This window comes from Chromobacterium indicum, assembly GCF_039708975.1.
In the GTDB taxonomy this organism is placed as follows: Bacteria; Pseudomonadota; Gammaproteobacteria; order Burkholderiales; family Chromobacteriaceae; genus Chromobacterium; species Chromobacterium piscinae.
The window spans coordinates 1-57,671 of record NZ_JAYFSJ010000007.1 but is presented as its reverse complement, the minus strand read 5'-3'; the positions used below and the strand labels follow the sequence as shown (position 1 = coordinate 57,671).

The following is a 57,671-nucleotide window of genomic DNA, read 5'->3' as shown; positions in this document are numbered from 1 at the left end:
GAGGTTCGACTTCCTGGCCGACCCGACGCTGGCCAAGCATTGACGGCGGGAGGGGCGCGCCAAGGCGCGCCCGAGAGGGCGCTTGCGCGCCATTGTTATGACAAGTGATTGGAGTAGCGATGCGGGAAGAGGTCAAACCGGTGGTGGTGGTCAGCGGCGGCAGCCGCAGCCTGGGTCTGAAAATTTGCGAAAGCCTGCTGGCCGGCGGCTACCGGGTGGCGACATTCAGCCGCAACGACACGGCGGAGTTGAGCCGGCTGCGGGATAGCGCCGCCGGCGATTTCCATTGGGAGGCCGCCGACGTGACCGACGCGCCGGCGCTGTCCCGTTTCCTGGCGCGCGCGCGGGAGAGGCTGGGCCCGCTGCGCGGCCTGGTCAACAACGCCGGCGTCTACCACGAAGGGCTGTTGGCGATGAGCCGGCCGGACGACATCGCCCGTTTGCTGGAGGTGAACCTGGGCGGCGCGATCCGGCTGGCCCAGCTGTGCGCCAAGCAGATGATGGTGGGCGGCGGCGGGGCCATCGTCAACGTGTCCTCGGTGGCCGGCGTCCGCGGCTTCGAGGGCGTGGCGGCCTACAGCGCCACCAAGGCCGCGCTGGACGGGCTGACCCGCAGCCTGGCGCGGGAGCTGGGGCCGATGCGCATCCGCGTCAACGCGGTGGCGCCTGGGCTGATGGAGACGGAAATGGTGTCCGGCATGGTGGTAAGGCAAAAGGAGCAGCTCGTGCGGCAAACGCCGCTGGGCAGATTGACGACGGTGGACGACGCCGCCTCCGTCGTCCGGTTTCTGTTGTCGGACGAAGCGGGATTCGTCACGGGACAGACGCTGATCGTGGATGGCGGATTGACGACTTGACGGGAGATATCCAGATGCAACACGACGTTAGACAAGTGATTGAAAAGACGCTGCGCCTGGTGGCGGAGGAAAACCTGCTGATCCTGCCGGCCTATGGCGACGACACCGAGCTGGTGGACGAGATGGGCTTCACCTCGGTGAGCATCGCCATGCTGCTGTTCCGGGTGGAGATGGAGCTGGGCGTGGACCCGTTCCTGGACGAAAACGTGCGCATCACCGACATCCGCACCGTCGGCGATCTCTGTCGCGTTTACTCGGACTGTCTGGCGGCACAAGCGTAACCCGGCGGTCGCGCACCGCCCGTTTTCTCGAGAGATGAAGAGCACATGAACAAGGCTAGAGATGTTGCGGTGATCGGCATGGCCGGTCGTTTTCCGGGCGCGGACAATGTGTCCGAACTGTGGGCCAAGCTGTGCGTGGGGCATCAAGGCATCCGCGACCTGTCGGACGAGTCTCTGCGCCGCGCAGGCGTGAGCGAGGCCGAGCTGGCCGACCCTAGCTATGTGAAGGCATGCGCGCCGCTCGCCGACGCGGACCGCTTCGACCCGGGCTTCTTCAAGATCGCCCCGCGGGAGGCGGAGCTGATGGATCCGCAGGTCCGGCTGCTGTTGCAATGCGCGTGGGAGACGCTGGAAGACGCGGGCTACGCCGGGCCGGGGCCGCAGAATGTCGGCGTGTTCGCAGGCGCCGGCGGCGTGGTCACCAGCTATTTCGCCAACTTCGTCAATCTGCATGATCGCATCGAGAAAATTTCGGCGGGCGCGACCCATATCTGCAACGACAAGGACTTCCTCTCCACCTATCTCTCGTACAAGCTCAATCTGACCGGGCCGAGCATGACGGTGCAGACCGCCTGCTCGACTTCGCTGGTGGCGGTGCACCAGGCGCGGATGAGCCTGCTCAACGGCGAGTGTTCGATGGCGCTGGCCGGCGGCGTCAGCGTGCGGGTGCCGCTGGAGCACGGCTACCGCTACCGCGAGGGCTATATCTTCTCGAAAACCGGGCGCATCCGAGCTTTCGACGCCGACGCCGACGGCGTGGTGTTCGGCAGCGGCCTGGGGCTGGTGTTGCTCAAGCGGCTGGACGAAGCGGTGCGCGACGGCGACCACATCTACGCGGTGATCAAGGGCTCGGCGATCGGCAACGACGGCAAGGCCAAGATGAGCTACGCCGCCAGCAGCGCCAGCGGGCAGATATCCTGCATCCGCGCCGCGCTGGACAACGCCGGGGTGAGCGCCGACAGCATAGGCCTGGTGGAAACTCACGGCACCGGCACCGCGATGGGCGATCCGGAAGAGGTCAAGGCGCTGTCCAGCGCCTTCAAGCGAGATACCGAGCGCAAGGGCTATTGCGCGCTGGGCGCGGCGAAGGCCAATCTCGGCCATCTGGAAGCCGCCGCCGGCGTGGTCGGCCTGATCAAGGCTGCGCTGGCGGTCCAGCGTGGCGTGATCCCGCCGGTCGTCAACTACGCCAAGCCCAATCCGCGGATACGCTTCGAAAACACGCCGTTCTACGTCGACGCCGAGGCGCGAGGCTGGCCGAAGCAGGACGGGCCGCGCCGCGCCGCCGTCAACGGACTGGGCGTGGGCGGGACCAACGCCTTCGTGGTGCTGGAGCAGCATCAGCCGTCCCGGCGCGTCAGCAAGGCCGCGGGCCCGGTCGTGGCTCCCATCTCGGCGCGGACGGCGGAAAGCCTGCGCGCCTACGCGGGCAGGTTGGCTGATTTCCTCGAGCGCGAGAGCGCGGACCTGGGCGATCTGGCCTATACGCTGCAGACCGGCCGCCAGCACATGGCTTGCCGCGCGGCCTTCGTCGCGGACACCGTCGAGCAGCTGCGGGAGCAGTTGCAGGCCTATGCCGCCGGCCATGAGCCGCTGGCCGCCGCCGGCGCGCAAGGCGAGCTGGTCGCCGCCTGGATGGCGGGCGGCGACGTCGACTGGAGCGCCGCGCGCGGCAAAGGCAAGCGCCTGCGCGTCAGTCTGCCCACCTATGTTTTCGCCCGCGAGCGCTATTGGCTGGAGACCGAAGCCCGCGCCGATGCCGGCGCGCTGCTGCACCCGTTGCTGCACGCCAATACCTCGGATCTGGACGAGCATCGCTACAGCTCGCTGTTCAGCGGCGAAGAATTCTTCCTGCGCGACCACCAGGTGCGCGCGGAAGCGGGCGGCGAGGCCAGCCGGGTGTTGCCCGGCGTGGCCTATCTGGAAATGGCGCGCGCGGCGGCCGAGCGGACGGGCCTCGCCGCGGGCGGCTGGATCTTGCGCAACATCGCGTGGTTGAGGCCGGCCGTGGTCGACCAGCCGCGCCGAGTCAATATCGCGCTGCTGCCGGACGGCGGCGGCATCGCTTTCGAAGCCTATGGCGAAGATGACGCCGCGCACTGCCAGGGCCGGGCGGAGGCGGCCGCGGGAGAGCCGCCGGCCAAGCTGGACGTCGCGGAGCTGGAGGCTTCGCTGAATGGGGATGCGCGCGGCGCCGACGCGGTCTACGCAGCCTTCGATGCGATGGGGCTGGCCTATGGGCCGGCGCACCGGGCGGTACGCGCGCTGCGCCGCGGCGAGAACGCCGCGCTGGCGCGCTTGTCGCTGCCGGCGTCCGCGCGCGACGGCGCTGGCGAATTCCTGCTGCATCCCAGCTTGCTGGACGGCGCGCTGCAGGCCGCCTCCACGCTGCTGTTCGATCTGGACGCGCCGCCGAGCGCGCCCATCGTGCCGTTCGCGCTGGATTCCGTCCGCGTCTGGTCGGCCTGCCCGGCGGAGGAAACGCTGGCATGGGCGCGGCTGAACGAGTCGGGCAGCCTGGACATTGACCTGGCCGACGCCGACGGCAATGTCTGCATGTCGCTGCGCGGCTTCGCCGCCCGCGCGCTGGACGGCGGCCGCCAAGGCGCCTTGTTGGCGACGGAAGCCTGGGTCCGCCGCGAGGCCGGCGAAACGGCTTTTTCCGGGGATCGAATCGCGGTTCTGTGCGGCCTGCCGGATGTGGATGCCGACGCACTGGGTTGTGAAACCCTGGCGCTGCCGATGCCGGACGGCGACGCCGCCGAGCGCTACGCCAGCCTGTCCCTGGCTTGCTTCGACCTGCTGCGGCAACGCCTGGCCGGCAAGCCGGAGCAGGAAACGCTGCTGCAGTTCGTCTTGCCCGACGGCGACGAGCCGGGCCTGATGGCCGGCATGGCCGGCATGCTGAAGACCGCCGCGCTGGAAAATCCTTTGCTGCGCGGCCAATTGATTTTCACCGATCTCGCCGGCGGCGAGGCAGCGTTGGCGGCGCGGCTGGCAGCCGATGCCGGGTCGCCGGAGCAAACGCTGATCCGCCATGCGGGCGGCGAGCGCATGGCGGCCGTTTGGGAGGTCCTGAGCGACGCGCCGCAGGCCGGATCGACGGAAGCGCCGTTCAAGGCCGGCGGGGTTTACCTGATCACCGGCGGCCTGGGCGGCCTGGGCATGCTGTTCGCCCGTGAAATCGCCCGGCAGGCCGAAGGCGCGCGCATCGTGCTGACCGGCCGCGCGGACGAGGGCGAAGTGGCGGCGTCGACGGACAAGAGCCGCTTGCTGGCGGAGCTGGCCGAAGCTGGTTGCTCGGCGGAATACCGCCGAATGGACCCTGCCGACGCGGAGCGGACGAGGGAGGTGATCGCCGCCGTCGCTCGCGACTATGGCCGGCTCAACGGCGTGCTGCACAGCGCCGGCATGATAGACGATGGCTTCGTCCTGAAAAAAACGGATGAAAGCTTCCGCGCGGTGCTGGCGCCCAAGGTGGCCGGCGCCTTCAATCTGCATCGGGCGACGCTGGACCTGGATCTGGATTTTCTGGCGCTGTTCTCGTCGCTGACGTCCGCCCTCGGCAACCTGGGGCAGGCCGACTACGCGGCGGCCAACGGTTTCCTCGACCGTCTCGCCGCCTATCGCAACCAGCTGGTCGAGTCCGGCGTTTGCCGAGGACGCGCGCTGGCCATGCTGTGGCCCTTGTGGCGCGAGGGAGGCATGGCGGTATCCGGACAAGAAAGCCAGCGGCTGGCCGACGCCATGGGCATCCGGCCGATGGACTCGCAAACCGGCATGCGCCTGTTCGCCCAGGCGCTGGCCGGCGGTTTCAGCCAGGCGCTGGCGATGGAAGGCGACCTCGCCACCATGCGCCGCGTCTTGGGCGGACATGCCGCGCCTATGGAAACCGCAGCCGTCGCCCCGGACAGCGCGTCCGCGCCGGAGCTGGCGAGCCAGGCGGAAGCCTGGTTGTGCGGCCAACTGCGCGCATTGCTGAAGCTGGACAAGGTGGACCCGGCCGCGCCGCTGGACACTTATGGCATGGACTCCATCCTGGCGCTGGATCTGACTCGGCATCTGGAGAAGTCGTTCGGCCAGCTTCCCAAGACGCTGTTTTTCGAATATTTGAACCTGCGCGACCTGGCGGCCTACTTCGCCCGCGCCCATGCCGGCAGGCTGGCGCGGCTGCTGGGCGGCGAAGCGGCGGGCGAGTCCGCGGCCGCGCCCGTCGCCGAGCTTGCGTTTTCCAGTGCGCGCAGCCTGCGCGGGCAAGCCGCGCGCGCGCGCCGCGCAAGCCCTGAGCAACCCATCGCCATTGTCGGCCTCAGCGGACGCTATCCCGGCGCGCGCGATGTCGACGCGTTCTGGGAGGCCTTGCGCGAAGGGCGAGACTGCATCACCGAAGTGCCGCGCGAACGCTGGGACTGGCGCGAGTACTACAGCGAAGACAGAAGCAAGCCGGGCGCGCACTACAGCAAATGGGGCGGCTTCATCGAAGGCGTGGACGAGTTCGACGCGCGTTTCTTCAATATCGCGCCGCCGGAGGCGGACAAGATGGACCCGCAGGAGCGGCTGTTCCTCGAGCACGCTTGGATGGCGGTGGAGGACGCCGGCTATACCCGCGCGCGGCTGCGCGCGCCGGTAGGCGGCCAGCCGGGGCAGGTGGGCGTCTACGCCGGCGTGATGTACGGCGAATACCAGCTGCTGGGCGCCGAGTCCAGCCTGCTGGGCCAGCGCATGGGCTTCGCCAGCAATCCGGCCAGCATCGCCAACCGCGTATCCTATTTCCTCGACTTGCACGGCCCCAGCATGGTGGTGGACACCATGTGCTCGTCGTCGCTGACCGCCATTCACCTCGCCTGCCAGGATCTGCGGCTGGGCCGCACCGGCCTGGCCATCGCCGGCGGCGTCAACGTCACGATCCATCCTAACAAATATCTGATGCTGAGCGCCGGCCAGTTCATTTCCGGCGACGGCCATTGCCAGAGCTTCGGCGAGGGCGGCGACGGCTACATCCCGGGCGAAGGCGTCGGCGCGGTGGTGCTCAAGCGCCTGTCCGACGCCGAGCGCGACGGCGACCGCGTCTACGGCGTGATCCGCGGCAGCGCGCTCAGCCACGGCGGCAAGACCAATGGCTACACCGTGCCCAATCCGCAGGCCCAGGCCGCAGCGATACGCCAGGCGATGGAGGAGGCCGGCGTCGACGCCAGGAATATCGGCTACATCGAGGCGCACGGCACCGGCACCAAGCTGGGCGATCCGATCGAGATCGCCGCGCTGGCCAGGGCGTTCGGTGAAAGCGCAGAGGACGCCGGCTTCTGCCGGATCGGCTCGGTGAAATCCAATATCGGCCATTGCGAGGCGGCGGCCGGCATCGCCGGGCTGACCAAGGTGCTGCTGCAGATGCGGCATCGGAGCATCGCGCCGTCGCTGCATTCCAGCCGTCTGAATCCGCATATCGATTTCGAATCCACGCCTTTCGTCGTCAACCAGACGCTGCGCGCCTGGGACGCGCCGGAGGCGGGCGGCCGCGCGCTGCCGCGCATCGCGGGCATTTCCTCCTTCGGCGCGGGCGGATCCAACGCCCATTTGGTGGTGGAGGAGCATGTGGCCGCTGTCCGCGCGCCGACCGGGACCGTCCGCGCGCAGCCTGTGCCCTTGTCCGCCCGCACGGCCGAGCAGCTGCGGCGGAAGGCCGCCGATCTGTTGGCGATGCTGGACAAAGACACTGGCGGCGCCGATTTTCCGGCCATCGCGTCCACGCTGCGGCTCGGCCGCGAATCAATGGCAGAGCGCTTGGGCGTGTTGGCCGCCGACGCGGCCGAGTTGGCCGCCAAACTGCGCGCCTTTGTCGATCACAGCCGGCTGGAGGCCGGGGTGTTCCGCGGCCGCGCCGAGCCTGCGGCTGAGCCGCAGGCCGCGATGTCGCCGGAAATGGATGATGCCCAACGCGCGCGCGCGCTGGCGTTGTGGACTGCCGGCGCCGAAACCGACTGGCGCGCGCTGGAGCCCATGTCCCCGCCGCCTGTCAGCCTGCCGGCGTATCCGTTCGCGCGGCAACGCCATTGGGTGGATGTGCCCAAGGGCCGAGTCGTCGCGCGGGATGGCCATCCGCTGCTAGGGGAAAACCGTTCCGGCTTCGACGGGCCGCGCTATGTCTCGGCCTTTTCCGGCGGAGAGCCTTTCCTGGCCGGGGAGCCGGGACAGCGCGCCTTGGGCGCGGCCGCCTGCCTGGAAATGGCCCGCGCCGCGTTTGAAGCGGTGATGGGCGAGGGTAAAACGGAATGTCTGGAGCTGTCCGAGGTGGCCTGGGCTGTTCCCGGCGTCGCCGTTGAAGGCTGCGAGCTGGCCATTTCCCTGTTCGAGCGGAACGGCAACGCCGCCCGCTTCGAGATTCATCGCGCGGATGGGGACGAAGCCGTCCATTGCCAGGGCCGGCTGGCCTTCCGCCCCGCGGAACGAGCCGCGAGGCTGGATCTGGCCGCATTGCGCTCCGTCGCCGCAGGGCGTTTGCTGGCCTTGCCGCCGATGGAGGCCGGGAATGGCGACGCGTCGCGCATCGCCCGGCTGGATGGGGCCTTGCGGGCCGCCGCCGAATCGGCCGGGCTGGACATGCAGCCGGCCTGGCTGGACGGCGCGCGCTTTCCGGGCGAGGTTGAGCGGGCGACGCATGCTTGGCTGCGGCCGGCGCTGTCGGGGCGCGCTGGGTTCGACATCGATCTTTGCGACGACGACGGCGCGGTCCTGGCGCAGCTGAAAGGCCTGGCGCACCCGGACGGCCGCGAGGCCTTGGCGCCTGCGGTGGAAGCTGCTGTCGCCGCGGACGCGCCGCGCAAAGTGGCGCTCGCGCTGCCCTCAGGAGCTGTCGAGCCGGCGGCCAAGCCCGGCAAGCCCTTGGGCATCCAATTGGGCGAACCCGCCGCCGCGGAGCTGGCGTCCGGATCGATGTCGGCCGCGAAGCCGGCTGTCGCGCTGGGCGGCCCCGCCGCGCCGGCCGCGTCCTTGGCTCCGCCCGAGCCCTTGGTTGATTTGTACCGGCATGGCGACGGCGTATACGAGTTGAAAGTCGGCGCGCCTAACGCGCTGTCCGCCGATTGCGCCGCGCAATTGCGCGCCGCGCTGGACGCCGCGGCGGCCGATGCGGATGCGAAGGCGCTGATTTTGAGCGGTTCCGGGACGATGTTCCTGCAAGGCGGCGCCGACGCGCATGCCGAAGCGTTGAGGGCCGGCCTGTACCGGGCATTGCTGGACTTCCCGGTGCCGGTGATCGCCGCGATGCGAGGGGAAGCGCAGGGCGCGGGCTTCCTGCTCGGCGCGCTGTGCGATTTCATGGTCTGCGCCGAGGCGTCGAGCTACGGCTTCGTCGACGCCGAAGCCGGACTTGCTCCCGGCCATGCGCGCGGATTGCTCGAGGCCCGGTTCGGCCGTGCGCGCGCCGCGGATCTGCTGTATCTGGAGCCGCGCCAGAAGGGCGAGGCGCTGCGGCGCAAGGGCTGGAGCTGCCCAGTGCTGCCGGAGGCTGAAGTAGAGGCGCATGCGCGCCATCTGGCCGGCGATCTGGCCCGCAAACCGGCTCAAGCGCTGCGTTTGCTGAAGCGCCATCTGGCACGGCCTTTGGCCGAACCCGCGCTGGCGCTGGATGCCGCGACGCCCGCAGCGCGCAGGAAATGCGCGCCGGAAGCGCGCCTGCCGGCTGCCGATTTCGAATGCCTGCAATTGCGCGGCCATCCGGCCGGCGTGCTGGAGGCGTCCATCCGCGTGCTGGACGGCGGCATCGACATCCAGGCCTTGGCCGGCGAGCTGGCGAAGCTGGTCGATTTGATCAACGCCGACGACGATTGCCGCAGCCTGGCGCTGATGAGCGAGCATCCGGGCTTTCTGCCGCTGGGCGGCGCGGCGGAGGACGCCGCGGCCTCGCAGGCGCTGATGGCCGAGCTTGGCCGGCTGGAGAGGCCTGTGGTGGCAGCGCTGGACGCCGGTGCGCGCGGAGCCGCCTGGCTGGCCGCGCTCGGCGCGGATGTTTGCGTTTATCGAACCGACGGCTGCTATGCGATGGAAGGCCTGTTGAGCGACGCCGCGCAAGCGGCCTTGCGCCGTCATTTCGACGATGAGCCGGCCTACCGCCTGCTGCTGGACGGCGGCGAATACGCCGGCGCCGAGCTGCTTGGCCGTTTCGGCGCGACGCAGGTATGCGAGCCGGGCAAGGTCGCGCAAGGCGCGCTGGCGCTGGCGGCGAATCTGGCTGCGCTGACCCGCGAGGAGCTGAGCGCCTGGCGCGCGGCCGGCGCGCAGCCACCCCTGGCTTATGAGCCGGCGGGCGAAGACGAAGCGACAGTGCCCGGCCCGGTGGCGCTATCGTCAGGCGCGGTGAAGGCGGTCGCCCATACGAACGGCGTGCTGGAAGTGCGTCTGGAGGACCGAGCGGCCAAGAATATGTTCTCCGACGCGTTCAGCGGCGGGCTGCGGGAAGCGTTCGCCCACGTCGCGGCCAGCCGCGCCTACAAGGCGGTGGTGCTGACCGGCTACGACCAGTATTTCTCATCGGGCGGCACGCAGGAAACCTTGCTGGCGATACACGAGGGCAGCGTCCGTTTCAACGACAACCCGATTTTCCGGCTGCCGCTGGATTGCGAGATCCCGGTGATCGCCGCGATGCAGGGCCATGCTATAGGCGCAGGCTGGGCGCTGGGCATGTTCGCCGACTTCGCGCTGCTGGCCGAGGAGAGCCGTTACTACAGCCCTTACATGAGTTATGGCTTCACGCCCGGAGCCGGCGCGACCCTGGTATTCCCGCTGGAGGTTGGCCGCGATCTGGCGCTGGAATCGCTGATGACGGCCCGGGAGTATTCGGGCGCGGACCTGGCGCGCCGCGGCATGCCGCAACGGGCGCTGCCGCGCGGCGAGGTGTTGGCCGAGGCGCTGGCTCTGGCTGGCCGCATCGCGCGGCATCCGCGGTCGTTGCTGCTGGCGTGCAAGCGCCGTCGCTCCGGCCCCTTGCGCCGCGAGCTGGATGAGACCATCGTCCGGGAACTGGAAATGCACGAGCGCACCTTTGTCGGCCAGGCCGGCGCGCTGGCGCGGATTCAGGGCGGTTTCGGCGCGGGAGCGGCGGCGCCCAAAGCCGCCGGCGCGGCGGCCGCGTCCCGCGACGCGGGCAAGGTGGCCGAGCGTTTGCGCAGCCTGCTGGCCCAGGAACTGAGGATGGACGAAGCGGAGATCGTCGACGACGAGCCCTTCGTATCGCTGGGCCTGGATTCGATCACCGGTGTTACCTGGATACGACGGATCAACGAGGATTACGGCACCGACATCGAAGCCGTGCGCATCTACAGCTACCCGACATTGGCCCAGCTGGCGCGGCACGTGGCCGAAACGGCGCCGGTACGCGAAGCGGCGCAAGTCGCGGCCGAGGCCGCGCTGCAGCTTGCGCGGATAGCGCTGCGCTCCTGGCGCGGCTTGGCAAACAAGCCGGCTGGCCGCGGCGGCGACGCGATCGCCGTGGTGGGCATGGCCGGCCGCTTCGCCGGCGCCGACGACCTGGATGCGTTCTGGCGCAATCTCGCCGAAGGACGGGATTGCGTGGAGGAAGTGCCGGCGCGGCGCTGGGACGTGTCGCGCCATTACCAGCCGGGCGAAGCCGCTGCGGGCAAGACCTATAGCAAATGGATGGGCGCGCTGGACGGCCACGATTGCTTCGACCCGGCCTTCTTCAACCTGTCGCCGCGCGAGGCGCGCAGCATGGACCCGCAGCAGCGGGTGTTCCTGGAAACCTGCTGGCACGGCATCGAGCATGCAGGCTACGATCCGCGCAAGCTGTCCGGCAGCCGCTGCGGCGTTTTCGTCGGCTGCGCCGCCGGAGACTACCACCGCCTGTCCGAGCGCGAGCAGCTCAGCGGGCCGGGCTTCACCGGCGCATCGCCGGCCATCCTTGCCGCGCGCATCTCCTATCTGCTGGACCTGCGCGGACCTAGCATGGCGATAGACACCGCCTGCTCGTCGTCGCTGGTGGCCATCGCCAGCGCCTGCGACAGCCTGGTTTCCGGCGCCAGCGATCTTGCCTTGGCCGGCGGCGTCAACGTGCTGGCCGGGCCGGCCATGCATATCATGACCTCGCAGATGGGCATGCTGTCGCCCAGCGGCCGTTGCCGCGCCTTCGATGAGGCCGCCGACGGCATCGCCATCGGCGAAGGCGCCGGCGTGGTGGTGCTGAAACGGCTGGCCGACGCCGAACGCGACGGCGACCGCGTCTACGGCGTGGTGCAGGGCTGGGGCGTCAACCAGGACGGCAAGACCAACGGCATCACCGCGCCCAGCGCCGAGGCGCAGACGCGGCTGCAGCAAGACGTTTACCAGCGTTTCGGCATCGACCCGGCCAGCATCGGCCTGATCGAGGCGCACGGCACCGGCACGCCGCTGGGCGATCCGATCGAAGTGGCGGCGCTGAAAGATGCGTTCGCGCCGCATGTCCGGGCGCAAGGTTTCTGCGCGCTGGGCTCGGTGAAGAGCAATATCGGGCACTGCCTGTCCGCCGCCGGCATTTCCGGCTTTCTCAAGCTGTTGCTGGCGCTGAAGCACCGCCAGCTGCCGCCGGCCGCCAACTTCTCCAGCTTGAATCCGCATATTTCCCTGCAGGGTTCGCCTTTCTACGTCAACGACAAGCTGCGGGACTGGACGGCGCCGGAGGGCCAACCGCGCCGTGCCGCGATCAACGCCTTCGGCTTCAGCGGCACCAACGCCCACATCGTGCTGGCTGAGCATGCGCAGGCGGAAAACAGCCCCGGCTGGAACGGCGACGCGCTGCTGCCGCTATCGGCCCGCACGCCGGAACAATTGCGGGAGCAGGCGGGCCGGCTGCTGGCCTGGCTGGGCGGAAACACCGCCGATCTGGCCCGGCTTGCCGCCACGCTGCAGCTGGGCCGGGCCGAATTCAGCGAACGGCTGGCGCTGCTGGCTGGCTCCGCCGACGAGCTGGCGGCGGGTTTGCGCGCCTTCCTGGATGGCGACGACACGGCCGGCGGCCGCGCTTTGCGGGGCAAGGCGGGCGGCAAGGGCGCGCTGTCGAGCATGGGCGGCGACGCCGACTTCCAGGCGATGGCCGCCAAGTGGATGGCGCAGCGCGAGCTGGGCCGCCTGGCGGAGCTGTGGGCCAAGGGCGTGGCGCTGGACTGGTCGCGGCTGTATCCGGACGGCGCGCCGCGCAAACTGGGTTTGCCGCCGTATCCGTTCGCCCGCGAACGCTATTGGCTGGAAACGGAGCCGGCTCCGGCTGCCGCGGTTGTCGAACCGGTCCGCATGCCGGCGCCGACTCCCGCCAAAGTCGCGGCCGCGCCTGCGGCATCCGCGCCGGACCTGTTGCGCCGCCAGTTGCGGTCCAGCCTGGCCGAGGTGCTGATGATGCGGCCAGACGAGCTGGACGACAGCCGCTCCTTCACCGAGCTGGGCCTGGATTCCATCCTGGGCGTGGAGTGGATGAAGGCGATCAGCCGCGAGCACGGCGTCGCATTGTCGGCGACGCGCATTTACGATTACCCGAACCTGAAGGCGCTGGCCGCCTTCCTGCATCCGCAATTGGCGGCCGGCAGCGTTCCCGAGGCTATTGCCGCCCCTGCGCGCGCCGCAAACGCCGCCGCAACCGCCGCCGCGCCGGCGCGCGCCGATGCGGCCGGATTGCAACAGGAACTGAGGGCCAGCCTGGCCGAGGCGCTGCTGATGCAGCCGGGCGATATCGATGCCGGCCGCTCCTTCATGGAGCTGGGGCTGGACTCCATCATCGGCGTCGAGTGGGTGAAGGCGCTCAACAGCCGCTATGGCGTATCGTTGTCGGCGACGCGCATCTACGACTATCCGGACTTGAAGGCGCTGGCCATCTATCTTGCGGGACAGATGGGCGCGGCGGCCCCCGCCGGACACGCGCCGGCCGAGGCGGGGTTTACCTTCCGTCAGCGTCGCGACGATAGTTTGCGGGACCTGTATTTCCACAGCGCGGACTGCGAGGGGGACTTCGCCGCCACGGGCGAGTGCGAGGTGTCCTGGCGCGTCAGCCCGGAAAGCAATGTCTGCCTGCGCGAGCACGTGGTGTTCGGCGAACATCTGCTGCCCACCGACGCGTATATCGAACTGGTGCTCAGCGCCTTGCGCAGCCACTTCGACGCGCCCGCCGTCAGGCTGGAGCGAATCGCCATCGCCAATCCGCTGTTGGGGACGCCCGGCCGCGAGCGCCACGCGCGCATCGTTTTCCGCCGCAGCGGCGATGGCCTGCAGTTCTTCGTGCGCTCCGGCGACTCGCCGGATGCGGCCGGAGACCGACTGCACATGCAGGGCTTCATCGCGCCGGCCGAGACCGCGCCGATGCGGCTGGAGGACAACGGTTTCGCCGAATTGGCGACGCTCAACGCGGACGAAATTCCGACCAATGTCGGCGCCTGCTACGCGCCGCTGCGCTCGCTGGCATTCGGGGAAGAGGCGGCGCGCGGCGAGATCCGCGTCGCCGGCCACGGCTACCGTTTCCTGGCCAGCCCCTTCGCGCTGTACGGCGGCTTGTGCACGGTGATCAACCACGCGGGCCATCTGGCGGCGCGGCACTATGGCGCCAGCGACGACCAGTTTCTGCCGCACCGGATAGGCGCGGTGAGCGTGCCCGGGGCGCTGAACGACCGCGAATACCGCTGCCTGGCGCGGCTGCGCTCGCGCGCGTTCGACGCTTTCGAGTTCGATTTCGTCCTGATCGACGCGGCGGGCGAGACGGTGGCGTCGGTGGAGGCGATCAGCCTGCGGCGGGTATCGGCCCAAGCCTTGCGAGGCCGAGAGTCGCCATCGTCGCCGGCCGTTCCGGCGCAAACCGGATATGCGGAGAAAATCGCCGTCATCGGCATGTCCTGCCGTTACCCGGGCAGCCCGGACGCAGACGCGTTCTGGCGCAATCTGAGTCAGGGCGTGGACAGCATCAGCGAGATTCCGGACGAGCGCTGGGGCGAGCGCGCGGCCTGGTTCCATCCCGATCCGCGCCATCCGGGCACTTCTTATTCCAAATGGGCCGGCCTGCTGGACGGCATCGACCTGTTCGACCCGCTGTTCTTCGGCATCTCGCCGGCGGAGGCGGAGCTGATGGACCCGCAGCAGCGCATTTTCCTGGAGGAATGCTGGAAGACGATTGAAAGCGCCGGCTATGCGCCGGGCGCGATGTCGGGCGAGGGGTGCGGCGTCTATGTGGGCTGCGCGTCCGGCGATTATGGGCGCGTACTGCGCGACGTGGGCCGGGATGGAGCGGGCGCGGCCTTCATGGGTACGTCCAGCGCGATACTGGCGGCGCGGATTTCCTACTATCTGAACCTCAAGGGCGCGGCCATCGCGGTGGACACCGCCTGCTCGTCTTCGCTGGTGGCGGTGCACCTCGCCTGCGAAAGCATACGCAACGGCGAAAACGAGATGGCGCTGGCCGGCGGCATCAATCTGCTGACTACGCCGATAGGCCACGTGCTGACCTCCCAGGTGGGCATGCCGTCGAAGGACGGCCGCTGCGCGGCCTTCGACGCCGAGGCCGGCGGCATCGTGTTCTCCGAAGGCTGCGGCGTGCTGCTGCTGAAATCCCTGTCCCGGGCGCTGGCCGACAACGACGAGATACTCGGCGTGATCGAAGGCTCCGGCGTCAATCAGGACGGCAAGACCAACGGCATCACCGCGCCGAGCGCCAACGCGCAGGAAAGGCTGCTGCGCCAGGTGTACGGCCGTTTCGGCATCGATCCGCGCCGCATCGGCTACGTGGAGGCGCACGGCACGGCGACCCCGCTGGGCGACCCCATCGAAGTGGACGCGCTGAGCGCGGTGTTCCGCGCCGGCGGCGCGGGGGCGCAAGCCTGCGCGCTGGGCTCGGTGAAAAGCAATATCGGCCACGCCGGTTTCTCTGCCGGCGTAGCGGGCATGGTGAAGGCGCTGCTGTGCCTGCGCCACGGCAAGCTGGTGCCGTCGCTGCATTACCGGCAGCCGAACCCGCACATTGATTTCACAGCGTCGCCGTTCTACGTCAACACGGCCTGCCGCGATTGGGACAGCGACGTTCCGCGCGTGGCGGCGGTCAGCTCGTTCGGTTTCAGCGGCACCAACGCCCACGTGGTGATTTCGGAATATCCGCAGGCGGAACCGGTCGTGTCAGGCACGAACGGCAGCCATGCGGTGGTGCTGTCGGCGCGCGGTGATGAGCAGCTGAGGCAGCAGGCCGAGGCGCTGCTGGCCTGGCTTGCGGATGGCGAGGCCGATCTGGCCCGCGTGGCGCATACCTTGCAGACCGGCCGCGACGCGATGCCGCGCCGCGCCGGCTTCGTCGCCGCTTCGGCCGCGCAGTTGCGCGAACAGCTGGCCGCCTATCTGGCAGGGCGGCGCATGGATGGCGTCCACCTCAGTCCGGCCGCGCTGGACGAGGACACGCTAAGCCTGTTCACCGCCGACGAGGACATGCGCCGGCTGACCGGCGAGTGGCTGGCGCGGCGCAATCTGCCCAAGCTGCTTAGCCTTTGGGTGCGCGGCGTGGATCTGGATTGGAGCGCGCTGCATCGAGAAGGCGCGCCTCGGAAGCTGGCGCTGCCGACCTATCCCTTCGCCCGCGAAAGCCACTGGGTCCGTCCGGCGGCCAAAGCGGAGGCAAAGGGCGGCGCGCTGCATCCGCTGTTGCACCGCAACGCATCCAACTTGAACCAGCAGCGTTACCGCAGCCGCTTTCTGGGCGATGAGTCCTTCCTGGCAGACCATCGCGTCAACGGCAAGCCGGTGTTGCCGGCGGCTGCCTATCTGGAAATGGCGCGCGCGGCGCTGGCCGACGCTCTGCCGCCGGAGGAAAGCCATCTGCGGCTGAGCCTGGCGCACGTGGTGTGGTCGCAGCCGCTGGCGGCGGATGGCGCGGTTGACGTGATCGTCGATCTCACATCCGCCGATGACGGCGCGATTGCGTTCGAAGTCCGCAGCGAGGATGCGGACGGCCGGGAAACGCTGCATTGCCGCGGCATGGCCGAGGCGGAGGCGGAAACCCAGCCGCCGAGGCTGGACATGGCAAGCCTGCGCGCCGGCATGCGGCGCGGCGAATGGGGGCCGGACAAGCTGTATCCGCGCTTCTCCGCGATGGGCCTGGCCTACGGGCCGAGCTTTCAGGGCATCGCCGCGCTGCATCTGGGCGATGGCGAGGCCTTGGCCGAGCTGCGGCTGCCGGCCGGCGGCCCGGACTGCCCGTTGCCGCCCGGCATGCTGGACAGCGCGTTGCAAGGCGCCATCGCGCTGATCGCGGACACGGCGGGAGAGAACGGCGCATGGCTGCCGTACGCGCTGGAGTCGATGCGAGTGTTCAAGGACTGCGAACGCGGGATGTTCGCCTGGCTGCGCCGCGTTTCGGGCGGCGCGGAAGGACGGCTATTCAAGTGTGATATCGATATGTGCGACAGGGATGGCGTCGTGTGCGTGGAGATGCGCGGCTTCTCCGCCAGGCCGTTGGGCGGCGACGAACAGACCCGTGTCGCGGCCATCATCGCGCGCGTCCTCAACAACGAACTCTCCGCCGAGCAGGCGGTTGAACTGACTGGGTTGGACTTATGAAGCAAGAGCTGGAACGTATCTATCGCGCGCTGGCGAGCGGCGAACTCTCGCAGCAGGACGCCATGCTCCGAATCGCCACGCTTCGACGGACGGAGGGCGAGGCGCTCGCCACGCTGCTGGCTTCGCCGCAGTGGGAAGCGGCCGTCGCGCCGGACGGGGCTGGAGAGGGCGCGGGCGAGCGGCTGGTGCTGCTGCGCGGCTTCAGTCCCAAAGACGCCGAAGCGCTGTCTTCGCGACTGGCGCCGGCGACTTGCCGGATGCTGGATGGCGAGGGCTACGAAGCGCTGGCTTTGGGTGTTTTCGAGGCGCTGCGGGGCCTGATGCGGGCCCGTCCCCAGTCTCCCGCCCGCCTGCAGCTGGTTGTGGCCGGCGACGAGGCCGAATGGCTGATCGGCCTGGCCGGGATGTTCGAAACGGCCAGGCTGGAGAACCCGGCGGTCGCCGCCCAGCTGGTTCTGGTTTCCGCCGGCGTCGACGGGGCAGCTCTGGCGCGCGGGCTGCGCGCCGAATGGGGCGGATCGTCGGACGTCGCGGTCCGGCTGGATGGCTCCGGCAGACAGGCGCGCCGTTGGCGCGTCATCGACGAGGCGCCGACTGCGCCGGACGCGCTCCGGCAAGGCGGGGTTTATTTGATAGCGGGCGGCCTGGGCGGCTTGGGGCGGTTGTTCGCCCGCGAGATGCTGAGCCGCGGCGCGGATGCCGCGGTGGTGCTGGCCGGCCGTTCCGAGCCGGAGCAGGCCATGCTGGCCGAGCTGCAAGCCCTCGGGCGCGTGGAGTACGCGCGCGCCGATATTTCCAACGCGGCCGAGACGGACGCCTTGGTGGCGGACATTCTGGCCCGCCACGGCAGGCTGGACGGCGTGATCCATAGCTCCGGCCTGTTGCGGGATGAATTCATCCTGAAGAAGACAGTGGATTCCTTCCGCGCCGTGCTGGCGCCCAAGGTGGCCGGTTGCCGCAACCTGGACCGCGCCACCCGCGCGCTGCCGCTGGACTTTTTCGTCCTGTTCTCATCCATCGCCTCCTGGGCGGGCAATCTCGGCCAGGCCGACTACGCCGCGGCCAATGGCTTTCTCGAGCAGTTCGCGGTCTACCGCAACCGTCTGGCGGCTGTTGGAGAGCGCTGCGGCCGAGCGGCGGCCATCGCCTGGCCGCACTGGCTGGACGGCGGCATGCATGTGGACGCCGCGGATATGGACGCGCTGCGCAAGCGCACCGGCATGGGCTCATTGAGCGCGGAGGCCGGCATTCAGGCATGGCGCCGCTGCTTGTCGCAGCCGCAGGGCGCGCTGATGGCGATGCATGGCGATCCCGCGGCGATGCGCAAGGCGCTGGAGCCGCGCGAACAGGCCGCGCAGCCGATGGCGCGGACCTTGGCCGCGACGGCCGAGCCCGCCGATCTGGCCGCGCGCACGCGCGACTTTCTGCGTGGCGTCTTCGCCGGCGCGCTCAAGCTGCCGCCTGAGCGGATCGAGGGCAGGGCTGCGCTGGAAAAGTACGGCATCGATTCCATCCTGGCGATGAACGTGACCGGCGAATTGGAAAAAACCTTCGGCACCCTGGCCAAGACGCTGTTTTTCGAATACCGGACCCTGGACGAACTGGCCGACTATTTCCTGCAGGCGCAAAAGCCGGCCCTGCTGGCCTTGTTCGCAGCTGAGGTGCCTGCGCCCGAGGCATCCGCGCCCATCGCGCCGGCCGCAGTGCCCGCGATCGCGCGCCGCGGCCGGCCGCAGCGATCGGCCGCGCCAACCATTCCCGCGCCGGCGGCGAACGAACCCATCGCCATCGTCGGCCTCAGCGGCCGTTATCCCGAGGCATGGGACCTGGCCGCGTATTGGCGCAATCTGAGCGAAGGCCGCGATTGCATCGTCGAGGTGCCGGCCTCTCGCTGGGACTGGCGCGAGCATTACAGCGAAGACCGCGGCGAAGCCGGCCGCCATTACAGCAAATGGGGCGGTTTCATCGAAGGCGTGGACGAGTTCGATCCGCGCTTTTTCAATATTTCGCCCAAGGAAGCCGCCGGCATCGACCCGCAGGAGCGTCTGTTCCTGCAGCACGCCTGGCTGGCCGTCGAGGATGCCGGCCTGAGCCGAGCGGCCTTGCAAGCCGCGGCCGCGGACGGGCGGGCGGGGCAGGTCGGCGTTTACGCCGGCGTGATGTACGGCGAATACAATCTGTCCGGCAGCCTGGCGAGCATCGCCAACCGGACCTCGTACTTCCTTGATCTGCATGGCCCCAGCCTGACGCTGGACACCATGTGCTCGTCGTCGCTGACCGCCATCCATCTGGCTTGCCAGGACCTGAGGCAAGGCCGCACCGCGCTGGCGCTCGCCGGCGGCGTCAATGTCACGGTGCATCCCAACAAATACCTGATGCTGAGCGCCGGCCAGTTCATTTCCGGCGACGGCCATTGCCAGAGCTTCGGCGAGGGCGGCGACGGCTACATCCCGGGCGAGGGCGTCGGGGTGGCGGTGCTCAAGCGCCTGTCCGACGCGGAGCGCGACGGCAACCACATCTACGGTCTGATCCGCGGCAGCGCGCTCAACCACGGCGGCAAAACCAACGGCTACACGGTGCCGAATCCGCAGGCCCAGGCGGAAGTGATCCGCATGGCGCTGGCGGAGGCCGGCGTGGCCGCGCGCGACGTAGGCTACATAGAGGCGCACGGCACCGGCACCAAGCTGGGCGATCCGATCGAGATCGCCGCGTTGACCCGGGCCTTCCACGAGGGGCTGGCGCCGGACGAAAGACAGGCCGGCTTCTGCCGCATCGGCTCGGCCAAATCCAATATCGGCCATTGCGAATCGGCGGCCGGCATCGCCGGCGTCACCAAGGTCCTGTTGCAGATGAAGCACGGCGCGATCGCGCCGTCTTTGCATTCCAACCGGCTGAATCCGCATATCGATTTCGCGGCCACGCCCTTCGTCGTCAATCAGACGCTGAGCCCCTGGGCGCGCCCGGCGCGCGATGGACGGGTGCTGCCGCGCGTCGCCGGCGTGTCTTCCTTCGGCGCCGGGGGTTCCAACGCCCACCTGATCATCGAGGAGTACCGTCCGGCCAGCAGCCCGCAAACCGCGGCCGAATCAGCCTTCATTGCCCCCTTGTCGGCGCGCACGCCGGAGCATCTTCGCCAGCGCGCGGCCGATCTGCTGGACCGCTTGCGCGCAGGCGGCATCGGCATCCGGGGCTTGGCCCGGACGCTGCAGAGCGGCCGCGAGGCGATGGTCGAGCGCGCGGCCTTCGTCGCGGCCTCGGCCCAGGAACTGCAAGCGCAGCTGGAAGTTTTTGTCCGCGACGGCCGCGCCGCCTTCCAGGGCAGCGTCAAGTCGCGAGACATGCTGACGCTGGACGAGGCCGGCGCTGAATTGCGAGCCGAAGCCGAGCAGGCGATCGCCTCCGCAGACCTGAATAAGCTGGCGAAACTGTGGGCCGAAGGCCTGGACTGGGGCTGGGAGCGCTTGCGCGCGGACGGAGCGGGACTGGTCAGCCTTCCCGGTTACCCTTTCGCCCGCGAGCGTTACTGGCAGGCACCGGCGGCGATGCCATCCGTCCGCGCGGATCTCCATCCGTTGGCGCACGCCAATGTTTCCAGCCTGAGTGAGCAGGCGTATGAAACCCGTTTTTCCGGCGAAGAGCCTTTTCTTGAAGCCGTCGGCGGCTTCAAGCGGCTGCCGGCGCTGCTGATGCTGGAGATGGCGCGCTTCGCGTTGGACGCCGCTTCCGAAGCCAGATGCGGCTGGGCGCTGAGCGATGTCCGCTGGGGCGCGCCGGCGCAGGCGGGACGCGAACAGGCGTTGCGCGCCGTCTTGCTGGCACGGGACGACGAGCATGTCGATGTCGAGATCCATACCGGCGAGGCCGTGCATTGCCAGGTGCATGCCGAGCGGACAGATGAGCCGCTGGCCGAGCGGCATGATCTGAGCAGCCTGCGGGCAGGAATGCGGGCCGGAGCATCCGGCCTGTGGTCTACGGAGGGATGCCGGCTGGCGGCGCTGCCGTCAGGCGACGAAGGCGGCGAGTGGACGCTGAGTCCCCACGGCCTGCGGATGGCGGTTTCGTTGCTGGACGAGATGGCCGGCCTGCGCGGCGAACCGCTGTCGCTTGCCGAGTTGCGGCTGTCCGGAGCGCCTGGCAAAGCGGCTTGGTTATATCTGCGCCAGGCGGAGGCCGGCGTTTTCGATATCGATTTATGCGACGACGGCGGACAGGTCCTCGCCCGGCTGGCGGGCTTGCGCCGCCGCGCCGCCGAGCCCGAACTAGCAGTGCAGGCGGAGGAGCCGCGCGCGGACGAGCCGCCGCACCCCGCCGCCGCTATGGTTTCGGCCCCGCCGGCGAGCCGCGGCAAGCCCATCCTCGTCGCGCTCGCCGAGGCGGCGGAGCCTATCGCCGCGCCGCTAGCGGCCAAAGCGAGGCTGGCCCTGTCCGATGTTTCCGCTGCTGGCGCAGCAGGGGTAAGCGACCGGTTGCGCGACTTGGGCGATGGCATATTCCGTCTCGATGTGCCGGGCGGAAACCTGGCAGCCGGCTTGGCATCACTGGCCAGCGCGCTGGAGCAGGCCAGCCGGATGCCGTCGCTGAAGGCCTTGCTGCTGGCCGGCGGCGATGAAAGCTGGCGCGGCGGACGCGAAACCTGCGACGCGGCCATAGCATCCGGTCTGCCGCAAGCCGTCGCTTGCTTCCCGTTTCCGCTGATCGCCGCGCCTGCCGCCGGCGCTGTGGGCGCGGGCTGGCTGCTGTCTTTGCTGTGCGATTTCATGGTGTTGGCCGAGGATGCCGAGTACGGCTATGCCGATCCGGCCGCGAACCTGTTCCCGAGCGGAGCGGAAGACCGTCTGCTGCGCGCTCGGCTGGGCGAGGCGCTGGCCGAGGCCACGCTTTACCGCCGGGCTCTTGCAAGCGGCGCGGAGCTGGCGCGCATGGGTTTGGCGTGCCCGGTCTCGGCCCGGGGCGAAGCGGCGGAGCGCGCGCTGGCGTTGGCCCGCGATCTGGCGGACAAGCCAGCCGAGGCCTTGCGCCTGCTGAAAGCCCATCTGGGACGCAAGGTGGCGGCCCAGGCCGCCGAACTGGCGCCGGCCGGCCTGCCGGAAGCGGCGGCCAGCCAGACGGAGGATGAGGGCTTGCGGCAAGGCGCGTTGCTGGTGGCGCCCGCCGCTGCAGGCAAGAAGTGGAGCCCCGCCGCGATGGCTGCGGAGCTGCGCGCCGCCTATGCCCGGGCGGATTTGTTGCCGGCTTGCCGCTCCATCGTGCTGTCCGGCTTGCCGGCCGGACTGGCCGGCGATGCCGGGCAATGGCCGGCGGCCGAGGCGGAAGTGTTGCGCGACGCCTTGCGCGCCAGCCCCTTGCCCTTGATCGCCGCCTGCGATGGCGACGCGACCGGGCTGGCTTGGTGGCTGTGCCTGTGGTGCGACGCCGCGGTGTTTGTCGACCAAGGGCGCTACGGTTTCGCGGGCCTGGCTTCCGCGCCGGCGTTGGAGGACGAAGCCGCGCGCTTGGCCGCTCTGCGGCTGGGCGGCAAGGCGGCGCGCGAATTGAGCCTGGATGCGGACAACCGAACCGGTTTGTCGCTGGGGCAGCTGTGCGGCGCGGCGGAGATCGCCGATGCCGCCGGCGCGTTGCCGCGCGCCTTGGCGCTCGCCTCTCAATGGCGGAGCTGGCCGCGCGGCTTGGCGCGGGATTGGAAGGCGCGCCGCAACGCGGAGTTGAGCGCCTTGCCGCCGGTTGATCCGGCCGATGCCGCGCCGTCGCAAGCCGAATCTTTCGATTTGGATTTCGGTCCGGTAAGTCTGGACATCCGCCCCGACGGCGTGGCGCTGGTGGCCATGCGCGAGCGCGAGGCGAAAAACATGTTCACCCCGGCGCTGGTTGACGGATTGAAACGGGCGTTCGCCCACGCCGCCTCCGCGCCCGCTTGCCGGATCGTGGTGCTTACCGGCCATGACGGCTACTTCGCCACCGGCGGCACCCGTGAAACCCTGCAGGCTATTCAGAAGGGCCAAGCGCAGTTCACCGACGAAATGGCCTTCCAGCTGGCCCTGGCATGCCCGCTGCCGGTGCTGTCGGCGATGCAGGGCCACGCGATAGGCGGCGGCTGGGCGTTCGGCATGTTCGCCGATCTGGCCTGGGCTGCGGAAGAGGCCCGCTATTTCAACCCTTACATGTCCTACGGCTTCACGCCGGGAGCCGGCTCCACCCTGATATTCCCGGAACGGCTGGGCCTGGATCTGGCGCGGGAAACGTTGCTGACGGCGCGCGAGCAGTCCGGCGCCGATCTGGCCGGCCGCGGCTTGCCCGCGCTGCCGCGCCGCGCCTTGCTGGACGCCGCGCTGGAGCGGGCCGCCCGCATCGCCGGCCAACCGCGCGAGCGCCTGATCCGGCTAAAACGCCTGCTGGCGCAACCGCTGCTGGTCGCCCGCGACGAGGCTTATCGCCTAGAGGTGGCCATGCATCAAGCCACTTTCGTGCGCAACGACGACACCTTGCGGCGGATAGAAAGCCGCTTCGGCGGAGAATCGCCGCAAGAAGTTCGCCCGGCCAGTGCGCCTACGGCAGGCGCGGCGGACATCGTCGACGCCATGAGGAGGCTGCTGGCGCAGGAGCTGTTGCTGCGGGAAGCCGAAATCGACGACGACGCGCCGTTCATCGAGCTGGGGCTGGATTCCATCACCGGCGTCACCTGGATACGGAAGATCAATGCCCGGTTCGGCACCGATATCGAAGCCACCCGCGTTTACAGCCACCCGACCCTGGCCGCTTTGGCCGGCCACCTTGCGGAGCTGCTCGCCGGCCGCGAGTCGAGTGGCGCGGCAACGGCTGTGGCCGTCAGTTCCGGCGATTCAGGCGATGTGGCGGCGACGCTGCGCGAGCTGCTGGCGCGGGAGCTGCATCTGGGCTTGGACGAAATAGACGACGAGACCCCGTTCATCGAGCTGGGGCTGGACTCCATCACCGGCGTCACCTGGGTGCGCAAGATCAACGAGCGCTACGGTGTGGATATCGAGGCCACCCGCGTCTACAGCCACCCGACGCTGGCCGAGATGGCCAGACTGGTGGCCGAAGCCATGCCGGGGCCGGTCCGGGACGAGGCTTTGCGGATGCCGGCCCCGACTACCGGGCAAAAGCCGGCGGCGCCGAAGCCTGAGGCCGCGCCGACGCTGGCGTCCTGGCGCAAACCGGGCCGCGGCAAGGCTGCCGCCAAAGGCAGGCCTGCGCCGGAAGCCATCGCCGTGATCGGCATGGCCGGCCAATTTCCCAAGGCCGGTGACGTGGACGCGTTCTGGCGCAATATCGCGGAAGGCCGCGATTGCGTCGCCGCGGTGCCGGCGGAACGCTGGAGCCTGGCCGAATACTACCGGGAAGGCGCGCCGACGCCCGGCAAGACCAATAGCCGCTGGCTGGGCGCATTGGACGGATACGACTGCTTCGATCCGCTGTTCTTCAGCATCTCGCCGACCGAAGCCGAGGCGATGGACCCGCAGCAGCGCCTGTTCCTGCAGGCCGGCTGGCATTGCGTGGAAAACGCCGGTTACAGCGCGAGCGCGCTGTCGGGCAGCCGCTGCGGCGTGTTCGTCGGCTGCGGCGCCAGCGACTACCTGATGCCGTCGGACGAGGCGCGGCTGAGCGCCCAGGGCTTCCTGGGCACGGCCAGCTCCATCCTGGCGGCCCGCATCGCCTACATGCTGAACCTGCGCGGTCCCAGCCTGGCGATAGACACCGCCTGCTCGTCGTCGCTGGTGGCTTTCGCCACCGCCTGTGATAGCCTGAACGCCGGCAATTGCGATCTGGCGCTGGCCGGCGGCGTCTATGTGATGGGCGGGCCGTCCATGCACGTGATGACAGCCCAGGCCGGCATGCTGTCTCCGGACGGCCGCTGCCACGCTTTCGACCAGCGGGCCAACGGCTTCGTGCCGGGCGAGGGCGTCGGCGCTTTGCTGCTCAAGCGCCTGTCCGACGCCGAGCGCGACGGCGACCGCATTCTGGCCGTGGTGCGCGGCTGGGGCGTGAATCAGGATGGCAAATCCAACGGCATCACCGCGCCCAACGAAGACGCGCAAAGCGAGCTGCTGCAGTCGGTTTACCGGCGCTTCGGCATCGACCCGGCTGAAATCGGCCTGGTCGAGGCGCACGGCACCGGCACCAAGCTGGGCGACCCCATCGAGGTGGCCGGGCTGAAGGCGGCGTTCCGGCCGTTCACCGATAGCGCCGGCTACTGCGCGATCGGCTCGGTGAAGAGCAATATCGGCCATTGCCTGACCGCGGCCGGCGCGGCCGGCATGATCAAGCTGGTGCAGGCGCTGCGCCACCGCCAGCTGCCGCCCACCATCCACTACCGCCAGCGCAATGAGCACATCCAGCTGGACGGCAGCCCGTTCTACATCAACGACAGCCTGCGCCCGTGGCGCGGCGAGGATGGGCGGGCGAGGCTGGCGGCGGTGAGCTCCTTCGGCTTCAGCGGCACCAACGCCCACATCGTGCTTGGCGAATACCTGGCGCCGCGGCGGGCGAGCCGTGAGATAGCGGTCCTGAATCAGGACGGCAGGCTGATGGTGCCGCTGTCCGCGCGCACGGAGGAGCAACTGCGGCGCAAGGCGGCGGATCTGTTGTCCGCGCTGAATGTCAGCGAACCGGAGCTGCCCGAGCTGGCCTACACGCTGCAGCTTGGCCGCGAGGCCATGGACGAACGCGTGGGTTTTCTCGCGGCCAGCGTGGCGGAGCTGCGCCGGCAACTGGCGTCTTTCGTCGCCGGAGAGCCGATGCCGGATGGCGCGCACCGCGGCGACGCGAGGCGAAACCGCGACAGCCTGAAGCTGCTGAACCAGGACGCGGAAGTGCGCGCCGGCTTGGTGGAGAAATGGCTGAGCCAGCGCAGGCTGGGCAAGCTGCTGGAGTTGTGGGCCAAGGGTCTGGATTTCGACTGGAGCCTGTTGTATCCCGGCGCGGCGCCGCGCCGCATCGAGCTGCCCAATTACCCGTTCGCCGCGGAACGCTACTGGATCGCGGCGGGCAGGGCGAAGGCGGAGAGCCCGGCCGATCGCGTCGCGGCGGCGGACGAGAACATTCTGGAGACGGCGACGCCGGTATGGGACCGGCTGTTCGACACCGGCCGCGACGCGTCCACTGGACGCCGCGCGCTGGTGCTGGGAGCGGACGAGGCGCAAGCGGAATTGCTGCGGCGGCATTATCCGGCCGCGGCGTTCGCTTTTCTCGCCGACGACGGCGAAATGGAGCAATTGGCGGACCGTCTGGCCGGGCAGCGTTTCGATCGCCTGGTCTGGCTGGCGCATGCCGGCGACGCGGCCAAGCTGTCCGAGGAGTCGCTGATCGCCGATCAGGCGCGCGGCGCGCTGAGGGCCTTGCGCCTCGCGCGGGCCTTGCAGCGGCTTGGCTTGGACTCGCAGGCGCTGGAATGGGACTGGATCACCATTGGCGCGCTGGCCACGCACAGGGGCGAAGCGGCCAATCCGGCCCACGCCGGCCTTCAGGGCTTGTGCGGCAGCCTGGCCGACGCCTATCCTGCCTGGTCGCTGAGACTGTGCGATCTGCAAGCGTGGAGCGAGGACGCGGTCGCGGCGCTGGGCGGCTTGTCGCTGCGGGGCAAGGGCGCTTGCTATGCCTGGCGCGGCGGCGAGTGGTTCGCGCGCAAGCTGGTGGAAGCCAGAATGGCGCAGCCGGCGGAGACGCCGTACCGCGCCGGCGGCGTATATGTGGCGATAGGTGGCGCTGGCGGCATTGGCGAGGCCTGGACCCGGCACGTGATGTCCGCCTGCGACGCGCAGGTGGTCTGGATAGGCCGCCGGCCGATGGACGAGGCGTTGCGGCGCAAGCTGGACGATCTGGCCGCCTTCGGCCCCCGGCCGGAATACATCCAGGCCGACGCCCGGCAGCCGGGCGCGCTGGAGGCGGCACGCGATGAGATCAAGCGCCGCCACGGCGCCATCCACGGGGTGGCGCACTCGGCGGTCGGCGCGTTCGACCAGAGCCTGAAAACGGTGTCCGAGGCCGATTTCCGCGCGGTGCTGGCGGCCAAGGTGGACATCAGCGTCCGCATCGCCCAGGCCTTCGCCGGCGAGGCGCTGGATTTCGCATTGTTCTTCTCCTCCAACGCCTCCTTCGTCCGCGGCGCGGGCATGGGCGGCTACGCGGCAGGCTGCGCGTTCAAGGACGCCTTCGCCGGCCAGTTGGCCCGCTTGTGGCCGTGCGCGGTCAAGGTCGTGAATTGGGGCTATTGGGACATCGGCGCCGGCGACAAGCTGAGCGATGCGCTCAAGGGCTTTTTCCATGCCAGCGGATACCGTCCGTTGCGGGAAGCCGAAGCCATGGCCGCGCTGGACGCCTTCCTGGCCGGCGATTTCTCCCAGATGTCGATATCGCGGGTGGCGCGCGGCTCCGCCGCCCGGCTGTGCGCGGACGGCGAATGGCTGGCCGAGCCGGCGCATGGCGAAACGCTGCCGGCGCTGCTGGATTTCGACAGCCTGCCGCTGCCTGAGGCCTTCGCGGCCTTGCAAGGCCGGGCCGGCGAGCAAATGGAGCCGCTGCTGATCCGGCTGATGGCCGGCGTGATCCGCGGCGCGACCCATCCCGCGGCCGGCCTGCGCCGCTGGTTGGAGGAGAGCCGCAAGATCATCGCCAGGGCAGGCGTGGACGAGGCTGCGCCGCTGGATGCCGCGTGGCGGGAGTGGGACGCCGCGCTGCCGGCTTGGCTGGGCAGGCCCGGCGGCAGCGAGCTGTGCCGGCTGGTGGACCGCTGCGTCCGCGCGCTGCCCGACATCCTGAGCGGCGCGCGCAAGGCGACCGACGTGATCTTCCCTGGCTCTTCGCTGGAGTGGGTGGAGCGGGTATACAAAACCGACGTCCACTCGCTGGCCTTCAATCAAAGCCTGCGCGACACGCTGCTGGCGGCGGTGGACGCGCGGCTGGCGGCGGAGCCGTCGGCGCGGCTGAGGCTGCTGGAAATCGGCGCCGGCACCGGCGCCACCACGGCGGGGATTCTCGACCGGCTGGCACCGCGCGCGGACCGCATCGCGGAGTATTGCTACACCGACATCTCCAAGGCCTTCCTGTTCCACGCCGAGCGTGAATACGCGCCGACGGCGCCGTACCTGCGCACCTTGCTGCTCAATGTGGAGAAGCCGCTCGCCGGCCAGGATGTGGCGCCGGGCAGCTACGATTTCGTGGTGGCGGCCAATGTGATCCACGCCACCCGCAACATCCGCAACACGCTGCGCAACGCCAAGGCGCTGCTGCGGCGCGGCGGCGCGCTGTTGATGAACGAAATCAGCCTGCATTCGGTGTGCGGCCATCTGACTTTCGGCTTGCTGGACGGCTGGTGGCTGAACGAGGACGACGAGGTGCGGATTCCGGGTTCCCCGGGCCTGTTCCCCGAGGCCTGGCGGCGGGTGCTGGAGGAGGAGGGCTTCTCCGCCGTGCATTTCCCCTGCCGCGGCGCGCATGCCGCCGGCCAGCAGATCATCGTCGCCGTCAGCGACGGCGTGATGCGCCAGCGCGAGCCGGACATTCCGCCGTCGGCGGCGCAAAAGGCCCTGCCGGCCCGCGTGGAGGTGCCCGCCGCCGCCGTCCGTCCATCGGCGTCGTCGCTGCGCGAAGCCGCCGTGGCCCTGTGCAAGCGGGTGATAGGCGAGGCGCTGAAAATAGACGAGCGCGAACTGGACGCTGAGACGCCGCTGGAGCGCTACGGCATAGATTCCATCGTGATCGGGCTGGTCAACCAGCAGCTGCAGCGGCATTTCGACGACATCGGCAGCACGCTGTTGTATCAGTTCCAGACCATCGCCGCGCTGGCGGAGCACCTGCTGCGGACGCAGCGCGGACGGCTGGAGGCGATGTGCGGCGGAGGAGAGGGGTCCGTCTGGCCGCCGCCGGCATCCGCGGCCGCGGCGCCGCTGGATCAGGCCGCGCTGCGGGCCAAGGCGGTGGAACTGTGCCGCCAGGTCTTCGCCGACGCGCTGAAGCTGGACCCGAACCATATCGATCCGGCCGAGCCGCTGGAGCGCTATGGCTTTGACTCCATCATCGTCAATCTGGTCAATCAGCGCTTGCAGCAGCATTTCGGCGAGATCGGCAGCACCTTGCTGTTCCAGTTCCAGACCCTGGACGCCTTGGCCGGACACCTGGCGCATACCCACGCCGACGCGCTGATCCGCCTGTGCGGACAAAGCGCGCCGGCTGTCGCGGCGGCGGCATCGATTCTCCAGCCGGAGCCTGCGGCTGCGCATCCGGTCGCCGCGCCGAGGCAGCCGGGGCGCGGCCCTATCGCCGTGATCGGCATCAGCGGCATGTATCCGGGCGCGGACGATCTGGAAGCCTTTTGGCAGCGGCTGAAAAACGGCGACGACTGCGTCGGCGAAATCCCGGCGCGCCGCTGGAAACTGGCCGGTTTCTACCAGCCGGACGAGCAGAAGGCGGTGGACGCGGGCCTCAGCTACTGCAAGCAGGGGGGCTTCGTCGACCGCTTCGCCGAGTTCGACACGCTGTTCTTCGGCATCCCGCCGCGCGAGGCCTACAACATGGACCCGCAGGAGCGGCTGTTCATGCAGTCTGCCTGGCACGCGCTGGAGAACGCCGGCTATACCCGTCGGGACCTGCGGGAGCGTTTCGGCGGCAGAGTGGGCGTGTTCGCCGGCATCACCCGCGCCGGCTACAACCTGCACCGGCCGCTGGACGGCAATGACGAGAAGTTCTGGCCGCGGACCTCTTTCGCCTCGGTGGCCAACCGGCTGTCCTATTTCCTGGACATCCACGGCCCCAGCCTGCCGGTGGACACCATGTGCTCGTCCTCGCTGACCGCGCTGCACGAGGCCTGCGAGCATATCGCCAACGGCGATTGCGATCTGGCCTTCGCCGGCGGCGTCAACCTGTACCTGCATTCCACCAGCTTCACCGACATGTCGTCGCAGCACATGCTGTCCGCGGACGGCAAGTGCAAGAGCTTCGGCGCCGGGGCCAACGGCTTCGTGCCGGGCGAGGGCGTCGGCGTGGCCTTGCTCAAGCCCCTGGAGCGGGCCGTGGCCGACGGCGACATCATCCACGGCGTGATCCTGGCCACCCAGGTAAACCACGGCGGCAAGACCAATGGCTTCACCGTGCCCAATCCGGCGGCGCAGGCCGATCTGGTGCGCCGCGCGCTGGACAAGGCCGGCATCAGCGCCCGCGACGTCAGCTATATCGAGGCGCATGGAACCGGCACCGAGCTGGGCGACCCCATCGAAATCTCCGGCTTGCAACAGGCTTTCGCCAAGGACACCGCCGATACCGGCTTCTGCGCGATCGGCTCGGTGAAGTCCAACATCGGCCACTGCGAAGCGGCGGCCGGCGTGGCCGGGCTGAGCAAGGTTCTGCTGCAGATCAAGCACGGCCAACTGGCGCCGTCGCTGCACGCGGAGACGCTGAATCCGCACATCCGCTTCGACAAGACGCCGTTCCAGGTCAACCGCGAGTTGGCGGCGTGGCGGCGGCCGATGGCGGCGGGGGGAGGGGAGAAGCCGCGCATCGCCGGCATTTCCTCGTTCGGGGCCGGCGGAGCCAACGCCCATGTGATCGTCGGCGAATACCGGGCCCAGAGCCCCGCGCGCCTGGCGGAGCTGTCGGTTGGCGGCATCGCCGCGCTGCCCTTGTCCGCGCGCACGCCGGAGCAACTCAGGCAGAAGGCGCGGGAGCTGCGCGACTATCTAGCCGCATCGGGCAAGGATGTGGACCTGGCGGCGCTGGCCTACACCCTGCAAGTGGGCCGCGAAGCGATGGAGGAGCGGCTGGGTCTGGCGGCGGAATCCCTGGAGCAACTGATCTCGATGCTCAGCGCCTATGCCGACGAGGAGCGTGTGGTCGACGGCGTCTGGCGCGGCCAGACGCAGCGCGGGCCTGAGGGCTTGAAGCGGATTCTGCAGGACGACGACATCAAGAGCGCGATCGCGGGCTGGGCGGCCGCCGGCAGGCAGACCAAGCTGCTGGAGCTGTGGATGCAAGGCTTCGATATCGATTGGCGCGGGTTGTACCGCGGGCGCGAGCCGCGCCGGATCGAGTTGCCGGGCTATCCGTTCGCCCGGGACGAGTACTGGTTGCCGGAAACCGTTCAACGCCGCGCCGAATCGGCCGCGCCTCAAGCTGACGGCCTGTCCCGGCTGATGGAAACCCTGGGTCGGATAGAGGACTCGACGTTGAGCCCCGCCGAAGGCGCGCGCTTGCTGAAGAACCTGGTTTGACAAGCCGCCGCGCGGCGCGCGCGAGTGCGATCCATGACAGCGCGGCAGCTGCGGCCGCGCGGAGAAAGAGACGAAAGATGATGGATTTTATCGAGTACGTGGCGAGCGAATTGAAAGAAGGGCGCCTGTCCCGCGACAACGCCTTCGGCCTGATTCGGCAGTACGCCGGCCAGCGCGGCGCGGGGCGTCAGGACGGCGCGCGCCACCCGCTGCTGCAGCACAATATTTCCGATCTTTACCACCAGCGCTACGGCTCGTCCTTCGACGGTGGAGAATTCTTCCTGGCCGACCATCGGGTGGCGGCGCAGGCAGGCGAGCCCATCCGGGTATTGCCTGCGGTCGCCTACTTGGAAATGGCTCGCGCAGCCGTGGTGGACGCCTCGCCGGAACGCCAGGCATCCGATGCGCTGCGCCTCGACGACGTGGTATGGCTGCAGCCGGTGGTGGCGGACGGCCGCGTCGATGTGTTGCTGGAGTTGTCCGCCGACGAGGGCGGTGACATCGCCTTCGAGGTGTTGAGCGTGCCCGGCGGCGGCGGGGAGTCATCGCCGCACTGCCGCGGCACGGCCAGGCCGTCGCCAGACGAACCGCCCGCCAAGCTCGATCTGGCGGGGCTTCAGACGCGCATGATGGCCGGCCGGCTGGACGCGAACGAATTGTATGCCGCCTATCACGCGATGGGCATGCGCTTCGGCCCGGCTCACCGGCCGGTGGACTGGGTGCTGCGCGGCGACGGCGAGGCCCTGGCCAGCCTTAGCCTGCCGGCCGCGGTGGGCGACACGCTGGGCGCCTTCCGGCTGCATCCCAGCCTGTTGGACGGCGCGCTGCAAGCTGCCATGGGCTTGCTGGCCGACTCGTCCGCCGCGCCGGACGAGCCTTCGCTGCCGTTCGCGCTGGACAGCCTGACCGTTTACGCCGGCTGCGCGCGGCGCATGTTCGCCTGGGTGCGCCGCTGTCCGGGCGAGCGCGGCGGCAATTTGACGGCGCGGCTGGACATCGACCTTTGCGACGAGGATGGCCGGGTGTGCGCCGCGCTGCGCGGCTTCTGCTCGAGGCCGCTGCAAAACGGCTCGGCCGACGAGCTGGTGATCGCCAAACCGGTCTGGCGCCAAGCGGTTGCGTCAGGCAGCCATCCGGGCCGCCGCCATGTATTGTTGTGCGGCGTGGCCGATGGACAGGCCGATGCGCTGCAGCGAGCGTTGCCGGACGCGTCCATCGAATGCCTGCCCCAGCTTGGCGAAGATGCGGCCAGCCGCTATGAAGCCGCCGCGCTGGCCTGCCTGCGCGCGATCCAGCGGCTGTCCGCCGAAGAGGGCGAAATCCTGCTGCAACTGGCGGTGGCCGAGGAGCTGCACACCGGCCTGTCCGGCCTGCTGCGGACCGCCGCGCTGGAGCGCCCGCGGCTGCGCGCGCAATTGCTGCTGCTTGAGCCGGACTGCGGCGCGGAACTGCTGGCCGAGCGGCTGCGGGCGGAGTCCGGCGCCGACGCGCTGGTCGATTATCGCGACGGCACGCGCAAGACGCGCGGCTGGGCGGCGCTGCCGGCGGACGAATATGCGCCGCTGGCGTACAAGGAGGACGGCGTCTACCTGATCACCGGGGGACTGGGCGGCATCGGCGCTTTGTTCGCCGCCGACATCTTGAGCCAGGCATCGCGCGCCCGCGTGGCGCTGGCCGGGCGCGCCGCCGATGGAGAGGACGCCCAGGCGCGGTTGGACGAGATCGCGCCCGATCCAAGGTCGCGGGCGAGGCTGCATTATCTGCGGCTGGACCTGGCCGACCGGAACGCGGCGGCCCGCGCGGTGGCCGATATCGCCTCCGTTCACGGCGGCCTGAACGGCGTGCTGCATTGCGCCGGGATGGTCAGCGACAAACTGCTGGCACGCAAGGATGAGGCGGAATTCCGCAGCGTGCTCGCGCCCAAGGTGGCCGGCACAGTCAACCTGGACCTGGCCTGCGCCGATTTGCCGCTGGATTTCTTTGTTTTATTCTCCTCCGGCGCATCCGTGCTGGGCAATGCCGGGCAGGGCGATTACGCGGCGGCAAATGGTTTTCTCGACGCTTTCGCCGCGCGCCGCAACCAATTGGCGGAGCAAGGCCAGCGCCAGGGCCGCGCTCTGGCCGTCAATTGGCCGCTGTGGCGAGACGGCGGCATGAGCATGCCCGAGAGCCAGCGTGACGCGATGTTCGAGTCCACCGGCATGCGGGCGCTGAAGACGGAGAGCGGCATGTCCGCCTTCCGGATCAGCCTGGCGTCCGGCGCCTCCCAGGCCGTGGTGGTGGAAGGCGATGGCCGCCGCATCCGCCAGGCTTTGTTCGGCGGGCCGGCCGACGCCGGGCTTGAACCGATTGAAAAGCCGATGCCGGCCATCGCCGGCGACGATCTGGCCGACAAAACCCGCGACTACCTGCGCCGCCAGTTCGCCGCGCTGTTCAAACTGTCGCACCACAAGATAGATGCGCGCGCGCCGCTGGAAAAATACGGAATAGATTCCATCCTGGCGATGGATCTGACCCGGCAACTGGAAAAAACCTTCGGCCCGCTGTCCAAGACGCTGTTTTTCGAATACCAGTCCGTGGACGAGCTGACCGGCTATTTCCTGCGCGCGCATGCGGACAAGCTGGACGGCCTGTTCGCCGGCGCGGCGCCGAAAACCATCGAGCAACGACAGCCGGCAGCCCTTGCGCGTCCGGCAACCCGCGCCATGCGGCCCTTGGCCAAGCCGGCAGCAGCGCCGGCCGAGCGCCGCGACGAGCCCATCGCCATTGTCGGTCTTAGCGGCCGTTATCCGCAGGCGAGGGATGTGGACGCCTTTTGGCAGAAGCTGCGCGACGGCGAAGACTGCGTCACCGAGGTGCCGCGCGAGCGCTGGGACTGGCGTGAGTATTACAGCGAAGACAGGACCAAGCCGGGCGCGCACTACAGCAAATGGGGCGGCTTCATCGAGGGCGTGGACGAGTTCGACCCGCTGTTCTTCAACATTCCGCCGGTAGACGCGGAATACCTGGACCCGCAGGAGAGACTGTTCCTGCAGCATGCCTGGATGGCGGTGGAGGATGCAGGCTACAGCCGCGCCGCGCTGCAGATTCCGCGCGACGGCGATTTGCCAGGGCAGGTGGGCGTCTATGTCGGCGTGATGTACGGCGAGTACCAGCTGTTCGGCGCCGAGGCCAGCCTGGGCGGGGAGAGAGTGGGCGTGCCGGTCAGCTACGCCAGCATCGCCAACCGCGTGTCCTATCTGCTGAACCTGCATGGCCCCAGCATGACGCTGGACAGCATGTGCTCGTCGTCGCTGACCGCCATCCACCTGGCTTGCCAGGACCTGAAGAGCGGCCGCGCCGAGTTGGCCATCGCCGGCGGCGTCAATGTCACGATACACCCCAACAAATACCTGATCCTCAGCGCTGGCCAGTATATTTCCAGCGATGGCCATTGCCAGAGCTTCGGCGAGGGCGGGGACGGCTACATTCCCGGCGAGGGCGTCGGCGTGGTAGTGCTCAAGCGCCTGTCCGACGCCGAACGCGACGGCAACGTCATCTACGGCGTGATCCGCGGCAGCGCGTTGAACCATGGCGGAAAGACCAACGGCTATTCGGTGCCCAATCCCCGGGCCCAGGCCAGCGTGATCCGCCAGGCCTTGAAAGACGCAGGCGTCGAGGCACGCCACGTAGGCTATATCGAGGCGCACGGCACCGGCACCAAGCTGGGCGACCCGATAGAGATCGCCGCGTTGACCGAGGTGTTCCGCGAATCCACCGACCGCCGCCAGTTCTGCGCGATCGGCTCCGCCAAATCCAATATCGGCCATTGCGAATCGGCGGCCGGCATCGCGGGGCTGACCAAGGTGCTGCTGCAAATGCGGCACCGCAGCCTGGCGCCTTCGCTGCACTCCGCCCGGCTGAATCCGCACATCGATTTCGAATCCACGCCTTTCATCGTCAACCAGGCGTTGCGGCCGTGGGAGGCGCCGGAGGAAAACGGCCGCGCGCTGCCGCGCATCGCGGGCATTTCCTCGTTCGGCGCCGGCGGCTCCAACGCCCATCTGATCGTGTCGGAATATATCCAGCCGGCCTTTGCCGGCGAGCAGGCTAGGCCGGCCATCGTGCCGCTGTCGGCGCGCACCGCCAAGCAGCTAGCGCAAAAAGCGAGCGATCTGCTGGCCTATCTGCGCCTTCAGGCGCACGAACCGTCGCTGTCGGCGCTGAGCCATACGCTGCAAGCCGGCCGCGAGGAGATGGACGCGCGCGCGGCTTTTGTCGTCGACAGCCTCCCCCAGCTGACGGAGCGGCTGGAGGCCTTCTGTCGCGGCGAGCCGGAGATTGAGGCCTGCTTCCGCGGCGACGCCGGCCGGGACGGCGACGAGTTTGCGTCGCTGGTCCGCGACGAGGACATGCGCGAAACCGTGGAGCGCTGGATCGCGCGGGGCAAGCTGGAGCGGCTGGCCGAAATGTGGACGCGCGGGCTGGAGCTGGATTGGAGCCGCTTGCGCAACGGCGGGGCGGCCAGATTGATTTCGCTGCCGGCCTATCCCTTCGCCCGCGAGCGCTACTGGATCGCCGACCGGCGCAAGGCGCGCAAAGCCGGGGCCGCCGCCGCGCTGCATCCCTTGCTGCATGAAAACGCATCGGACCTCGCGCGGCAGCGCTACGTTTCCCGTTTTGACGGCGGCGAATTCTTTTTCGCCGATCACCAGTTGAATATGACCGGCGAGCGCCGGGGCGTGTTGCCGGCCGCCGCCTATCTGGAAATGGTCCGCGCGGCGGCAGAGCTGGCCATGCCGGTCGAAGCCAGGCCGCCGGCATGGCGGCTGGGCAGCGTGGCGTGGCTGCGTCCGCTGACGGCCGAGCAGGCCGGCGAAGTGCATGTGGCGCTGACGCCGCGCGCGGATGGCGGCATAGGCTTCGAAGTGCTGGCGAACGGCGAAGACGAACCGTTCTGCCTGGGCGAGGCGACGCCGCTAGCCGCCGCAGCCGGGCCAACGCTAGATCTGGACGCGTTGCGTGGCGCAATGGGCGCCGGCGAGATGAAGGCGGCGGAGCTGTACCGGGTTTTCGAATCCATGGGCATGCATTACGGGCCGGGCTTCCGCGGCGTGGACGAACTGTTGCCGGGAGACGGGCAGGCGCTGGCCAGGCTGGCGCTGCCCGGCATGGCCGATGGCTACGCGCTGCATCCCGGGATGCTGGACAGCGCTTTGCAGGCCGCTGCCGCCTTGGCCGGCGGGGCTTTGCCGGACACTCCGGCAGTGCCGTTCGCATTGGAATCGATCACGGCGTTCGCGCCGTGCCAGGCCGAAATGCATGCCTGGCTGCGCAGGGAGGAGTCGGGCCGGATAGACATCGATCTGTGCGACCCGTCCGGCCGGGTCTGCGTCCAATTGCGCGGGCTGGAGGTGCGCGAGCTGCGCGCGGAGGGCGGGCGCGACGGCGTACTGATGGCCGAGCCGGCGTGGCAGGCGTTGCCTGCGCGCGCGGAATCGCAAGCGGCGGATGAAGGCCGGCGCCGCGCGGCGCTGTTGCTGGGCATGGACGGCATGGAGCCGGACGCGCTGCGCCGGGCCTTGCCCGAGGTGGATGTCGAAACCCTGGATTTGCCCGACGCGGCCAAGCCGGCTGAACGCTTCCAGGCGGCGGCGCTGGCGGCGCTGGAACGATTGCATGCGCTGTTCGCTGGCGGGCAAGATTCCGTTTCGCTGCAAGTGGCGGTCCCGTGCGGCGAAGACGAGCTGTTGGCCGGGTTGAGCGGCATATTGGACAGCGTCCGCCAGGAGCGGCCGAACCTGCGCGTCCAGCTGCTACTGACGGACGCGGCGCGCGACGCGGCAGTCTTGGCCGCCCAATTGAATGCCGCCGCGAATCTGCCGTCGGAAACGCTGTTGAAATTCCAGAATGGCCAAGCCTCCGTCCAGCGCTGGCGGGAGCTTGCCGCGCCGCAGCGCGAGCCGGTTTTCCGCGACGGCGGCGTTTACCTGATCACCGGCGGGTTGGGCGGGCTGGGCCGCGTGTTCGCGCGCGCCATTCTGGAGCGGACCCGCGACGCAGTGGTGGTGCTTAGCGGCCGCGCGCCGGCAGGAAACGCGCAGGACCAAGCCTTGCGGGAGCTGGCCGCCCAGTCGGGCGCGGCAAGCGAACAGCTGGCTTACCGCCGCGTGGATCTGGCGGACGCCGCGGATGTGGCTGAGCTGGTCTCCGGCATCGTTTCGCAGTTCGGCGCCTTGTGCGGCGTGCTGCACAGCGCCGGCATGACCGCAGACGGCTTGCTGGCAGGCAAGGATGCCGGCGGATTCTCCAAGGTGCTGGCGCCCAAAACGGTCGGCACGGTCAATCTGGATCTGGCCACGCGCGACACGGGGCTGGGCTTCTTCGCGCTGTTTTCCTCGCTGGCCGGCGCTTACGGCAATGCGGGGCAATCCGACTACGCCGCCGCCAACGCCTTCATGGATCGTTACGCCGAGCATCGGGCGCGGCTGGCTGAGGCGGGCTTGCGCGCGGGCCGCAGCGTGTCCATCGCCTGGCCGCTATGGCGGGAAGGCGGCATGCGTCTGGACGGGGACGCGGCGGCAAGCCTGGAGCGGGCCTCCGGCATGCGTCCGCTGGAAACGGCGAACGGCGTCGCCGCGCTGGAAGCGGCGCTGGCGTCGGGAGCCGCGCGGGTGGCGGTGGCGCAGGGCGATCTGCCCAGGCTGCGCCGCGCCTTGCTGGAAACGCGCGCCGAAGCCGAGCCGCCGGCTGCCGCTGCCGAAGGGACGGGCGGGGACGCCTTGCGCGACGGCGCTCGCCGCTGGCTGGCCGGCGAGTTCGCCGCGCTGCTGAAGCTGCCCGCAAGGGAGGTGGATGGCCGCGCGCCGCTGGACAAGTATGGGATGGACTCGGTGCTGGCGATGAAATTCACCCAGCAGCTGGAGCGCCATTTCGGTCCCTTGCCCAAGACGCTGTTGTTCGAATACCAGACGCTGGACGCGCTGGCCGGCCATCTGGCGGGCCGTTATCCCGGCGCGGTCGCGGCCAAGACGGGCTTGGGCCAATATGCCGAACCGCCTGAGCCGCCGCGGCCGCCGCAGGCTGCGCGCTGGCTGCCGGACGCATCCCGCTTCGCCGCGCCGCAAGCCGGCGGCCGCGACGAAGTGGCCATCATCGGTTTGGCCGGCCGTTATCCGCGCGCGGCGAACCTGGCGGAGTTCTGGGCCAATCTGCGCGATGGCGTGGATTGCATAGACGAAGTGCCGGCTGAGCGCTGGGACCACGCCCGCTTTTTCGACCCGCGCCGCAACCAGCCCGGCAAGACCTACAGCAAATGGGGCGGCTTCCTCGACGGCGTGGATCGTTTCGATCCGCTGTTCTTCAGCATTTCGCCCAAGGAAGCGGAGCTGATGGACCCGCAGGAGCGCTTGTTCCTGGAAACCGCCTGGGAAGCGATGGAGGACGCCGGCTACGGCAAGACCGGTTTCGCCGGCCGCCGCGTCGGCGTCTACGTCGGCGCGATGTGGGGCCAGTACGAGCTATACGGCGTCAACGCGCCGCAGGGCGGCGTGCCCAGCTCCTCGTTCGCATCCATCGCCAACCGGGTATCGTACTTCTTCGATTTCCACGGCCCCAGCCTGGCGCTGGACACCATGTGCTCGTCGTCGCTGACCGCCATCCACCTGGCTTGCGAGGCCTTGCGCGGCGGCGAAGCCGACGTGGCCATCGCCGGCGGCGTCAACGTATCCATCCACCCCAACAAATATCTGAACCTGAGCCAGGGCAATTTCTCCTCCAGCGACGGCCGCTGCCGCAGCTTCGGCGCCGGCGGCGATGGCTACGTGCCGGGCGAGGGCGTGGGCGCGGTGGTGCTCAAGCCCTTGTCGCGCGCGCTGGCGGACGGCGACCAGGTGTACGGAATCGTCAAGGCCAGCGCGGTCAACCACGGCGGCAAGACCAACGGCTATACGGTGCCCAATCCGTCGGCGCAGGCCGAGGTGGTCCGCTCGGCGCTGGACAAGGCCGGCGTGGACGCCGCCGCCATCGGCTACGTGGAGACGCACGGCACCGGCACCTCGTTGGGCGATCCGATTGAGATCGCCGGCCTGGCCCGCGCCTTCGGCGACGGCCTGGATGCCCAGTCCTGCCCGATAGGCTCGGTGAAATCCAATATCGGCCATCTGGAATCGGCGGCCGGCATCGCCGCGCTGACCAAGGTGCTGCTGCAGATGCGCCATGGCCGGCTGGCGCCGTCGCTGCATGCCGACACCCTGAATCCCCACATCGATTTCGATGCCTCGCCGTTCCGGGTGCAGACCGCGGCTGAGGATTGGCCGCGGCGGAACGGACAGGCCCGCCGCGCCTGCGTCAGCTCCTTCGGTGCCGGTGGCTCCAACGCCCACCTGGTGATAGAGGAATGCCTGGCCGCGCGTCTGCCGGCAACGGCCGACCGGCCGGAAATCTTCCTGCTTTCCGCGCGCAGCCGCGCCGCGTTGCGGGCCTACGCCGAGCGCATGCTGGCTTTCGCTGAGGCGGACGAATCAACAGCCTGGGCCGATATCGCCTACACCTCGCAGGTCGGGCGCGAGCCGTTGCCTGAGCGGCTGGCGGTGATCGCGTCCAGCCGGAGCGAATGGCGGGACAAGCTGGCGCGATGGCTGCGGGGCGACGGCGAGGCGGCCGCCCACGAAGGCAATGTCCGCGATGCCGGAAACGGCGCGGCGCTGCTGGCGGAGGGCGAGGCGGGCGCGGCCTTCCTCGACGTGGCGCTGAAACAGCGCGACCTGGACCGCTTGGCGAGGCTGTGGATCGCCGGCGCGGACATCGCCTGGGCGCGGCTGCACGCGTCGGGCCGCCGCGTCTCGTTGCCGTTCTATCCATTCGAAAAGGAACGCTACTGGCTGGCGGCGGCTTTGCCCGCCGATTCGCCGCAGGCTGCGGGGATGTCGGAGCCGCAATTGCGCCGCTACCATCCGGTGTGGCGGGATCAGCGGCTGGCCGGCGGAGAGTGGAGCGGGGCGATCCTGCTGCTGGACGCCGGAGCCGCCCTGGCGGATGCGTTGAAAAACGCTGGGGCGCAGGTCGCCTCAGCGACCGCCGCCAGCGGGTATCGCCGCGCAGAAGCGGGGCGTTATGAGCTGGACATGGCCAGCGACGCCGATTTCGACCGCTTGCTGGACGATCTGGACCAGGATGGATTGCGGCCGCGGGCCGTGTTGCATCTCAGCGCGGAGGGCGAGATTTCCGGGCAGCTGGATGGCGGCGTGCATGAGCTGCACAGCCTGTGCCGGGCGCAATTACAGCGGCCGGGCGCCGGCGCGCTACGCATCCTGGCCGCGGCGCGGGGAGCTTTGCCCGCTCACGCCGCCCTGGCTGGCTATCTGCGCAGCCTGACGCTGGAAACGCCGCGCATCGCCGGACGCGTGATCGAGGCGGAAGCCGCCGCGACAGTCGACGAACTGGCCGCCATCGCGCTGGCTGAGCTGGGCGACGCCGACTGGCGCGGGGATGAAGTGCGTTACGGGCCGAAAGCGCGCCGCCAGGTCCGCGCCATCGAACGCTGCGATGACGCCGGTTTCGCGGCGGCCCGCTCCGGCGCGCTTATCCGCCAGGGAGGCGTCTATCTCATCACCGGCGGCCTGGGCGGGCTGGGCTATCTGCTGGCCGAGCATCTGGCGCGAGCGTGCGGCGCCAAATTGGCGCTCAGCGGCCGCTCCGCGGCGGATGAGAACACCGAACGCAGGCTGACGCACCTGCGCGCTTGCGGCGGCGAGGCCGTCTACCTGCGGGCGGACGTGGCCGAGCGCGGCCAGGTGGACGCGCTGGTGGCGGACATCATGGCCCGCTTCGGCAGGCTGGACGGCGTGATCCACAGCGCCGGCGCGCATCGGGACGCTTACGCCGTCAACAAGCCGCGCGAAGACATGGATGCGGTGCTCGCCGCCAAAATATTGGGCGCGGCCCATCTTGACCAGGCGACGCGCGGCCTGGACTTGGATTTGTTCGTCCTGTTCTCATCCATCGCCGGGGTGGCCGGTAATGCCGGGCAATGCGATTACGCTTACGCCAACCGTTTCCTCGACGCCTACGCCGAAGCGCGGGCCGAGCGTTCGTCCGGGCGGACCTTGTCGATAGCTTGGCCGTTCTGGGCCGACGGCGGCATGCGCATCGCCGATGCCGACCTCGAATTGCTGCGCGAGCGGGCCGGCATTCATCCGCTGCCGACTGCCTTGGGCTTGCGTTGCTGGGATGATTTCCTGGCGTCCGGGCTGACGCAGGGCGTCGCGCTGTACGGCGAGGCCGAGCGGCTGGACGCCAGTCTGGCCGCGCGGCCGCTCGCCTCTGCTTCTCAGCCGGTTGCGGCGTGCGCCGATCTGGGGCAGGAGGCGGTGGAGGCTTACCTGAAGCGCCTGCTGAGCGGGGAAATCCGGCTGCCGGAGGAGCGGATAGATTCGGACGAGCGTTTCGACGCCTACGGCCTGGATTCGGTGATGGTGAACCGTCTGAACGCCGAACTGGAACGAGACCTGGGCGCGTTGCCGAAAACCTTGTTCTATGAATGCGCGACCGTGGCGGAACTGGCCGGCTATTTGCGCCGAGAGGCCGCGCCGGCCTTGTCCGCCTTGCTGGCGGCGCCGGTGGCGTCCGCTGGCGGAGCTGAATCCGCCGCAATGGCGCTGACCGTGGATCTGGCTGCCGCGCCAGCCGCCGAGGCGATGGAGCACGGCGAAAAAATCGCCATCGTGGGCATCCACGGCCGCTTCCCCGGTGCCGATGATCTGGATGCCTTCTGGACGCACTTGCAGGCCGGGCGCAACTTGATCTCGCCGGTGCCCGCTGCGCGCTGGGACGCCGAAGCCTGGGCCGAGGGCGAACAGGGCATCTATTGCCGCTGGGGCGGCTTCCTCGACGGCGTCGATCAATTCGACGCGCCGTTCTTCGGCATTCCGGACGACGACGCCAGGCTGATGGACCCGCAGGAGAGAATGTTTCTGCAGTCGGCATGGAGCGCGGTGGAGGATGCCGGCTATACCCGGGACAGCCTGCGCAGGCGTCATCCCAAAGGCAGAGGGGCGGATGTCGGGGTGTTCTGCGGCGTCACCACCAATAGCTACCAGATGCTGGCGCCGGACGAATGGCGCCGCGGAAACATGGTCTCGCCGGCTTCGATGCCGTGGTCCATCGCCAACCGCGTATCCTATGTCTTCGATTTCAACGGCCCGAGCATGCCGGTGGACACCGCCTGCTCGTCGTCGCTGGTGGCGATGCATCTGGCTTGCGAAAGCCTGCGCCGGGGCGAGTGCCAGGTGGCGGTGGCCGGCGGGGTCAACCTCTACCTGCATCCGTCCAAGTATTACTCGCTGTGCGGCCGGGGCATGCTGGCGCGCGGCGAGCATTGCCGCAGCTTCGGCGCCGGTGACGATGGCTTCGTGCCGGGCGAGGGCGTCGGCGCCGTGGTGTTGAAGCCGCTGTCGCGCGCGCTTGCCGACGGCGATCATATTCACGGCGTGATCGCCGCCAGCGGCTACGAGCACAGCGGGCGGGGCAATGGCTACGCCGCGCCCAACCCCGGCGCGCAGGCCGCGTTGATCGGCCGCACGCTGGCCCAGGCCGGCCTGAGTCCGGAGGCCATGGGCTATGTCGAGGGGCATGGCACCGGCACCCAGCTGGGCGACAGCCTGGAAGTGGCGTCGCTGAGCCAGGCCTTCCGCGCCGGCACCGATAAAAAGCAATACTGCCCGCTGGGATCGGTGAAATCCAACATCGGCCACGCGGAGTCGGCGGCCGGCATGGGCGGCGTGGCCAAGATCCTGCTGCAGCTGCGCCATCGGCAGATCGCGCCGACGCTGCATGCCCGGGAGGCGAATCCCAACATCGACTTCGCCGCTTCGCCGTTCTACCTGCAGCATGAGCTGGCAGACTGGAATGCCGTGGACGGCCAGCCGCGCCGGGCGATGATCAACTCCTTCGGCGCGGGCGGCGTCAACGCCTGCCTGATTCTGGAAGAGCATCTGCCGCCGGTCGGGCGGAGCGTTGAAGCGTTGAAACTGTTCCCGCTGACCGCGCGCGACGGGGACCGCTTGCGCGAGCTGGCCGCCAGGCTGGCCGCGCGCGTGGCAGGGGACCAGGCCATCGACCTGGACGCGCTGGCTTGGACGCTGCAGACCGGCCGCGAGGCGATGGAGCAACGGTTGGCCATCGCCGCGGACGACCGCGCCAGCCTGCTGGACGCGCTGCGGCTGGCGGCCGCCGGCCAAACCGGTCCTGGCATGGCGGAGGGCCGGGTAGAGCCGCATCAGCGGCGCAAGAAGCTGGCGGACGAGGAGCTGGCCCGTCTGCGCGCGCTGCGAGACGCGGGGGAGGCGCTGGAAATCGCCCGCGTCTGGGTGGCCGGCCAGGAACTGGATTGGCAGCTGCTGCATCAAGGCGAGCCGCCGGCGCGGCTGTCGTTGCCGGCTTATCCCTTCGCCCAGCTGCGCTACTGGGTGTCCGACGCCGCGCCGTCGCGGCCCGGGACTCGGCCGGAGCCGGCCGCTCCGGCTCCGCGCCTGCATCCGCTGGTGGCGGAGAATGCCTCCACGCTCAAGGAAGTGGCGTTTTCGTCCTGCTTGTCCGGCGACGGTTTCTACGCTCGCGATCACCGCATCAATGGCCGGCAACTGTTCCCCGGCGCTGGCTTTTTGGAGCTGGCTTGCGTGGCTGGCTCCATTGCCGGCGAGCGGCCGGTGGCGGGGCTGGAAGACGTGGTGTGGAACCAGCCGCTGCGGCTGGACGCCGGCCGCAGCCAGCTGGTGAAGACCGTATTGCGCGGCGGAGAGGATGGCGCGGATTGCCTGATCGTGTCCTTTGACGAGGACAACGAGCGCGTGGTGCATGCCGAGGCCCGCCTGGTCTATGGCCGGGCAAGCCATGGCGAGGCGGCGGAGCCCATTCGGCTGGACGATCTGAAGGCCAGGGCCGCGCAGACGAAGTCCGGCGCCGATTGCTACGCCGAGCTGGCGAAGCTGGGTTTTCATTACGGGCCTGGATTCCAGACCATCCAGGAGTTGCACATCGGCGACGGCTACGCGCTATCGCGGCTCAAGCTAGCCGACGGCTGCCTGGCCGATTTCGACCAGTACTTGCTGCATCCCAGTTTGGTGGACGGCGCGCTGCAAACGGTGCTGGGCGTCGCGGGACAGGGCGGAAGCGCCGCGCCGCACTTGCCGTTCGCGCTGGGCGGCGTCCAGCTGCTGGGGCGTTTGCCGCCGGAATGCTACGCATGCGCGTGGCTGTGCGAATCTGCGCATGGCCGTCCCTCCGACCTTAAGCAGTTCGATATTCTGCTGCTCAATCAAAACGGCGAACCGTTGCTCCGGCTGAACAGGCTGTATGCGCGGGCCTTCGCCGGAGAGGCCGGCTCCATGGGGGATGCGCGGCTGCAGCACGCCGACTGAGGAGTGGATTGAGCGATGCAGCGTATGCGGATGGAGGAGTGCGAGGTAGCGCCGGTGGTCGACGTGATCCACGTCGAGCACCAGTTCATGAAGAACAACAACTATCTCGCGATGGACCCGCTCAGCCGCGACGCGGTGCTGGTGGACCCGGCCTGGCAGGATGAAAAGATAGAGGCCGCGTTGGCTGGCCGCGGCGCCAGGCTGCGCGGCGTCCTGCTCACCCATGCGCATTTCGACCACGTTCATTTGGCCGAGCAGCTGTCCGAACGGCATGGCTGCCCGGTATGGATGTCTGAGCGGGAGATTGCGTCTTCCGGCTACCGCGCAGGCCGCCTCGCCGCCATAGACGAAACCCCGTGGCAGGTGGGCGGGCTGCGCATCCAGCCCATCCTCACCCCGGGCCACACGCCCGGCTGCGCCTGCTATCTGATCGGCGGCCATTTGTTCACCGGCGATGTGCTGTTCATCGAAGGCTGCGGCATCTGTCCCGACGAAACGGCGGCCCATCAGATGTTCGACAGCCTGGAGCGGTTGAAGGAGGTATTGCCCAGGGAGACGCGCATCTATCCGGGCCATACCTATCAATTGGAACCCGGCCAGCCGCTATCCAAGGTGCTGGCCTGCAATATCTATCTCCAGTTTCGCGACCGGGAAAGCTTCGCGGCATACCGGCTGCGCAGCGGGCAGAGCATGCAAAAACTGCTCGCGTTCCGTTAGACCCGGCGCGCCTGCTCTGCGCCGCCAATCTCAGTGACTCGAAAGGAATGACGTGAGTATCGTTGGAATCGAAGCGATGAATGTGTTCTCCGGCACGGTCTGTCTGGACGTGTTCAAGCTGGCGGAGCACAGGGGACTGGACATGAGCCGGTTCGAGAACCTGCTGATGAAGGAAAAGTCGGTGGCGCTGCCGTACGAGGACCCGATCACCTTCGCGGTCAACGCGGCCAAGCCCATCATCGACGCGCTGAGTCCGGAGGAGAAGGACCGGATCGAGATGGTGATCACCTGCACCGAGTCCGCGTTCGACTTCGGCAAGTCGATGAGCACCTACTGCCACGACCTGTTGGGACTGAACCGCAACTGCCGGCTATTCGAACTGAAAAACGCCTGCTACTCCGGCGTGGCGGGCCTGCAGAACGCGATCAACTTCGTTCTGTCCCAGGCCTCGCCGGGCGCAAAGGCGCTGGTGCTGGCCACCGACGTGTCGCGCTTCATGGTGGAAGCGGGCGGCGACGCGCTGTCGGCCGACTGGTCGTTCGCCGAGCCCAGCAGCGGCTCGGGCGCGGTGGCCATGCTGGTCAGCGACCGGCCGCATATTTTCCAGATCGACGTCGGCGCCAACGGCTATTACGGCTATGAGGTGATGGATACCTGCCGCCCGTCGCCGGACACCGACGCCGGCGACACCGACCTGTCGCTGCTGTCCTACCTGAATTGCTGCGAAAACGCTTTTCTGGAATACCAGAAGCGGGTGACGGGCGCCGATTTCGCCCAGACCTTTTCCTATCTGGCCTATCACACGCCGTTTGGCGGCATGGTCAAAGGCGCGCACCGCAATATGATGCGCAAGCTGGCCAAGGCCACCCCGGCCGACATCGAGGCCGACTTCCAGCGCCGCGTGATGCCCGGCATGGCGCACTGCCAGCGCGTGGGCAACATCATGGGGGCGACGGCGGCGTTGTCGCTGGCCAGCACGATAGACCACGCGGAAATCGACGCGCCGCGCCGCATCGGCGTGTTCTCCTACGGCTCCGGCTGCTGCTCCGAGTTCTTCAGCGGCATCGCCACGCCGGAAGGCCAGCGCCGGCTGCGGGGGATGAAGATAGGCGCGCATCTGGACCGCCGCCGCGCGCTGACCATCGCCGAGTACGACGAGCTGCTGGAACGCAATCTGAGGCTGAAATTCGGCACCCGCAATCTGACGGTGGATACCAGCTTTGTGCCTGAAGCGCGCAAGACGATGGGCCGCCCGGTACTGTTTCTCAAAGAGATCAAGGAGTTCCATCGGGAGTACGAATGGATCTCCTGAACCGGAGCTGGGAGACGCTGCAGGTGCGGCTGGAGGATGAGGTCTGCTTCATCCGCATCCACAGGCCGGACGCCGGCAATGCGATAAACGACATGCTGGTGGAGGAAATGTCCGCGGCGCTGGCCGCCTGCGACCGGGCGGCCAAGGTGGTGGTGCTGGAAGGCCAGCCCGAGGTGTTCTGCGCCGGCGCCGACTTCCGCCAGATCGAGCAACGGCTGGACGCCGGCGACGCGGACGGGGGCCAGCATCCGGAACCCTTGTACCGGCTGTGGCAGAAGCTGGCGTGCGGACCTTATGTCACCATCGCCCACGTCAAGGGCAAGGCCAACGCGGGCGGCATTGGTTTCGTCTCCGCCTGCGATATCGTGCTTAGCGACGACAAGGCCACTTTCGGTCTGTCCGAGCTGCTGTTCGGTCTGATGCCGGCCTGCGTGCTGCCTTTCCTGATCCGCCGGGTAGGGTTTTCCAAGGCCAATTACATGACCTTGACCACCCAGCCGGTCTCCGCGGTGCTGGCGAGGGAGTGGGGGCTGGTGGACGCCTGCGACGAAAACAGCGACAAGCTGCTGCGCGCCCAGTTGCTGCGGCTGCGACGCATGGGCAAGACGGGCATCGCACGATACAAGCGCTATGCCGCGGCACTGGACGATTCTTTGCCGCGGTCGATGGCGCCGGCGCTGGCCGCCAACGTCGAAGTGTTTTCCGATGCGGACAACCTGGAAAAGATCGCCCGCTTCGTCAGGACCGGCCGCTTTCCGTGGGAAGGCCAGCCATGAGCGGGCCTGTCGTCGCGGTGGAGAACGCCTCGCCCGGCGTGGCGTTGATCCGGATGCAGGATCGCGCCAACAAGAACACCTTCACCTTCGAAATGATAGACCGGCTGACCGAAGCCTTCGCCGAGGCCGGCGCGCGCCAGGACATCCGCGCCGTGGTGCTGACCGGCTACGATAGCTATTTTTCCAGCGGAGGCACCCAGGAAGGACTGCGCGACCTGTTCGAGGGCCGCTACCGCTTCACCGACAAGGATCTGTACAGCGTGGCGCTGAATTGCCCGCTGCCGGTGGTGGCGGCGATGCAGGGCCACGGCATCGGCGGCGGCTTCGTGCTGGGGCTGTTCGCCGATTTGGCAGTGCTGGCGCGGGAAAGCGTCTACACCGCCAATTTCATGAAATACGGCTTCACGCCGGGCATGGGCGCGACGCTGGTGCTGCCGGAGAAACTGGGGCCGGCGCTGGCCCAGGAAATGATGCTGGGCGCCGGCAACTACCGCGGCGAAGAGCTGCAACGGCGAGGCGCGCCGTTTCCCGTGCTGCCGCGCGAGCAGGTGCTCCCGCATGCGCTGGAGCTGGCCGCATCGCTGGCGGAGAAGCCCCGGCAATCGCTGGTGGCGCTGAAACGGCACCTGAGCGCCTCCCTGCGAGCGAGGCTCCCGGCCTTCATAGAGCAGGAACTTGAGTTGCACGAGCAGACCTTTCACCAACCCGAGGTCCGGGAACGGATCGAGGCCTTGTTCGGGCGTTGACGCGCAATCGCTTAACTTAGAGGAGAGAACGAATGAATCAGGAAGGCGTGCTGGAAATCATCGCCCGTCACGCGCGGGAAATCGTGCCGGACCTGCAAGGCCACGCGTTCAGCGAATCCGACTCGCTGCGCGCGCTGGGCGCCAACTCGGTGGACCGCGCCGACATCATCATGATGACGCTGGAGTCGCTGTCGCTCAACGCCCCGCTGATCGAGATGGCCAAGGCGGAGAACATCGGCGAACTGGCCCGCATCATCCATGCGAAGCTTTGAGCGGCGGGATCTGCTCGTCAGCGGCTTAGGCGTGGTTTCGGCCATCGGCCAGGGCCGGGAGGATTTCCTGCAGGGCTTGATGGAGGGGCGTCAGCGTTTCGCGGCGATGCAGCGGCCTGGCCGGCAACGCCCGGAGGCCGATCCGACCTTGTCGCCGTTCATCGGCGCGGAAATCGGCGAGCTAAGCCTGCCGGATCGAGTCTCCCCGTCGCTGCTGCGCGCCGCATCCTGGTCGGGCAAGGCGGCGCTGGCGGCGCTGGGCGAAGCCTGGCTCGATGCTTGCCTGGATGAGGTCCCGCCGCACCGGATCGGCCTGGTGGTGGGCGGCTCCAACCTCCAGCAACGCGAGCTGATGCTGTCGCGGGAAGCCTATCGGGGCCGCGAATCCTTTTTACGACCAACCTACGCGCTGTCCTTCATGGACAGCGATATCTGCGGACTGTGCACCGAGACCTTCGGCATAAGGGGCATGGCGTATACGGCGGGCGGCGCGTCGGCCAGCGGACAGTTGGCGGTGCTGCAGGCATGCGAGGCGGTTGAGAGTGGCCGCGCAGATGTCTGCATCGCGCTGGGCGCGCTGATGGACCTGTCTTATTGGGAGTGCCAGAGCTTCCGCTCGCTGGGCGCGATGGGATCGGACCGCTACGCGGATGCGCCCCAGCTCGCTTGCCGGCCGTTCGACGAGGGGCGCGACGGCTTCATCTACGGCGAAGCCTGCGGCGCGGTGGTGGTGGAGCGCGCCGGACGCAACAACATCAACCCATACGCCAGGCTGTCCGGCTGGGGCATCGCGATGGATGGCAACCGCAATCCGAATCCTTCGCTCGAGGGCGAAGTGGAGGCGATACGGCAAGCGCTGGAAACCGCTGGCTTGCGCGCAGCGGACATCGATTACATCAATCCCCACGGCACCGGCTCCGCACTGGGCGACGCCACGGAGCTGCAAGCGCTGCGTGCCAGCGGATTGGACCACGTCCGCCTGAACGCCACCAAGGCTTTGATTGGCCATGGCTTGAGCGCCGCCGGCGCGGTGGAGTTGATCGCGGGCCTGCTGCAAATGCGGGAAGGGCGCTTGCACCCCACCCGCAACCTGGATAGTCCGATGGCGCCGGACCTGGGCTGGACCGGCGCAGAGGCGGAGCGGCACGAAATGCGGCACGCCTTGAACCTGAGCATGGGCTTCGGCGGCATCAACACTGCGGTCTGTCTGAGCCGCGTCTGATCTGTAAAACAATGATTCAGTGGAGGTGAAATAGGATGAAAGTGTTCATGTTTCCCGGCCAGGGCTCCCAGTACAAGGGCATGGGCGGCGATTTGTTCGACGGCTTCAAGGATCTGGCGGACAAGGCGGATGGCATTTTGGGTTATTCGCTGCGCGAGCTGTGCATCGACGACCCGCGCGGCGAGCTGAATCAGACCCGCTTCACCCAGCCGGCGCTGTACGTGGTCAATGCGCTGAGCTATTTCCGCAAGCTGGAGGAGGGGAGCGGCAAGCCGGACTTTCTGGCCGGCCACAGCCTGGGCGAATTCAACGCGCTGATGGCGGCAGGGTGCTACGACTTCGAAACCGGGCTCAAACTGGTGCAGAAGCGCGGCGAGCTGATGGGAGAAGTGAGCAACGGCGCGATGGCCGCCATCGTCAACGCAGGCAAGGAGGAGATTGAAAGCGCGCTGGCCGAGAACGGGCTCTCCAACGTATTCATCGCCAACTACAATACCCCCTCGCAAATCGTCATCTCCGGCCAGGCCGACGAGATCGCTCGGGCCGAGCAGTTGTTCCAGCGCGGCAAGATGCGTTATTACCCGCTCAATACCAGCGGCGCCTTCCATACCCGCTTCATGCTGCCGGCGAAGGAGGCGTTCTCAAAATTCCTAAAGCAGTTCAAGTTCGCCAAGCCGCAGATTCCGGTGATCGCCAATTACTCGGCTCGCCCCTACGAGGACAAGAAGATCGCCGATACGCTGTCGCGGCAGATCGCCAGCACGGTGCGCTGGTCCGAAAGCATCCAGTACCTGCTGGAAACCGCCTCGGAGCGCGGCCAAGAGGCGGCATTCGAGGAAATGGGCGCCGGCGACGTGCTGACCCGGTTGGTTTACGGCATCAAACAGCAGATGCAAGCTTTCACCGGCCAGGCTGCGGAGAAGCAGGCCGAGGAGGCGACTCAAGCGGAGCAACCCGCCTCCGGGCCGGCCAAGGAGAGCGCCGCCGACAAAGTCGCCGCCTGGAACCGCGGACATCCGATCGGCAGCAAGGTGAAAACCTCGATGGAAGGCTATCCGGAGCTGGAGACGCGAACCGAGGCCGTGGTCTTGTTCGGCCACCGCGCAGCGGTCTACATGAAGGGCTACAACGGCTATTTCGATCTGGATGAAGTGTCGCCGGCTTGATTCGGCATTGGCGAATAGAAAACCGCGGTGAAACTCACCGCGGTTTCTCATGCGTTGAAACGGGCGGTTCAGGCCATGGATTCGCGCAAACGGGCCAGGTTGTCCAGATCGCGCCCGTAAGGAGTCAGAATGGCATGCGCGCTGGAACCGCCGTCTTTCCGCAGCAGATATTTGGCGAATGTGGCCATGGTGCCGGACGGGCCGACATCGATATAGCGGCAGCCTCCATCTCGCTCCAGCCGCGCGATGGTTTCGCGCAAGCGGATGGGATTGCGCACCACGCGCCAGAAAAAATCAGCCGGCAGACGCTGCAACCGGTCTGCTTGCTCGCAACAGATCAGGGGCAGCGCGCCGTCTTTGAAAGACAGATGCGAGGTGCGCCGCAGAAAATCGTCCCGCGAGTCGTCTATCCAGCGCGAATGGTAGGCGTGGCGCACTGGAAGCCGCTGATGAGCAATCTCCAGGCCGCGCAGCCTGGCTTCGATTTCCGGAAGTTGAGCAGAGGGCGCCGATAAGGCGAAATGGCCGTCGAAATTGTCGGCCGCAGGCTCCCATTGCAGCCCATCCAGGCGACCGACCGTTTTATCCATCGGAGCCAGGACCGCCAGCATGCCGCCCGGCATGGCGCGATCGTGGAAAGCGCCAGCCTGGTTGATTACCGCATCCAGCGCATCCTCAACAGAAATAAAGCCGGCGACCGCGGCGGCGGCGAACGACCCCATGCTGGCCCCAAGCGTCAGGTCCGGATGCAGCCCCTCGCTTTGCAGGCACTGAGCCAGTGCGTACTCCAGCATGAAGATCGCTGGATGGGTATGCGGAATATGGTCGAACGTTTCGTTCTTGCCGCGCGAGTAGATCGCTTCCAACGCCGATGCACCGGTTCGATCCGTAACCTGCCGGTCCAGCGTTTCCATCCAGCTGCGGAATTCCAGGTTTGAGCCAAATAACTCTTGGCCCATCTGAAAATACTGCGACCCCTGTCCCGAAAACATGAATATCGTGATCATCGACGCCCGCCCCAATCAAACCGGTTCGCGAATAGCGTCCATTGGAGGCAGATGGCCAGATTCAATCACCGGTTCTCCCAATGCCCGGAAATAGGCGCGCCAGAATTCAACCGCGCGCAATGCGGCCTGTTGACTGCTTACGCATTCGATTTCAAACAGGTCATCTGTTTGCAGGGCATTCCGCGCCGGCCAACTGCGCAGCGGCTCATCGGTCGCCAGTTGAATGTGGCGGAGCAGGGCGATCTTATCCAGATCCGACGAGGCGGGGACGTAATCGATCAGCAAACTGCATTCCCGGGCAGAACTGGCGCCGTAAATGCGGTAACGAACCGAAGTGGTGGGCGTATGCATGGCTCGTCCTTTCGAAGTGCTGGAGAAACAATTATTCAAAACGGCATGGCCGCGCTGAGCACTCGCGCTTGCGGCAGACTCTAGCAAATTTGTTTCCCCTGGGATGCGGGCAGATGAATGAATGCATGGCCAAGCGAAGTCGCGACGTTTCGCGTCGTTGCGCGGCGCTTCGCTGGAACCGCCCTATCTGTTTCAGGTCCGAGTTAGATTCGAGACTTGCGACGAAGTCTTTTGAGTGCAGAACGCAATGTTTCACGTTCAAATTGGCAGGTAAGGCTATGAAGAAAATTTGCATCATCGGAGCATCCGGCAAGCTCGGGCAATACATGGTCCAGCATGCGCTGGACCGGGGATACGAGGTTGTCGCAGTCTGCCGCGCGGCAAGCGTCGGGAAGCTGGAGCGTTTCAAGGATAGAATTGCGATTCTTCCCGGCGCGACGGATGATCGCCGCGTGGTAGAGCAGGCTGTGGCGGGGTGCGATGGAGTCCTGACCGTACTGGTGCCATGGGGCATGCAAAAGTACTCCACTGGAACCGCTCAGGCAGTTCTTGATTTCGCACCGCCGCGCGCGCGGCTGGTTTTTTCATGCGGCTGGCACATCACGCGCGATGGACGCGACGTCTATCCCTTGTCGATCAGAGCTGCGGTCCTTATCGGCGGCTGGCTGATGAGAGTGCTCCGCATCGGCGAAATCAACGACCAAGTCGAAGCGTTCCGGCGCATATTTTCCAGCAACACGCGTTGGACCGTGGTTCGCGGCAGCAATCTGGAAGAAGGCGCAAGCCAGGGCTTGCCGGTTTGGAGCCAGCACGTGGGCGACGCCATTCTGGCCAGCAACATCACACGCCGAATCGACTTTGCGATGTTCATGGTGGAAGCGCTGAGCAATGATGAGCTGATCCAGCAAGCGCCGGCTATCGTGGGCTGCCAGACGCCGTCCGCGCTGACAGCTGCGTCGGTGACTTAGTCAAAACAGCCGGCAACCAGCCATGCGAGCCCGTACAGCCTGTTGGTGGATACGAATCTTGCCGCCGGACGCAACGACATTCTGCCTTCATTGATTCGCATAATCTATATTATGTCAAATCTTGGATTTCAAAATTATGGGCAAGATTCTATCAGGAAAAATTTATGCGACTGACACGATTCATGTCGTATCTGCGCAACACTTTGAGGAAACTGAAGCCGTTCCCTGATCAAGTTCTTGCCTTCCCATGAAGCACTACAGCCCAACCACAACGTTTCCATGCCGCCCGGACGATCTGTACCGGGCGCTTTGCTTTGGCGACGCCAAGACGCTGGCCAATGAGCTGGACGTCACACCGCAGAAGATTGAGCGCTGGCGACGTGGCCGCGACCCCGTGCCGAAGCTGGTTCACTACTACCTCACCAATCGCACCGCAACGACCCTCGGCGAGCAGTTCGGGCCGTTTCGTGACTTCCGGCTCAGCAACCGGGCCGACGCCCTGGTATGCCCATCAAGCGGCGTCCGGATCAACTACGCCGAACTGCAACTGCTGGCCGAATATCGGCGTGCGCACAAGCTGGCGCAGCAACAGGCGGAATTGATTGAAACGCTGATGCGTGAGCGCGACTACTATCGTCAGAACTGCCACCGTGACGCCCGCTACGGGATGCTGTTGAATGGGATACTTGGCAATGACAATGGGATTTATTGAGGTTGAAAACAGGGCAAAAACAGCTGCTCTTCGATCAAAATGAGAAAAAAGACGGGTATTACCAGTCACCCGTCTAGGCCGGCTTCGCCGGCCCTGGCGGAGCCTTGCAGCGGCGGCGATGTCACCACATCACGGGGTTGCCCAGGGTCTTGAAGGAGAACTTCTCCAGGATGGCCCAGCTTGCCTCGTCCTCCGTCCACCCAAGCGGGACGGCAAGGGCAAGAACCTCACCTGCCTTGTCGCGCGTAGTCAGATATACCCGATATCCTAGCCGCTCTAACTCGGCCTCATCCGGCACGGTTCGGTGCTGCTTATCGGATGCGCCACCGACGAAGTCAACAATCAAGCCCGGCATAGCGCCCACCTCTCAAGAGGACATAACCGCAATCTAGCGTTAGTAAAAGCATAAGGATGTACGAGGAAACACTTATGAAAAAACCCGCCAAGGCGGGTCTTTGCTTCCTATCGACTCGTAATAATTACCCTTCTGTCTTCCGAACTTTGAAGTCAGCCCAATCAGGGGTCCAGCCAGATTGGCCGCCACACTCAACCCGCTTGAACAGATAGACCTTGTTCTGTTGCTCCTCGGTGAACAAGCACTCCTCTCCGGCTGGGATAACGAAGGCGACATCCTGCGTACCATCAATCGGAGCCTTGTAGACCTTCACTTCTTTCTGTGCAATGGCGTGCTGTGGAACATAAGAACAACCAGCAAAACCAAGACCAGCCAGTAAAACAAGTTTCTTCATCAGCCGCCTTTCGGGTGCGGTATGCGTTCGACCATGCGCTTGGACTTTCCGACTACCGCCAACAATTCGGCAGGCGGGACAGGGAACGGAATCCATCGCGGATCATGGGCCAATATACCAACCAGCTCAAGAACATCGGCCACGTTGGACGAACAGCTATTGCTAAATAGGCTGTAAGGCTCATTGATGGCTACTCGCCTATCAAGCTCTTTTTGGATAGTCTCACGCTCTTTTGGCGTTACCCATAACTTGAGGCCGATTGAGTCACGGTAAGAGTTACGCTTAACGTAATCATCATAAGAGGTCGTAAAGTAAAGTTCATGCGCGCGGGAATAGACCTTGCCGTTGACGAAAATGGCAGTGTGGCCCCATTGCGAGCCTTTACTGATGATCCTGGAGTCGCTGACGATGACTTCGACGTACTCGCGCTGAACGGTGACGGTCTTTACGCTTTTATCTGTGCTGGGCGTCAGCTTCTTGGTAGCGACTAATTCCACATTCCCTCCAGATGGATTTCTGCGTCGTGGGCTTCGGTTTCAGCGGCTAGTAGGTCCGTATGGCCGTCGTCGTCAGTCACCCCCTCCACTACCGCCCCGTTAACATGGATGGTGTATTTGGTGTTCGCATATGGCTTGCCATCTTGGTCAATTAGTCTGAACTTGTCATTAAACAGCAATGCAGCGGTGGCCGCCGCCGCTGCAAGTGCAGAACTCCCGAATGCTGCACCAGTGCTGGCTGAGGCACCCGGCGCATTATCAATCGTGGCCTGCCCCTGTGAAGCAATCAGTACTGCGCCGCAAGAAGTTTGCATCCCTTCCACCGCGACATTCTTACCCATGAAGGTGTAATTCGCCGCCCCCTGGACGATTGGGAAGCTCCCTTTGCACTTCGGACAAGAAACTTGATGGCCAACTCCGGCTGCGTTTTTGCCATAGACGGTAAGCGTAGCGAAGGCTTCCACAACGGTCCCACCGTGCGAGGTGGAATCGCCCTCGCGGATGATCGCCTTACCTCCCATGCTGTGCGTCCTCATCGTTTTGCATGCGGTTACTCCGTGAAATTTCAGGAAATGCTAAACCAGGCCCGCACTGACTGTCTGCTGACCGTTGGTGCGGATCTCTTCCAAGGGAAGTCAAAAGCGCCCTCGCCGGGCGGCATGCCCCGGGGATGTTTGGCAAGCCAACATCCCCCGGCCTTGCCGTGGAGGGTCTTTACGTGGGCAGACCCGTCAATAACGCAATCCTCACCCGTTCGGTGCTCGCCTGCGGCTGTGCTCCGCGTGCGGCTTCCGGGTTGGATATTGACAGGCTGGGGAGGTTCTAGCGCGCGCTTCGGCGCGACGATGTGGGGCATGCCTGCACGATGTGGCCCGGCGGCTTCCCGCCCCGCAGTCCGTCCGTCCTCGCTGCCGCTGCGGGCGGGCGGCTGCTGGGCGCTTATCCGCCCCGGCCTTGCGTGCTGACCTGCAACAGCATCACGATTTCGCTGCTGCTGGCATCCGACGACGCGCTGTCCAGGGCGCGCGGCAGGAAGCTGAAACCCTTGCGCCTACCCTCCTCCTTGTTCTGCTGCAGGCCGCCCAGGAACACCATTTCGCCATCCGCTACCGCGACCGAGGTCGAGAGTTCGCGCTTGGTCAGCGTCGGGCTGTTGTCCACCCCGGTTTCTGTCTTGGCAAAGTCGCTGATCTGCTGGCGTACCCGCATATCGACGCCACCAGGGCGAACATTGGGCGTCAGGTCGAAGATGACGCCCGAAGACCGATATTCGATTGACTGGACCGGCGTGCTGCCGCCGTTCGGGTACGAAATGGACGACACCGTGGGCACGTCCTGGCCGACCGACAAGTGCGCCACCTGGCCGGAGTTGACCAGGAGCCGGCTGTTGGTCACCACCTTGAACCGGCTATCGCCGGCCAAAGCGCTGAACACGGCGTCAACGGTCCCGGACTTGAAGCGAATAAAGCTGTCCTGCTGGCTGGCTGTCGTATTCAGCCCTATCGACAACTTGCCGCCCAGGACGGACAGCAGCAGGTCGAAAGCGCTGCCCTCCTTCCGGCCGGTGTTCACCTCGTAGACCAGGCTGCGAACCATCACTTGTCCCGCTGGCGTATCCAGCTGCGGCAGGATCTGCTTGAGCCGCAGGATGTCGGCCTTGTCGCCCTGGAACAGCAGGACATCGGAGCCGGCCTTATCCAGCAGCGCCGCGGCCGAGCCTTGGGGCGCCGGTTTGTCCGAACGCTGCTCAGGCGGCACGGCAATGGTTCGATTGGCCGCGAACGAGCCTTTGACGAACGGCCCCAGCAGATCCGCCAGATAGCTGACATCGCGATGCTTGGGGCGGTAAACGAACACCTCACCCGCCAGCGCCTGGGTCTCCGGCTTGGCCTGGACGAAGTCGATGCCGGCGCGGCTGTCCACCTGATAGCCCAAGCTATCCATGAACGCGCGCCAGAAGGCCCGCAGATCGCCCTTGCCGTCGAAGCGGAACGACACGACGCGGGTATCCTGCAACACCTTGGGATCGAGCACGTAGCCGGACTTCAAGGCGTCCGTGTAGACCAGCTGAACGACCTGGGCGACCGGCACCCCTTGAAAGTCGAACTTGACCGCTTTTGCCGGCAGATCCGCCGCGCGCGCCATGCTGGCCAGGCCGATAAGACACATCAACAACCACTGTTTCATTTGCGCGGATCTCCAGTAAGCGCCCCAGCCGCAGGAGAACCGGTCCATACCGTCACTTTCTGCCCATCAATCATGCCAATAGTCGCTTGCCCTTCATTGCTGAACACTGACGGTGACTCAACCCGCAACCGCCCTGCCCCATTCTCCACGACCACCCATGCAGTGCCGTTGCTCTCGTAACGACCCACCACGCGCCAGGCGTCGGAATAGCCCGGGCTGGCAGGCACGCCAGGCGTAGCGGGTGCAGGTGTTGCCGCTCCTGGCACGGCGTGCTTGCCAGGGTCTGCGGATGCAGCGGCCTCGTCCTTCGGCTTCGGGTGAAAGAACAGCCAGGTGTAGCGCGCCGACATGCCCGCCATCAGCACCATGCCGCCCACCAGCGCCCACAGCTTTTTACTCGCCAGGATGTTTTGCCGGGCATCGGCATTGACGGTCTTGCCCTGCGCGCCGTCCTTGAACGACTGGTACAGCGGGAAGATTTCCGGCTTGTACTTCTTGACCCAGGTTCCGGTAGAGGTTTTGCCGTTCTGCTTCCAGCCCTCATACATATTGATGCTGTAGACCTGGCCCAGCCCGAGGGAGACTTTCTTATGGGTGCGAAAGCTGAAGGCCACCACGTTTTTCACGAAGCGGTGCAGCGTGCCCATGTCCTGAATCATCAGCACCAAGTCGCAGGC

23 protein-coding genes (1 of these 23 running past the window's edge) are annotated in these 57,671 nt (G+C 67.5%); 15 read left to right on the top strand and 8 right to left on the bottom strand.

Annotated elements, in window-relative coordinates; genetic code table 11:
• The 13 genes from VA599_RS10805 to fabD form a co-directional block, all read left to right on the top strand.
• Nucleotides 1-43, top strand: the 3' end of a protein-coding gene (locus VA599_RS10805; protein ID WP_346788574.1) for an START domain-containing protein. It extends 737 nt beyond the left edge of the window; the window shows 43 of its 780 coding nt (coding positions 738-780); its start codon lies off the left edge, out of view; the stop codon is at nt 41-43.
• A 76-nt stretch (nt 44-119) separates the two neighbouring features.
• Nucleotides 120-857: an SDR family NAD(P)-dependent oxidoreductase gene (locus VA599_RS10800; RefSeq protein ID WP_346788573.1), complete on the top strand. Its 738-nt coding sequence runs from the start codon at nt 120-122 to the stop codon at nt 855-857.
• A 14-nt stretch (nt 858-871) separates the two neighbouring features.
• Complete coding sequence (locus VA599_RS10795) at nt 872-1,138, top strand: hypothetical protein (protein ID WP_104947236.1); 267 nt, start codon at nt 872-874, stop codon at nt 1,136-1,138.
• Between the two features lie 45 nt (nt 1,139-1,183).
• Nucleotides 1,184-16,699 carry an SDR family NAD(P)-dependent oxidoreductase gene (locus VA599_RS10790; protein ID WP_346788572.1) on the top strand — a complete coding sequence of 5,172 codons (15,516 nt, stop codon included), beginning with the start codon at nt 1,184-1,186 and terminating at the stop codon, nt 16,697-16,699.
• Entirely contained in the window at nt 16,696-30,915 is a 14,220-nt protein-coding gene (locus VA599_RS10785; RefSeq protein WP_346788571.1) for an SDR family NAD(P)-dependent oxidoreductase, read from the top strand. The genes VA599_RS10790 and VA599_RS10785 overlap by 4 nt, the downstream gene beginning before the upstream one ends.
• 77 nt (nt 30,916-30,992) lie before the next feature.
• A complete protein-coding gene (locus tag VA599_RS10780) occupies nt 30,993-44,312 on the top strand; it encodes an SDR family NAD(P)-dependent oxidoreductase (protein WP_346788570.1) in 13,320 nt (4,439 codons plus the stop codon).
• Between the two features lie 15 nt (nt 44,313-44,327).
• Nucleotides 44,328-45,029 (top strand): MBL fold metallo-hydrolase, encoded by a 702-nt coding sequence (locus tag VA599_RS10775; protein ID WP_346788569.1) that lies wholly within the window; start codon nt 44,328-44,330, stop codon nt 45,027-45,029.
• 52 nt (nt 45,030-45,081) lie between these two features.
• The gene (locus tag VA599_RS10770) at nt 45,082-46,341 is read left to right on the top strand and encodes a hydroxymethylglutaryl-CoA synthase family protein (protein WP_346788568.1); all 1,260 of its coding nucleotides are present in this window, start codon (nt 45,082-45,084) and stop codon (nt 46,339-46,341) included.
• Nucleotides 46,329-47,117, top strand: a complete 789-nt coding sequence (locus VA599_RS10765) for an enoyl-CoA hydratase/isomerase (protein WP_346788567.1) — start codon at nt 46,329-46,331, stop codon at nt 47,115-47,117. Before VA599_RS10770 ends, VA599_RS10765 begins: the two co-directional genes overlap by 13 nt.
• Entirely contained in the window at nt 47,114-47,863 is a 750-nt protein-coding gene (locus VA599_RS10760; protein ID WP_104947230.1) for a polyketide synthase, read from the top strand. Before VA599_RS10765 ends, VA599_RS10760 begins: the two co-directional genes overlap by 4 nt.
• 32 nt (nt 47,864-47,895) lie before the next feature.
• Nucleotides 47,896-48,135 (top strand): acyl carrier protein, encoded by a 240-nt coding sequence (locus tag VA599_RS10755; protein WP_021476122.1) that lies wholly within the window; start codon nt 47,896-47,898, stop codon nt 48,133-48,135.
• On the top strand, nt 48,122-49,357 hold the full coding sequence (locus VA599_RS10750; protein ID WP_346788566.1) for a beta-ketoacyl synthase N-terminal-like domain-containing protein: 1,236 nt from the start codon (nt 48,122-48,124) through the stop codon (nt 49,355-49,357). The genes VA599_RS10755 and VA599_RS10750 overlap by 14 nt, the downstream gene beginning before the upstream one ends.
• Nucleotides 49,358-49,392: 35 nt before the next feature.
• Entirely contained in the window at nt 49,393-50,523 is a 1,131-nt protein-coding gene (fabD, locus tag VA599_RS10745) for an ACP S-malonyltransferase (protein WP_346788565.1), read from the top strand.
• 68 nt (nt 50,524-50,591) lie between these two features.
• On the opposite strand, the gene VA599_RS10740 is transcribed toward fabD, so the two are convergent.
• Together VA599_RS10740 and VA599_RS10735 are read right to left on the bottom strand one after the other, a co-directional pair.
• Nucleotides 50,592-51,530: an acyltransferase domain-containing protein gene (locus VA599_RS10740; RefSeq protein ID WP_346788564.1), complete on the bottom strand. Its 939-nt coding sequence runs from the start codon at nt 51,528-51,530 to the stop codon at nt 50,592-50,594.
• Nucleotides 51,531-51,545: 15 nt separating this feature from the next.
• Nucleotides 51,546-51,881, bottom strand: a complete 336-nt coding sequence (locus tag VA599_RS10735; RefSeq protein WP_346788563.1) for a hypothetical protein — start codon at nt 51,879-51,881, stop codon at nt 51,546-51,548.
• Between the two features lie 278 nt (nt 51,882-52,159).
• On the opposite strand from VA599_RS10735, the gene VA599_RS10730 reads away from it, so the two are divergent.
• Nucleotides 52,160-52,849 carry an NAD(P)-dependent oxidoreductase gene (locus VA599_RS10730; RefSeq protein WP_346788562.1) on the top strand — a complete coding sequence of 230 codons (690 nt, stop codon included), beginning with the start codon at nt 52,160-52,162 and terminating at the stop codon, nt 52,847-52,849.
• A gap of 247 nt (nt 52,850-53,096) precedes the next feature.
• On the top strand, nt 53,097-53,561 hold the full coding sequence (locus VA599_RS10725) for a helix-turn-helix domain-containing protein (protein WP_221667376.1): 465 nt from the start codon (nt 53,097-53,099) through the stop codon (nt 53,559-53,561).
• Between the two features lie 121 nt (nt 53,562-53,682).
• Here the strand turns inward: VA599_RS10725 and VA599_RS10720 are convergent, their stop codons facing one another.
• The 6 genes from VA599_RS10720 to VA599_RS10695 all read right to left on the bottom strand — a co-directional run.
• Nucleotides 53,683-53,916: a hypothetical protein gene (locus VA599_RS10720; protein ID WP_346788561.1), complete on the bottom strand. Its 234-nt coding sequence runs from the start codon at nt 53,914-53,916 to the stop codon at nt 53,683-53,685.
• Nucleotides 53,917-54,040: 124 nt separating this feature from the next.
• Nucleotides 54,041-54,310 carry a hypothetical protein gene (locus VA599_RS10715; RefSeq protein WP_346788560.1) on the bottom strand — a complete coding sequence of 90 codons (270 nt, stop codon included), beginning with the start codon at nt 54,308-54,310 and terminating at the stop codon, nt 54,041-54,043.
• Nucleotides 54,310-54,807, bottom strand: a complete 498-nt coding sequence (locus VA599_RS10710; protein WP_346788559.1) for a hypothetical protein — start codon at nt 54,805-54,807, stop codon at nt 54,310-54,312. The genes VA599_RS10715 and VA599_RS10710 overlap by 1 nt, the downstream gene beginning before the upstream one ends.
• Nucleotides 54,798-55,328, bottom strand: a complete 531-nt coding sequence (locus VA599_RS10705) for a PAAR domain-containing protein (RefSeq protein WP_346788558.1) — start codon at nt 55,326-55,328, stop codon at nt 54,798-54,800. The genes VA599_RS10710 and VA599_RS10705 overlap by 10 nt, the downstream gene beginning before the upstream one ends.
• A 418-nt stretch (nt 55,329-55,746) precedes the next feature.
• Nucleotides 55,747-56,994: a type II secretion system protein GspD gene (locus VA599_RS10700; protein WP_346788557.1), complete on the bottom strand. Its 1,248-nt coding sequence runs from the start codon at nt 56,992-56,994 to the stop codon at nt 55,747-55,749.
• Nucleotides 56,991-57,671, bottom strand: a 681-nt coding sequence (locus VA599_RS10695) for a zonular occludens toxin domain-containing protein (RefSeq protein ID WP_346788556.1), incomplete at its 5' end; no start/stop codon positions are given. The genes VA599_RS10700 and VA599_RS10695, both read right to left, overlap by 4 nt.

What these genes read in the sequence shown, in the direction of transcription:
- VA599_RS10730 (WP_346788562.1), top strand. Translation starts at nt 52,160, where the DNA reads ATGAAGAAAATTTGCATCATCGGAGCATCCGGCAAGCTCGGGCAATAC.
- VA599_RS10740 (WP_346788564.1), bottom strand. Translation starts at nt 51,530, where the DNA reads ATGATCACGATATTCATGTTTTCGGGACAGGGGTCGCAGTATTTTCAG.
- VA599_RS10785 (WP_346788571.1), top strand. Translation starts at nt 16,696, where the DNA reads ATGAAGCAAGAGCTGGAACGTATCTATCGCGCGCTGGCGAGCGGCGAA.
- VA599_RS10735 (WP_346788563.1), bottom strand. Translation starts at nt 51,881, where the DNA reads ATGCATACGCCCACCACTTCGGTTCGTTACCGCATTTACGGCGCCAGT.
- VA599_RS10760 (WP_104947230.1), top strand. Translation starts at nt 47,114, where the DNA reads ATGAGCGGGCCTGTCGTCGCGGTGGAGAACGCCTCGCCCGGCGTGGCG.
- VA599_RS10800 (WP_346788573.1), top strand. Translation starts at nt 120, where the DNA reads ATGCGGGAAGAGGTCAAACCGGTGGTGGTGGTCAGCGGCGGCAGCCGC.
- VA599_RS10715 (WP_346788560.1), bottom strand. Translation starts at nt 54,310, where the DNA reads ATGAAGAAACTTGTTTTACTGGCTGGTCTTGGTTTTGCTGGTTGTTCT.
- VA599_RS10795 (WP_104947236.1), top strand. Translation starts at nt 872, where the DNA reads ATGCAACACGACGTTAGACAAGTGATTGAAAAGACGCTGCGCCTGGTG.
- VA599_RS10780 (WP_346788570.1), top strand. Translation starts at nt 30,993, where the DNA reads ATGATGGATTTTATCGAGTACGTGGCGAGCGAATTGAAAGAAGGGCGC.
- VA599_RS10750 (WP_346788566.1), top strand. Translation starts at nt 48,122, where the DNA reads ATGCGAAGCTTTGAGCGGCGGGATCTGCTCGTCAGCGGCTTAGGCGTG.
- VA599_RS10700 (WP_346788557.1), bottom strand. Translation starts at nt 56,994, where the DNA reads ATGAAACAGTGGTTGTTGATGTGTCTTATCGGCCTGGCCAGCATGGCG.
- VA599_RS10705 (WP_346788558.1), bottom strand. Translation starts at nt 55,328, where the DNA reads ATGGGAGGTAAGGCGATCATCCGCGAGGGCGATTCCACCTCGCACGGT.
- VA599_RS10775 (WP_346788569.1), top strand. Translation starts at nt 44,328, where the DNA reads ATGCAGCGTATGCGGATGGAGGAGTGCGAGGTAGCGCCGGTGGTCGAC.
- VA599_RS10790 (WP_346788572.1), top strand. Translation starts at nt 1,184, where the DNA reads ATGAACAAGGCTAGAGATGTTGCGGTGATCGGCATGGCCGGTCGTTTT.
- VA599_RS10765 (WP_346788567.1), top strand. Translation starts at nt 46,329, where the DNA reads ATGGATCTCCTGAACCGGAGCTGGGAGACGCTGCAGGTGCGGCTGGAG.
- VA599_RS10725 (WP_221667376.1), top strand. Translation starts at nt 53,097, where the DNA reads ATGAAGCACTACAGCCCAACCACAACGTTTCCATGCCGCCCGGACGAT.
- VA599_RS10720 (WP_346788561.1), bottom strand. Translation starts at nt 53,916, where the DNA reads ATGCCGGGCTTGATTGTTGACTTCGTCGGTGGCGCATCCGATAAGCAG.
- VA599_RS10755 (WP_021476122.1), top strand. Translation starts at nt 47,896, where the DNA reads ATGAATCAGGAAGGCGTGCTGGAAATCATCGCCCGTCACGCGCGGGAA.
- fabD (WP_346788565.1), top strand. Translation starts at nt 49,393, where the DNA reads ATGAAAGTGTTCATGTTTCCCGGCCAGGGCTCCCAGTACAAGGGCATG.